Annotated in this window: 51 protein-coding genes, 1 tRNA gene and 1 riboswitch (2 of these 53 cut by a window edge); of the genes, 26 read left to right on the top strand and 26 right to left on the bottom strand. The window is 72.6% G+C overall.

Translation table 11 applies throughout. The annotated features are described in order from the left end of the window. Together D1350_RS12130 and otsB are read right to left on the bottom strand one after the other, a co-directional pair. Window positions 1–14: the 5' portion of an ABC transporter ATP-binding protein gene (locus D1350_RS12130; protein WP_125776252.1), read on the bottom strand. It extends 1,093 nt beyond the left edge of the window; the window shows 14 of its 1,107 coding nt (coding positions 1–14); the start codon lies at window positions 12–14; the stop codon falls past the left edge of the window. 164 nt (window positions 15–178) lie between these two features. Continuing rightward, complete coding sequence (gene otsB / locus D1350_RS12125; RefSeq protein WP_240644063.1) at window positions 179–2,494, bottom strand: trehalose-phosphatase; 2,316 nt, start codon at window positions 2,492–2,494, stop codon at window positions 179–181. Between the two features lie 235 nt (window positions 2,495–2,729). Between otsB and D1350_RS24125 the strand changes: the two genes are divergently transcribed. The 3 genes from D1350_RS24125 to D1350_RS12110 all read left to right on the top strand — a co-directional run bounded on the left by D1350_RS24125 (window position 2,730) and on the right by D1350_RS12110 (window position 5,855). Further along, entirely contained in the window at window positions 2,730–4,643 is a 1,914-nt protein-coding gene (locus D1350_RS24125) for a protein kinase domain-containing protein (protein ID WP_206074519.1), read from the top strand. A gap of 161 nt (window positions 4,644–4,804) precedes the next feature. Next, the gene (locus D1350_RS12115; RefSeq protein ID WP_125776250.1) at window positions 4,805–5,602 is read left to right on the top strand and encodes a DsbA family protein; all 798 of its coding nucleotides are present in this window, start codon (window positions 4,805–4,807) and stop codon (window positions 5,600–5,602) included. A gap of 177 nt (window positions 5,603–5,779) precedes the next feature. After that, window positions 5,780–5,855: transfer RNA gene (locus tag D1350_RS12110), tRNA-Thr, on the top strand. A 174-nt stretch (window positions 5,856–6,029) separates the two neighbouring features. On the opposite strand, the gene D1350_RS12105 is transcribed toward D1350_RS12110, so the two are convergent. Genes D1350_RS12105 through D1350_RS12090 form a run of 4 tightly spaced genes read right to left on the bottom strand, consistent with a single transcriptional unit; the run spans window position 6,030 to window position 8,346 of the window. Next, window positions 6,030–6,872 carry an SGNH/GDSL hydrolase family protein gene (locus D1350_RS12105; RefSeq protein ID WP_125776415.1) on the bottom strand — a complete coding sequence of 281 codons (843 nt, stop codon included), beginning with the start codon at window positions 6,870–6,872 and terminating at the stop codon, window positions 6,030–6,032. A gap of 42 nt (window positions 6,873–6,914) precedes the next feature. After that, on the bottom strand, window positions 6,915–7,298 hold the full coding sequence (locus D1350_RS12100; RefSeq protein ID WP_125776249.1) for a VOC family protein: 384 nt from the start codon (window positions 7,296–7,298) through the stop codon (window positions 6,915–6,917). Between the two features lie 2 nt (window positions 7,299–7,300). Beyond that, window positions 7,301–7,579 carry an ArsR/SmtB family transcription factor gene (locus D1350_RS12095; RefSeq protein ID WP_125776248.1) on the bottom strand — a complete coding sequence of 93 codons (279 nt, stop codon included), beginning with the start codon at window positions 7,577–7,579 and terminating at the stop codon, window positions 7,301–7,303. 44 nt (window positions 7,580–7,623) lie between these two features. After that, window positions 7,624–8,346: a uracil-DNA glycosylase gene (locus D1350_RS12090; RefSeq protein ID WP_125776414.1), complete on the bottom strand. Its 723-nt coding sequence runs from the start codon at window positions 8,344–8,346 to the stop codon at window positions 7,624–7,626. A 163-nt stretch (window positions 8,347–8,509) separates the two neighbouring features. Here D1350_RS12090 and D1350_RS12085 point away from each other — a divergent pair, with 163 nt between their 5' ends. The 5 genes from D1350_RS12085 to groL all read left to right on the top strand — a co-directional run bounded on the left by D1350_RS12085 (window position 8,510) and on the right by groL (window position 13,513). Beyond that, window positions 8,510–8,848 (top strand): DUF3263 domain-containing protein, encoded by a 339-nt coding sequence (locus tag D1350_RS12085; protein WP_125776413.1) that lies wholly within the window; start codon window positions 8,510–8,512, stop codon window positions 8,846–8,848. A gap of 43 nt (window positions 8,849–8,891) precedes the next feature. Then, complete coding sequence (locus D1350_RS12080; protein WP_125776247.1) at window positions 8,892–9,551, top strand: LytR C-terminal domain-containing protein; 660 nt, start codon at window positions 8,892–8,894, stop codon at window positions 9,549–9,551. 300 nt (window positions 9,552–9,851) lie between these two features. After that, complete coding sequence (locus D1350_RS12075; RefSeq protein WP_125776246.1) at window positions 9,852–10,055, top strand: cold-shock protein; 204 nt, start codon at window positions 9,852–9,854, stop codon at window positions 10,053–10,055. A 106-nt stretch (window positions 10,056–10,161) separates the two neighbouring features. Next, complete coding sequence (locus D1350_RS12070; protein WP_125776245.1) at window positions 10,162–11,706, top strand: phytoene desaturase family protein; 1,545 nt, start codon at window positions 10,162–10,164, stop codon at window positions 11,704–11,706. Window positions 11,707–11,887: 181 nt separating this feature from the next. Next, the gene (gene groL / locus D1350_RS12065; RefSeq protein WP_125776244.1) at window positions 11,888–13,513 is read left to right on the top strand and encodes a chaperonin GroEL; all 1,626 of its coding nucleotides are present in this window, start codon (window positions 11,888–11,890) and stop codon (window positions 13,511–13,513) included. Between the two features lie 143 nt (window positions 13,514–13,656). Here groL and D1350_RS12060 read toward each other — a convergent pair whose 3' ends face one another. The 4 genes from D1350_RS12060 to D1350_RS12045 all read right to left on the bottom strand — a co-directional run bounded on the left by D1350_RS12060 (window position 13,657) and on the right by D1350_RS12045 (window position 17,175). Continuing rightward, window positions 13,657–13,941 (bottom strand): WXG100 family type VII secretion target, encoded by a 285-nt coding sequence (locus tag D1350_RS12060; protein ID WP_125776243.1) that lies wholly within the window; start codon window positions 13,939–13,941, stop codon window positions 13,657–13,659. Between the two features lie 190 nt (window positions 13,942–14,131). After that, window positions 14,132–14,836: an HD domain-containing protein gene (locus D1350_RS12055; RefSeq protein ID WP_125776242.1), complete on the bottom strand. Its 705-nt coding sequence runs from the start codon at window positions 14,834–14,836 to the stop codon at window positions 14,132–14,134. A 115-nt stretch (window positions 14,837–14,951) separates the two neighbouring features. Next, on the bottom strand, window positions 14,952–16,445 hold the full coding sequence (locus tag D1350_RS12050; protein WP_240644062.1) for a sensor histidine kinase: 1,494 nt from the start codon (window positions 16,443–16,445) through the stop codon (window positions 14,952–14,954). After that, on the bottom strand, window positions 16,438–17,175 hold the full coding sequence (locus D1350_RS12045) for a response regulator transcription factor (protein ID WP_125776240.1): 738 nt from the start codon (window positions 17,173–17,175) through the stop codon (window positions 16,438–16,440). Before D1350_RS12045 ends, D1350_RS12050 begins: the two co-directional genes overlap by 8 nt. Before the next feature lie 108 nt (window positions 17,176–17,283). On the opposite strand from D1350_RS12045, the gene D1350_RS12040 reads away from it, so the two are divergent. Both D1350_RS12040 and D1350_RS12035 read left to right on the top strand, forming a co-directional pair. Further along, the gene (locus tag D1350_RS12040; RefSeq protein WP_240644060.1) at window positions 17,284–19,461 is read left to right on the top strand and encodes a TPM domain-containing protein; all 2,178 of its coding nucleotides are present in this window, start codon (window positions 17,284–17,286) and stop codon (window positions 19,459–19,461) included. A 59-nt stretch (window positions 19,462–19,520) separates the two neighbouring features. Continuing rightward, window positions 19,521–20,339, top strand: coding sequence for a PspA/IM30 family protein (locus D1350_RS12035; protein WP_125776239.1), 819 nt, complete (start codon window positions 19,521–19,523; stop codon window positions 20,337–20,339). A gap of 70 nt (window positions 20,340–20,409) precedes the next feature. Here D1350_RS12035 and D1350_RS12030 read toward each other — a convergent pair whose 3' ends face one another. Then, window positions 20,410–21,135: a type 1 glutamine amidotransferase gene (locus D1350_RS12030; protein ID WP_240644058.1), complete on the bottom strand. Its 726-nt coding sequence runs from the start codon at window positions 21,133–21,135 to the stop codon at window positions 20,410–20,412. Between the two features lie 37 nt (window positions 21,136–21,172). On the opposite strand from D1350_RS12030, the gene D1350_RS12025 reads away from it, so the two are divergent. Continuing rightward, window positions 21,173–21,766: an NYN domain-containing protein gene (locus D1350_RS12025; protein WP_125776237.1), complete on the top strand. Its 594-nt coding sequence runs from the start codon at window positions 21,173–21,175 to the stop codon at window positions 21,764–21,766. Between the two features lie 84 nt (window positions 21,767–21,850). Here the strand turns inward: D1350_RS12025 and D1350_RS12020 are convergent, their stop codons facing one another. Then, the gene (locus D1350_RS12020; RefSeq protein ID WP_125776236.1) at window positions 21,851–23,551 is read right to left on the bottom strand and encodes a DNA repair helicase XPB; all 1,701 of its coding nucleotides are present in this window, start codon (window positions 23,549–23,551) and stop codon (window positions 21,851–21,853) included. Between the two features lie 9 nt (window positions 23,552–23,560). After that, on the bottom strand, window positions 23,561–26,401 hold the full coding sequence (locus D1350_RS12015; protein ID WP_125776235.1) for a helicase-associated domain-containing protein: 2,841 nt from the start codon (window positions 26,399–26,401) through the stop codon (window positions 23,561–23,563). A gap of 219 nt (window positions 26,402–26,620) precedes the next feature. Here D1350_RS12015 and D1350_RS12010 point away from each other — a divergent pair, with 219 nt between their 5' ends. The 3 genes from D1350_RS12010 to D1350_RS12000 are packed head-to-tail and all read left to right on the top strand — an operon-like array spanning window position 26,621 to window position 31,893. Next, a complete protein-coding gene (locus D1350_RS12010) occupies window positions 26,621–26,995 on the top strand; it encodes a cold-shock protein (RefSeq protein ID WP_125776234.1) in 375 nt (124 codons plus the stop codon). Window positions 26,996–27,037: 42 nt separating this feature from the next. Next, window positions 27,038–28,633, top strand: coding sequence for a DUF3027 domain-containing protein (locus D1350_RS24755; protein ID WP_276313730.1), 1,596 nt, complete (start codon window positions 27,038–27,040; stop codon window positions 28,631–28,633). Further along, entirely contained in the window at window positions 28,630–31,893 is a 3,264-nt protein-coding gene (locus D1350_RS12000) for a sacsin N-terminal ATP-binding-like domain-containing protein (protein WP_125776233.1), read from the top strand. Before D1350_RS24755 ends, D1350_RS12000 begins: the two co-directional genes overlap by 4 nt. On the opposite strand, the gene D1350_RS11995 is transcribed toward D1350_RS12000, so the two are convergent. After that, the gene (locus D1350_RS11995) at window positions 31,890–32,141 is read right to left on the bottom strand and encodes a DUF2530 domain-containing protein (protein WP_125776232.1); all 252 of its coding nucleotides are present in this window, start codon (window positions 32,139–32,141) and stop codon (window positions 31,890–31,892) included. The two genes, D1350_RS12000 and D1350_RS11995, sit on opposite strands and share 4 nt — an antisense overlap. Before the next feature lie 349 nt (window positions 32,142–32,490). Between D1350_RS11995 and D1350_RS11990 the strand changes: the two genes are divergently transcribed. Next, window positions 32,491–34,017, top strand: coding sequence for a sugar transferase (locus D1350_RS11990; protein WP_240644057.1), 1,527 nt, complete (start codon window positions 32,491–32,493; stop codon window positions 34,015–34,017). Between the two features lie 73 nt (window positions 34,018–34,090). Further along, complete coding sequence (locus tag D1350_RS11985; protein ID WP_240644056.1) at window positions 34,091–35,005, top strand: sulfite exporter TauE/SafE family protein; 915 nt, start codon at window positions 34,091–34,093, stop codon at window positions 35,003–35,005. Here the strand turns inward: D1350_RS11985 and D1350_RS11980 are convergent. The 5 genes from D1350_RS11980 to D1350_RS11960 all read right to left on the bottom strand — a co-directional run bounded on the left by D1350_RS11980 (window position 34,953) and on the right by D1350_RS11960 (window position 39,942). Then, window positions 34,953–35,537, bottom strand: a complete 585-nt coding sequence (locus D1350_RS11980) for an arsenate reductase/protein-tyrosine-phosphatase family protein (protein ID WP_125776231.1) — start codon at window positions 35,535–35,537, stop codon at window positions 34,953–34,955. The genes D1350_RS11985 and D1350_RS11980 overlap by 53 nt on opposite strands. Further along, window positions 35,534–36,745: a DUF4012 domain-containing protein gene (locus D1350_RS24465; protein ID WP_240644074.1), complete on the bottom strand. Its 1,212-nt coding sequence runs from the start codon at window positions 36,743–36,745 to the stop codon at window positions 35,534–35,536. The genes D1350_RS11980 and D1350_RS24465 overlap by 4 nt, the downstream gene beginning before the upstream one ends. A 457-nt stretch (window positions 36,746–37,202) precedes the next feature. Next, the gene (locus tag D1350_RS11970) at window positions 37,203–37,805 is read right to left on the bottom strand and encodes an oligosaccharide flippase family protein (RefSeq protein WP_125776229.1); all 603 of its coding nucleotides are present in this window, start codon (window positions 37,803–37,805) and stop codon (window positions 37,203–37,205) included. Next, entirely contained in the window at window positions 37,802–38,758 is a 957-nt protein-coding gene (locus D1350_RS11965) for a glycosyltransferase family protein (RefSeq protein WP_125776228.1), read from the bottom strand. Before D1350_RS11965 ends, D1350_RS11970 begins: the two co-directional genes overlap by 4 nt. A 74-nt stretch (window positions 38,759–38,832) precedes the next feature. Then, window positions 38,833–39,942 (bottom strand): glycosyltransferase, encoded by a 1,110-nt coding sequence (locus tag D1350_RS11960; protein WP_240644055.1) that lies wholly within the window; start codon window positions 39,940–39,942, stop codon window positions 38,833–38,835. 333 nt (window positions 39,943–40,275) lie between these two features. On the opposite strand from D1350_RS11960, the gene D1350_RS11955 reads away from it, so the two are divergent. Both D1350_RS11955 and D1350_RS11950 read left to right on the top strand, forming a co-directional pair. After that, window positions 40,276–41,667, top strand: a complete 1,392-nt coding sequence (locus D1350_RS11955) for an O-antigen ligase family protein (protein WP_125776226.1) — start codon at window positions 40,276–40,278, stop codon at window positions 41,665–41,667. Between the two features lie 99 nt (window positions 41,668–41,766). Beyond that, window positions 41,767–42,528, top strand: coding sequence for a class I SAM-dependent methyltransferase (locus D1350_RS11950; RefSeq protein WP_164545147.1), 762 nt, complete (start codon window positions 41,767–41,769; stop codon window positions 42,526–42,528). A gap of 4 nt (window positions 42,529–42,532) precedes the next feature. Here D1350_RS11950 and D1350_RS11945 read toward each other — a convergent pair whose 3' ends face one another. Further along, on the bottom strand, window positions 42,533–43,210 hold the full coding sequence (locus tag D1350_RS11945; protein ID WP_125776224.1) for an O-methyltransferase: 678 nt from the start codon (window positions 43,208–43,210) through the stop codon (window positions 42,533–42,535). Between the two features lie 49 nt (window positions 43,211–43,259). Further along, window positions 43,260–44,231, bottom strand: coding sequence for a hypothetical protein (locus D1350_RS11940; RefSeq protein ID WP_125776223.1), 972 nt, complete (start codon window positions 44,229–44,231; stop codon window positions 43,260–43,262). A 122-nt stretch (window positions 44,232–44,353) separates the two neighbouring features. Between D1350_RS11940 and D1350_RS11935 the strand changes: the two genes are divergently transcribed. The 5 genes from D1350_RS11935 to D1350_RS11915 all read left to right on the top strand — a co-directional run bounded on the left by D1350_RS11935 (window position 44,354) and on the right by D1350_RS11915 (window position 49,423). After that, window positions 44,354–44,950: a CAP domain-containing protein gene (locus D1350_RS11935; protein WP_206074518.1), complete on the top strand. Its 597-nt coding sequence runs from the start codon at window positions 44,354–44,356 to the stop codon at window positions 44,948–44,950. 36 nt (window positions 44,951–44,986) lie between these two features. Next, window positions 44,987–46,462, top strand: coding sequence for an NCS2 family permease (locus D1350_RS11930; RefSeq protein ID WP_125776221.1), 1,476 nt, complete (start codon window positions 44,987–44,989; stop codon window positions 46,460–46,462). 65 nt (window positions 46,463–46,527) lie between these two features. Next, window positions 46,528–47,634, top strand: a complete 1,107-nt coding sequence (locus D1350_RS11925) for an LCP family protein (protein ID WP_125776220.1) — start codon at window positions 46,528–46,530, stop codon at window positions 47,632–47,634. Between the two features lie 59 nt (window positions 47,635–47,693). Continuing rightward, on the top strand, window positions 47,694–48,140 hold the full coding sequence (locus tag D1350_RS11920) for a MarR family winged helix-turn-helix transcriptional regulator (RefSeq protein WP_164545146.1): 447 nt from the start codon (window positions 47,694–47,696) through the stop codon (window positions 48,138–48,140). Continuing rightward, window positions 48,137–49,423, top strand: a complete 1,287-nt coding sequence (locus D1350_RS11915) for an MFS transporter (RefSeq protein WP_125776218.1) — start codon at window positions 48,137–48,139, stop codon at window positions 49,421–49,423. Before D1350_RS11920 ends, D1350_RS11915 begins: the two co-directional genes overlap by 4 nt. A gap of 82 nt (window positions 49,424–49,505) precedes the next feature. Here D1350_RS11915 and D1350_RS11910 read toward each other — a convergent pair whose 3' ends face one another. The 3 genes from D1350_RS11910 to serC form a co-directional block, all read right to left on the bottom strand. Continuing rightward, window positions 49,506–50,351, bottom strand: a complete 846-nt coding sequence (locus tag D1350_RS11910; protein ID WP_240644054.1) for an MHYT domain-containing protein — start codon at window positions 50,349–50,351, stop codon at window positions 49,506–49,508. Window positions 50,352–50,606: 255 nt separating this feature from the next. Continuing rightward, window positions 50,607–51,476, bottom strand: coding sequence for an MHYT domain-containing protein (locus D1350_RS11905; protein ID WP_125776217.1), 870 nt, complete (start codon window positions 51,474–51,476; stop codon window positions 50,607–50,609). A 60-nt stretch (window positions 51,477–51,536) separates the two neighbouring features. Further along, window positions 51,537–52,697: a phosphoserine transaminase gene (gene serC / locus D1350_RS11900; RefSeq protein ID WP_125776216.1), complete on the bottom strand. Its 1,161-nt coding sequence runs from the start codon at window positions 52,695–52,697 to the stop codon at window positions 51,537–51,539. 158 nt (window positions 52,698–52,855) lie between these two features. On the opposite strand from serC, the gene D1350_RS11895 reads away from it, so the two are divergent. The 3 genes from D1350_RS11895 to D1350_RS11885 all read left to right on the top strand — a co-directional run bounded on the left by D1350_RS11895 (window position 52,856) and on the right by D1350_RS11885 (window position 55,931). Then, the gene (locus D1350_RS11895) at window positions 52,856–53,590 is read left to right on the top strand and encodes an iron-dependent transcriptional repressor DtxR (protein ID WP_125776215.1); all 735 of its coding nucleotides are present in this window, start codon (window positions 52,856–52,858) and stop codon (window positions 53,588–53,590) included. Window positions 53,591–53,753: 163 nt separating this feature from the next. Continuing rightward, window positions 53,754–53,943: riboswitch (cyclic di-AMP (ydaO/yuaA leader) on the top strand. Window positions 53,944–53,945: 2 nt separating this feature from the next. After that, complete coding sequence (locus tag D1350_RS11890) at window positions 53,946–54,698, top strand: C40 family peptidase (protein WP_125776214.1); 753 nt, start codon at window positions 53,946–53,948, stop codon at window positions 54,696–54,698. 153 nt (window positions 54,699–54,851) lie between these two features. Continuing rightward, entirely contained in the window at window positions 54,852–55,931 is a 1,080-nt protein-coding gene (locus D1350_RS11885; RefSeq protein ID WP_125776213.1) for a universal stress protein, read from the top strand. Between the two features lie 124 nt (window positions 55,932–56,055). Here D1350_RS11885 and D1350_RS11880 read toward each other — a convergent pair whose 3' ends face one another. Together D1350_RS11880 and D1350_RS11875 are read right to left on the bottom strand one after the other, a co-directional pair. Beyond that, the gene (locus tag D1350_RS11880; protein ID WP_125776212.1) at window positions 56,056–56,460 is read right to left on the bottom strand and encodes a GntR family transcriptional regulator; all 405 of its coding nucleotides are present in this window, start codon (window positions 56,458–56,460) and stop codon (window positions 56,056–56,058) included. Then, a protein-coding gene (locus D1350_RS11875; protein ID WP_125776211.1) for a hypothetical protein crosses the window boundary here: on the bottom strand, window positions 56,457–56,761 show its 3' portion. It continues 640 nt past the right edge of the window; only the last 305 of its 945 coding nucleotides appear in the window; the start codon falls outside the window, past its right edge; its stop codon occupies window positions 56,457–56,459. Before D1350_RS11875 ends, D1350_RS11880 begins: the two co-directional genes overlap by 4 nt.

The raw sequence follows: 56,761 nt of genomic DNA, 5'->3' as shown, positions 1-56,761 counted from the left end.
GTGACCGTAGCCATGATGAAACATCCCTCCACCGGCAGGTACGTGCCGGACGATCCGTCGTGTCGGGTGTCGTTGCTTACACTCGCGTGTCTGCTGTGACACTGTTGCAGCGCGATCGTACCCTGACCTACGGGGTGCTCCGCCATGACCAGCGTCTCACCCCTAGGTCATGAGGTCATCACGCGGACATCTCGTGGCCCTCCAGATAGTCGGCCACCTGCACGAGAAGTGCGGCGAGCGCGTCGGGGTCGTCGACGCGGTGCACGGCCAGGGTGTCGCCCGTCCCGACCTTCACGGCGAGGTCGCCCTGCTCGAGTGCCGCGAAGGCGTGCTCGTCGGTGGTGTCGTCCCCGGCGTACATGACCCGGACCACCGCGGCGTCGCACTCGGCGCCCACCGCGGCCCGCAGCCTGCGCAGCGCCTCGCCCTTCGACGTGGTGACCACGGAGACCTCGACGACGTCCTTGCCGTGCATCGCGCTGAGCCCCAGGTTGGCGGCGACCTCGTCGGCGGCGACCGTCACGGCGGCCGCGTCGTCGGTCCCGGTGAGGCGCGTGTGGACCACCGCGGCGGACGGCTTCACCTGCACCCAGGCGCCCTCCCGCCCCGCGACGGCGGCCTCGAACCCGGCGATGAGCGCGTCCAGCTGCTGCGCCTGGACGGGCGACAGCTCGAGCGGCGCACCCTCGACGCCGGTGGCGGTGGCCCGTCCGGCCTCGGCCCCGTGCCCGCCCACCAGGAACGTCCCGGCGGGCGCCTGGGTCCGTTCCACCAGGTCCTGCAGGTCCCGGCCCGACACCAGCGCGAGGCGCACCGGCCGGTCGCGCCCCAGGTCCGCGAGGTGCTCCACGGCCTCGCGCGCTGCCTTGGTCATCGCGGAGGCCTTCGGGTCGTCCACGAGCGGGGCCAGGGTCCCGTCGAAGTCGAGAGCGATCAGCCAGGCGGTCGACCCGACCTTGTGGCCCGACGGGTGTGGCTTGCCTTCCGCGGAACCCTGCCGTTCGGCGTCGGGCGCCCTGGGTGCGGGGGCGCGTGTGAAGGCGCGCAGGGCGTCCGGGAAGCCGGAGTGGCGTGGGTCGACAGCGCGGGGCTCGACGGCGATGGGGCGGGCGGGGAGGGCGTTCAGCACGTCGAGGAACGCCTCGGACCACTTGGCGACGTCGTCGGACAGGACCTTGCGCCGCAGCCGGCGCATGCGCCGGCGCTGCTCGCGCGGGTCCATGGACGCCGCGGCCACGATGATGTCCTTCATCCCGTCGATGTCGTGCGGGTTGATGAGGAGCGGGCCGGGTGCGAGCTCGTCCGCGGCACCGGTGAACTCGGAGAGGACGAGGACGCCCCGCTCGTCGGACCGGGCGGCGATGTACTCCTTGGCGACGAGGTTCATGCCGTCGCGCAGGGAGGTCACGAGCATGACGTCGGCGGCGAGGTAGAGCGCCGCCATCTCGTCCTGCGGGTACGAGTGGTGCAGGTAGTGGATGGCCGAGTGGCCCAGCTCGCCGAACTCGCCGTTGATGCGGCCAACAAGGATCTCGACGCTCTCGCGGAGCTCCTGGTAGGCGCCGACGTTCTCGCGGCTCGGGCTCGCGACCTGGACCAGCGTGGCGTGCTCGACGTCGAGGCGACCGTCCTCGAGGAGTTCGCCGTAGGCCTTGATCCGGTGGCGGATGCCCTTGGTGTAGTCGAGGCGGTCCACGCCGAGCATGAGGATGTCGGGCTCGCCGAGGTCGGCACGGATCTCCTTGGCACGCGCCTGGATCTCGGGACGGCGGGCCAGCTCGTCGAAGCTCTTGGAGTCGATCGAGATGGGGAACGCCCCGGCGCGCACGTGGCGGCTCAGCCGGCCCTCGGAGTCCTGCAGCGTGATGATCGGGCCGCGGGTCGTGTAGTCGGTGAGCCGGCGCACCGCACGGACGAAGTTCGCCGCGTCGCCGTTGCGCTGGAAGCCGACGACGTCCGCGCCCAGCAGCCCGTCGATGATCTGGCGGCGCCACGGCAGCTGGCCGAACAGCTCCACCGGCGGGAAGGGGATGTGGTCGAAGAAGCCGATCCGCAGGTCGGGCCGCTGGTCGCGGAGCATCCGGGGGACGAGCTGCAGCTGGTAGTCGTGGACCCACACCACCGCTCCGTCGGCGGCCTGCTCGGCCGCGGCGTCGGCGAACCGCTGGTTCACCTTGCGGTACGCGTCCCACCACTGCCGGTGGTACGTGGGCGGCGCGATGACGTCGTGGTAGAGCGGCCACAGGGTGTCGTTCGAGAAGCCCTCGTAGTAGCGCTCGATCTCCGACGCGCTGAGCGTGACCGGCACGAGCCGGACGCCGTCGGCATCGAACGGTTCATGTGCCAGGTCGGGCGCTCCGGACCAGCCGACCCAGGCGCCGTCGGCCCCCTGCATGACCGGTTCGAGGGCTGTGACCAGGCCGCCTGGGGACCGTTGCCAGCTGAGCTCACCGCTCGGTGCCACCGAGAAGTCCACCGGCAGCCTGTTGGCCACTACCACGAGATCGTATCCGTCTTTACCTGGCAATGATCTACCCCTTGCCTTCCGTTACGAAACTTCCTACCGTTCCCAGGGTAACGGGGTCGTCCGCCTCTCCACAGTATCCAGGGACCGGGTCACCCGGGGCGGGGAGACCCCACGACGCAGGTCAGGGGCTGGTCAGTGGGTGGCGGTAGCGCGACGGGAGAGCGGCCGACCGATACGGTGTCCCCCATGAGGGAGGTGGCCCATGGGTGACGTGGACATGGGCGAGGCCAAGCCCACCGGGGGGGCCGTCGTCGGCGGTTACACGATCGTGGAGCCGCTCGGCAGCGGAGCCATGGGCGCGGTCTACCGTGCCGAGGACGGCGGCGGCAGCCCCGTCGCCCTCAAGCTGCTCCACCGGCACCTCGACGAGCCCGGCGCCCGCGAGCGGCTCCGCCGCGAGGCGGAGGCCCTCCAAGGACTGCGGCACCCCGCCGTCGCCCGCGTGCTCGATGCCGAGCTCGACGGACCCGAGGCCTTCATCGTCACCGAGCTGGTGGACGGACCCACCCTCGAGGACGAGATCGACGAGCGCGGCGCGCTCGACGCCCACGACCTCTTCGAGCTGGCCGACCAGCTCGCCGACGCGCTCGAGGCCGTGCACGGCACCGGCGTGGTCCACCGCGACCTCACCCCGTCCAACGTGCTGATCGCCCGGCACGGGCCCGTCCTCATCGACTTCGGCCTCGCGCACGCCCTCGGCGACGTGCGGGCCACCCGCACCGGCTTCGTCATGGGCACCCCCGGCTACCTCGCCCCCGAGCTGCTCGACGGGGCCGAGCCAGGACCGGACACCGACTGGTGGAGCTGGGCCGCCGTGCTCGTCTTCGCCGGGACCGGCCGCCCACCCTTCGGCGTGCGCCCCACCGAGGCCGTGCTGCGGCGCTCGCGGGATGGCCGCGTCGACCTCATCGGGCTGCCGTCCCGCACGGCCCGTGCGCTCGGGGCCGCCCTGCGGGCCGTCCCGACCGAGCGGTGGGGGCCCACCGAGGTGGCCCGCGCGCTGCGCCGGTCCGCCCAGGATCTTGATGCCGGCATCGCCGCGCCCGTGCTGATGCCCGGCGCCGACGACACCGAGGTGCTCGGGGCGCCGGCGGTGGACGACACGCTCGTGGTCGACGGGCGGGAGCTCGCGGTCACCGAGACGGTTGCTGCGACCGGGGGCGGTTCGGGCGGTTCGGCGGCCGGCTCGGCGGGCGCCGGCTCGGCCGGGACCGCTGTGCTGGAGGCAGGGCCGGGGGCCGGCGACACCGCCGTGCTGCCTGGGGACTCCGTGCTGCCTGGGGACACCGTGCGGAAGGGGCGCTCCGTGACGGGACGGGCGGTGGGCCTGCCGGTCCGTCCGCTCGGCGAGGACCGCTACCAGGCGGTGGGAGACGTCCCGCCGGAACCCGAGGACGACGTCCCGGCGCCCGTGCGCGGGAAGGGGCGGGGTGCGGTCGTCGCGCGGCAGGCCCCTGCGGCCGTCGTCGTGCCCCCGTACCAGGCCCCCACGTACCTGCGCCGCCGCGGGACCATCGCGGCGGTCGCCCTGCCCATCGTCGTGCTCGGGGCCACCAGGCCGGGCCTCGCCTTCGCGATCCTCGTCGTGCTCGTCGTGACCGCCCGCCTGTCCGGCGTCGTCGTGGACGAGTTCCATGCCCGCCGTGTCCGGCGAGGTGTGGGGCGTTTCGACGGCACCGTCACCGCCCTGAAGACCCCGTGGCACCTGGTCCGGGCCGTCTTCGGCTCGCTGCCCGCCCTTCTCGTGGCGGCGTGCGCAGCAGTGCTCACAGTCATGATCGGGTTGTGGCTCTTCGCGCCGGGGCGCGTGATCATCGTGCCCCAGACCAGCGTGGAGGCGCGGTCCGTGGGCGGCATGAACGAGCCGATCGTCGATACCTGGGTCCTGGCCGCCGCGCTGCTCATGGCGGTCCTCGTCGCCTGGTTCGGGCCCGCCGCCTCGGGAACCCGGTCCGGTGCGCGCCCGTTGCTGGCGCTCGTCGCGCCGGGCTGGCTGGGGTCGGCCGTGATCGTCGGCATCGCCCTGGTGCTGGCCTGGCTGGCGCTCTCCGACTGGCTCGCGGAGCCGCTCGCCGTGACCTGGTGGCCGCTGCCGGGGCGCCCCGAGATCGAGTAGCGGCGGTTCGTCCGAAGGCGTCGAAGCGTTCCGAGCCGGTGTCCGGTGCACACCTTTTGGGTTCAGCCCATGCACAGGTAATGCGGGTATCCTGACTGGGTAGGCGGCCCTACGCCCTCGCCGAAACGTCGCACACCGGTGCGCCGACACGAAGGACCCTGATGTCGACCAGCCAGAACATGTCCAAGGCCGAGCGCCGCGACGCCGCGCGAGCCGAGGCGCTCTCCCTGCAGAAGAAGCAGCAGGCCCGCGAGAAGACCACCCGCCTGATCACGCTCGGTCTTCTGGGCGCCCTGGTGATCTTCCTCGGGGTCGTCGTCTGGTTCATCGTGCAGGAGGGCCAGAAGTCCACGATGGAGCGGGTGGACCGCTTCCCGGCCGGCGTGGTCGAGGAGACGGGCATCGCGGTCGGGGCGTCCGGTGCGGCAGGCGAGCGGACCGAGGACGCTCCGCGCCTCGACGTGTACGTCGACTACATGTGCCCCATCTGCGGGCAGTTCGAGCAGACCAACGGCGCCAGCATCGACGAGCTGCGCGAGTCGGGCGAGGTGGACCTCGTGATCCACCCCGTCGCGATCCTGGACCGCGTGTCGCAGGGCACCGAGTACTCGACGCGTGCCGCGTCGGCCGCGGCCTGGGTCGCGGACCAGGCACCGGAGGCCTTCGAGGCCTACAACGACCTCCTGTTCGCGAACCAGCCCCCCGAGAACACCGGTGGCCTGACCAACGCCCAGCTGGGTGACCTCGCCGAGCAGGCGGGCGCGTCCTCCGACGTGGCCGGCGGCATCGCGAGCGGCGAGGCCGAGCGGGAGTTCAGCGAGTGGGTCACCGCAGTGACGGCTGATGTCCAGACCAAGGACTTCTTCGGCGGCACGCCGACCGTCCTGATCGACGGCGAGAAGTTCCAGGACTGGCAGACCGTGGGCAACCTGACCCAGGCGATCAGCCAGGCCGGCTGACCCTGGCGTCGATCGGGCCCGGGCTCCCGACACCCCTGCCGGTGTCGGGAGCCCGGGCTCCTGTGTGTGGTGTGGCTGTGGTGCTGGCGCTCAGGATCGTGCGGTGGGGGCGCTCAGGCCGTCGCGTCGGGAGGCGCTAGGCTTGTCCCCGGCTCGCGGTGGACCGATCCGAGCCGTGCCGCCTTAGCTCAGCTGGTAGAGCTCCCGTCTTGTAAACGGAAGGTCGTCGGTTCGAATCCGACAGGCGGCTCCACGACAGTCAGCGAGGCCCGGAATCCTGCGGATTCCGGGCCTCGGTGCTTGCTGGGAGGGCACCCGAGAGGGCCATCCTCGCGACCAGGCGATCGTGCATCGAATCGGCCCTGAAACGGTGCACGATCGCCTGGTCGCGACGCCCGCACTGCTCCCGCTCCGACGACGCGTGTCCCTACGCCCGCGGCCACGCGTCCAGCGTCGGCCACTTCGGGGTGCGACCGTCGCCCGAGGACCGGCCCGTGAGCCGGCGCCTGATCCACGGCGCCACGTGCGTGCGGGCCCATGCGGTGTTGGCACGGGCCTGCGCGGCGAGGGTGAGGCGCTGGGCAGTGCCGAGCGGTTCGTCCCAGGCGGTGTCGTCCGGTTCGAGCCCGAGCGCGGTGAGCGCGGCCTGCGCTACCCGGTGGTGGCCGTCAGGCGTGAGGTGGATGCGGTCCTCCGACCACGAACGCAGGTCATGCAGCGCGTGCATGCCCCAGAGGTCGACGACGTGCGCCCCGTGCCGGCGCGCGATCGTCCACAGGTTCGCGTTGTAGATGCCCACACGGCCGTTGGTCCAGCTCAGCGCGCCGCCGCCCTTGAAGCCGGTGGCGAGGAGCACGTCGGCCCCGGTGGCGCGGATCTTCACGACCGCGTCCTCCAGGTGGCTCGACAGGAGGTCGATGTCCGCTGCCGGACGGAGGATGTCGTTGCCGCCCCCCACGACGGACACCAGGTCGGGCTGGGCGTCGAGGGCGACCGGGAGCTGCTCGGCGAGGATCGGCCGGAGCAGGCGTCCCCGGATCGCGAGGTTGGCGTACTGCAAGGGCGCCTCCCCGTCGGCGACGCGGCGGGCGGACAGCGCCTCGGCGAGGCGGTCCGCCCAGCCACGTTGCGTGTCGGGCAGGTCCGGGTGCGGGTCCCACAGACCTTCGGAGAAGGAGTCGCCGATAGCGACGTACCTGGTCCAAGGGGCAGACGGCGCGGTGGGCCGGGTCGAGACGGTGGCGGCGGAGTCAGGATCGGGTGTCGTCATGCTCACCTGCCCATCGTGCCCCAGCGAGGTTTCGCCGAGGCGTCAGACCTGCGCGATCTGGATGAGGTTTCCGCATGTGTCGTCGAACACAGCGGTCGTCACGGGCCCCATGGGGGTGGGCGGCTGGGTGAAGGTGACGCCGAGGGCGGTGAGCCGGTCGTACTCCGCCTGCACGTCGTCCACACCGAACGACGTGGCGGGGATGCCGTCGGCCACGAGCGCCTCCTTGTACGGGGGCACGGCCGGGTGGGCGGACGGCTCGAGCAGCAGCTCGACGCCGTCCGGCTCGCCCGGGCCCACGACGGTGAGCCAGCGGTACTCACCCACGGGGACGTCGTTCTTCTTCACGAAGCCGAGCACGTCCGTGTAGAAGCGCAGGGCCTTCTCCTGGTCGTCGACGAACACGCTCGTCACGGTGATGCGCATGGTCACTCCTCCGGTGGGGCGGGCCACCGCTCGGCGATCTGCCGCAGCGGCGCGGTGTCGAGGTCGTGGAACTTGTACCGGCCCTCGCGCCGGGTGTGGACGAGCCCTGCGGCCTCCAGCACGTCGAGGTGCTGCGAGATCGCCTGCCTCGACGAGCTCAGCCCGTGGTTGTTCAGCAGCCGGCCGCAGAGCTCGAACAGTGTCTGGCCGTCCCGCTCGGCGAGCTCGTCGAGGAGAGCGCGCCGAGTCGGGTCGGCCAGGGCCTTGAAGACGTCGTCCACACCGCCATCATAGGCAAGCATCCACTTGCCTGTCATGTGCGGCCTCAGGAGGAGGGCAGCGTCCAGTCGATCGGCGTGCCGCCCTGCGCCTGGAGCAGCTCGTTCACCCGGGTGAAAGGCCGGGACCCGAAGAAGCCGCGGTGCGCGGACAGGGGCGACGGGTGCGCGCTCTCGATGGAGGGGACCTCGCCCAGCCAGGGCTTGAGGGACTGGGCGTCCCGCCCCCACAGGATCGCGACCAGTGGGCCGCCGCGTGCGACGAGCGCCCGGATCGCCGCCTCCGTGACGGCCTCCCAGCCCTTGCCCCGGTGCGAGCCGGCCTCGCCCGGGCGCACGGTGAGCACCCTGTTCAGCAGCATCACGCCCTGGTCGGCCCAGGGGCGCAGGTCGCCGTTCGAGGGCAGCGGCGCCCCCACGTCCTCGCCGAGCTCCTTGTAGATGTTGGCGAGAGACTTCGGCACGGGGCGGACGGTGGGCTGCACCGAGAACGAGAGCCCCATGGGGTGCCCCGGCGTGGGGTAGGGGTCCTGGCCCACGACCAGCACCCGCACGTCGGCGAACGGGCGCTGGAACGCGGCGAGGATGTCACCCGGTGCGGGCAGATAAGCCCGCCCGGCGGCGGTCTCGGCGCGCAGGAAGTCGCCCATGGCGTGCACCTGGTCCTCGACGTCTGCCAGCGCCGCTGCCCAGTCGGGTGCGATGACCTGCGACAACGGAGGTCGGGGCGCTGGGGTGGCGCCTGCGGGCGCGGTCTGTTCGGTCGTCATCTCCACCCGGGCGACGCTACCGGTCCCCACCGACACGCGGGCAGGGGCGGGCGCCCGAGGTGACGTGGAGGTTCCGAGGAGGTCGCGCAGGTGTCCAGGAGGTGAATGACACTGGTGTGCTTCGGGCCTACTGTGGCGGTATGAGGAGCAGCCGATGAGCGAGATGGTGGTGACCGTGCCGGGCGCCCAGCCCACCGTCGTCCAGGTGGTGGAACCCCAGGTCGAAGCGCCTTCCGAGGGCGCGGCCGCAGGGCTCGACGACCGTGAGCGGGAGATCCTCGCCTTCGAGCGCCAGTGGTGGAAGTACGCCGGCGCGAAGGAGGAGGCGGTGCGTGATCTCTTCGGCATGTCGGCCACTCGCTACTACCAGGTTCTCAATACCCTGATCGACTCCCCGGCCGCGCTCGCGCACGACCCGTTGCTGGTCAAACGCCTGCGTCGCCTCCGATCCACCCGCCAGCGGGCCCGTTCCGGGCATCGCCTCGCGGACGAGAAGGGCTGAGGCCGGTCACCCGGCCCCAGGCTGACCCGCTACCCTTTCCGCCGTGACCAAGAGCGCGTACCCCTACCCGCCCGACGAGTTTGACGTCGCCGTGCCCGGTGGCGCCCCGGTCGGGGTGCACCGTGCTCCACGCAGCGGCTGGAGCTCGGCGTGGCCCTTCCTCCTCGTCGCGGTGGTCTGCGCCGTGGTCGCGTGGGGCGTGATCTCGTTCATCATCGGACAGGACGGTCCGGCCGACGCCGACACGCCGACGGGTACGTCGACCGTCGCTGCGACCGACGCGCCGACCGACCCGTCGGCGGCGGCTACCGACCCGGCTGTCTCGCCCTCGCCGGAGGCGCCGCCCGCACCCGACGTCGCCGCTCTGATGGCTGCGGGCGACCCGGCCGCGACGATCTGGGTCTACAACTACAGCGGCAACGTGGCCACCGTCGACAAGCTCGCTGCCAAGACCGTTGGTTACCTGGAGCCCTGGGGCTTCACGAACGCCGAGCCGATCTCGGACGACGCCGCGGAAGGCGCCGACGCGACGGCGAACACGATCTACTACGGCGAGAACCGTGCGAACGAGGCCAAGGCGGCCGCGGCGATCCTCGGCATCCCTGAGGCTCAGCTCGTCATGTCCGAGGCTGTCACCGCCTCGCCGCAGGCACTCTGGGTCGTTATGGTCACCGACGTCACGCCGCAGGTCCCGGCAGGCTGACCCGCACTTCACCCGGCTTCGCCGCCCACCGCTCCGTCACGTACCCGAAGGCCGTCGTCCACCCGGACGGCGGCCTTCGGGGCATTTTGGCACTCTGTCTGGGTCGCCCCGTATTACGCCCGCGATCCTGTCCGCTCGCGGCGAACCCGCCTGAGCTCTGCCGCGCTGGCCTGCGCGTTCGCTGATCGCGAAAAGCGACATACGGGATAATGAGCCTTCCGTGGTGTGAGACGGACCACTACGCTCGAACCACCACGGGTCGACCGAGTGTCCCGTGCGAGAGGTACAAGGAGAAAGACAATGGCCCAGGGCACCGTCAAGTGGTTCAACGCGGAGAAGGGGTATGGCTTCATCACCCCGACCTCCGGTGGGCAGGACCTCTTCGTCCACTACAGCGCCATCGAGACCGACGGCTACCGCACCCTCGACGAGGGCCAGTCCGTCGAGTTCGAGGTGGGGCAGGGACAGAAGGGCCCGCAGGCGGAGCAGGTCCGTCCGCTCTGACGCGACGGGAACCTGACCGAGGGGCAGACGGGCGGGATCGCCCGCCCGTCGCCCGCCCCCGCCACCCCTGTCAGCGCTCGATGCCGAGGTCTGCTGTGATGGGTGCATGACTCTGCTCGACGCCGTGGTGGTCGGCTCGGGACCCAACGGCCTCGCCGCCGCGGTGACCCTTGCCCGCGCCGGCCTCTCCGTCCGGGTCCTCGAGGCCCAGCCCACGATCGGCGGGGGCTCACGGACGCTCCCCGGCCTCGCGGGCAGGCCGGAGCTCCTGCACGACGTCTGCTCCGCCGTGCATCCCATGGCGTGGTCCTCGCCCTTCCTGCGCGCCTTCGACCTCGCGGCCCGGGGCGTCGAGCTCAGGACTCCGGACATCTCCTACGCCCAGCCCCTCGACGGCGGCCGGGCGGGCCTGGCGTATCACGACCTCGACCGCACGGTCGAGGCGCTGGGCCCGGACGGCCCGGCCTGGCGCAGCCTGGTCGGGCCGCTCACCGCGGGCTGGGAGCACGTGGCGGCGGTCGCGCTCGGTGACCGCCGCACGATCATGGGCATGACCGGCACCACCGGCGTGCCCATGGGGGCACGGACGACGTCGGGCCCCGGGCTGCTCGGGACGCTCGGCGCGGTCCTCGGTGCGGCCGGTCCCGGCCTGCGGTTCGGCGGCGGGCTCCTCGAGCAGGGCACCGCCCTGTGGGGCCGGCGCTTCTCCGGCGACGTGGCGCCCGCGCTGCTGACCGGGGTGGCCGCCCACTCCATCGCGCCGCTGCCGTCGCTCGCGGCGGCGGGCACGGCCCTGCTGCTGGCCGCCCTCGCGCACGGGCCGGGCGGCTGGCCGCTGCCGGTCGGAGGTTCGGGGGCGATCGTCGCGGCGCTGGTCCAGGACCTCCTGGAGCACGGCGGGGAGGTCGAGACGGACCGCGAGGTCCGGACCGCGCGCGACCTCCCGCCCGCGCGGACGTACTTCTTCGACACGGCGCCGGGTGCGGTCGCGCGGATCATGGGGACGCGGCTCTCGCCGCGGGCACGTGCGGCCTTCGGCCGCTTCCGGCACGGCAACGCCGCGGCCAAGGTGGACTTCGCGCTGTCGGGGCCGGTCCCGTGGGCGGTGCCCGACGTCGGACGCGCGGGAACCGTCCACGTCGGCGGCAGCCGTCCACAGCTGGCCGCCGCGGAGCGCGAGGTGGCGCGCGGGCGGCACGCGGAGCAGCCGGTGGTGCTGGTGAGCGACCCGGTCGTGACGGACCCCGGCCGGGCGGCGGGCGGGCTGCGGCCCCTGTGGACGTACGCGCACGTCCCCGCAGGGTCGGACGTCGACATGACCGAGGCGGTGACAGCGCAGCTCGAGCGGTTCGCGCCAGGATTCCGGGACGTGGTGGTGTCGGCGCGGTGCGTGCCTGCGTCGCGGATGCCGCTGCACGACGCCAACTACGTGGGTGGCGACATCGCGGCGGGCGCTGTGACGATGGCGCGGATGCTCGCGTCGCCCGCGGGCGGGTGGGAGCCGTACTTCGGGGGCGCCGAGGGCGTCTACCTCTGCTCCGCGTCCGCACCACCTGGCCCCGGGGTGCACGGTATGGGCGGCTGGCACGCGGCCCGTCGGGCACTGCGCCGCGAGTTCGACGTGCGCCGGTCACCGTCCCTCGCGCCCTGAGGCGCCTTGCACTCTCCGGTCGAGAGTGCCAATAATGGGTTAGCACTCTCGCACTGAGAGTGACAAGCAAGGTCGAACGGTGAGGCCTGCTGCCTCGGCGAGACATGGACGCCGAGGCGGAGGGTCGTCCGTCGCGGGCGCCGGCCGACCGACACACGCCACCAGCGGAGGATTTTTCCCCATGGCCAAGATCATCGCGTTCGACGAGGAAGCTCGTCGGGGCATGGAGCGAGGGCTCAACGTCCTCGCAGACACCGTCAAGGTCACCCTCGGCCCGAAGGGCCGCAACGTCGTGCTCGACAAGAAGTGGGGCGCGCCGACGATCACGAACGACGGCGTCTCCATCGCCAAGGAGATCGAGCTCGACGACCCGTTCGAGAAGATCGGCGCCGAGCTCGTCAAGGAGGTCGCCAAGAAGACCGACGACGTCGCAGGTGACGGCACCACCACCGCGACCGTCCTCGCTCAGGCGCTCGTCAAGGAGGGCCTGCGCGTCGTTGCCGCCGGCGCCAACCCGATCGCCATCAAGCGTGGCATCGAGAAGGCCGTCGAGGCCGTGACCGAGCAGCTGCTCATCGCCGCCAAGGACATCGAGACCAAGGAGGAGATCGCTGCCACGGCCGCCATCTCCGCCGGCGACACCGCGATCGGCGAGCTCATCGCCGAGGCCCTCGACAAGGTGGGCAAGGAAGGTGTCATCACGGTCGAGGAGTCGAACACCTTCGGCCTGGAGCTCGAGCTCACCGAGGGCATGCGCTTCGACAAGGGCTTCCTCGCTCGCTACTTCGAGACGGACCCTGAGCGCCAGGAGGCCGTGCTCGAGGACCCGTACGTCCTGATCGTCGAGTCGAAGATCTCGAACGTCAAGGACATGCTCCCGGTCCTGGACCAGGTCATGAAGTCGGGCCGCTCGCTGCTCATCATCGCCGAGGACGTCGAGGGCGAGGCCCTCGCGACCCTGGTGCTGAACAAGATCCGCGGCACCTTCAAGTCCGTCGCCGTCAAGGCCCCGGGCTTCGGCGACCGTCGCAAGGCCATGCTCCAGGACATCGCGATCCTCACCGGCGGCCAGGTCATCACCGAGACGGTGGGCCTCAAGCTCGAGAACGCGACGCTGGACCTGCTCGGCCAGGCGCGCAAGGTCGTCGTCACCAAGGACGAGACCACGATCGTCGAGGGTGCCGGCGAGGCCGACCTCATCGCCGGTCGCGTGAACCAGATCCGCAGCGAGATCGAGAAGTCGGACTCCGACTACGACCGCGAGAAGCTCCAGGAGCGTCTCGCGAAGCTGGCCGGCGGCGTGGCCGTCATCAAGGCCGGCGCTGCCACCGAGGTGGAGCTCAAGGAGCGCAAGCACCGCATCGAGGACGCCGTGCGCAACGCCAAGGCTGCCGTCGAGGAGGGCATCGTCGCCGGTGGTGGCGTGGCCCTCATCCAGGCCGGTGCCATCGCGTTCGCGAAGCTCGAGCTCGAGGGTGACGAGGCCATCGGTGCGCAGATCGTTGCCGCCTCGATCTCGGCACCGCTCAAGCAGATCGCCATCAACGCCGGCCTCGAGGGCGGCGTCGTGGCGGAGAAGGTCCGCAACCTCCCGTCGGGTCACGGCCTCAACGCCGCGACCGGCGTGTACGAGGACCTGCTCGCCGCGGGCGTCAACGACCCGGTGAAGGTGACGCGTTCCGCGCTCCAGAACGCCGCGTCGATCGCCGCGCTGTTCCTCACCACGGAGGCCGTCGTGGCCGACAAGCCGGAGCGCAACGCCCCGGCCCAGGGTGGCGACGGCGGCATGGGCGGCATGGACTTCTAAGTCCTGCCCCTCGCTGACGACGGAAGCCGTCTCCCCTTCGGGGGAGGCGGCTTCCGACGTAGGCGGAGCAGACGGCTCAGGCGCCGTAGGCGGAGCGGACGGCTCAGGCGCCGTAGGCGGAGCGGACGGCTCAGGCGCCGTTGTCACGTGAACAGCCGCGTCGCCTGCACCTCCGCGTCCGCGTAGGTCTGCGCGGCGGCCGCCAGGGCCGCCTGGATCGCGTCGAGCGCCGACTCCACCTGCGCCTGCGCCGCGCGCCACTGGCCGACCGTGCCGGAGAACGCCGTCGCGGCGCCGCCGTGCCAGCTGCCCTGCAGTCCCTCCAGGTTGCGCATCAGCCCTCCGACCTCCGCCCGCACGGTCGCGACGGAACCCGCCACCGCCGCGCTCGCCAGGCCTACCTGCTCGCTGTCGACCTCGAACCTCATCACGCCCCCTCTCCGGGCCGGTGGACCCGGCCCTGCCCGGACCTTCCGGGCGCCTGCCCGGACCTCCCGGGCATCGTCGACGCTAGCCAGGCGGGGACGACGTCGGGCGGCGTGGTGGGGGAGCTGTGCACAGAGCCGGCCCGGACGCTGTTGTGGTCGGCGTCCGGGCCAGGTGGCGGCGTGCGAGCGGTCAGCCCGCCTGCTGGAGCTTGCGCTGCTCCTTCGTCAGGCGGTGCAGCTCGGCGTCGAGGTTCTGCCGCGCGGGCTCCTCCCACGCGGCGCCCATCGGGCTGAAGAACAGCGACTCGCGGGCGAGCAGCTTGCTGATGATCTTGATGCGGGCGTTGAGGTAGTCCTCGAGCGGGATGTGGGCGTACTCCGCCCGCACGTCCGCCGTGTACTCCTTGTAGCGCTGGGGCTCCGAGGCGAGCATCGCCAGGTCGGCGTCGTTGAGCACCGCGGCGTCGAAGTCCGTGGGGTCGGGGGCGTGCCGCAGGAGCCCGTTCACGAGGTGCGCCACGCGGTCTGCCGACGCCTCGGGCACCCCGAGGCTCATGAGCTCGGTGCGGGCGAGCTCGGCGCTCTCGTGCGTCTGCTCGCCGCCGCTCTCCGCGTAGGCGGCCTTGCGCTCGGCGTCGAACACTGCCCCGTGGTACCAGGCGGCGAGGCGCACCAGCTCGGGCTTGTGCGTCTCCTGGGCCAGCTCGTCGACCCGGTGCAGCACGGCCGCGAGGTGGCGGAGGTTGTGGAAGTGGCGGTTCTCGGCGGTCCAGCGGTCGATGAGGGCCTGCCCGACCCGGCGGATCTCGTCCTCCGGTGCGGTGGCGCCTGCTCCGACGGCGCTGCGGACGAATGACGAGAGGAACCACTGTGGTGCGTCGTGCAAGACGCCCATGAGTATCAGGCCTTCGGCTCGGGTGCAGTCGTCTCTCTCCAGCGTACGACCGATGGCCGGGCCGGGGACGGCGCATCATCGTAGCCGGACGGGCGTGTCCGGCGTCAGCGCCCGATCAGGCTCCCAGCGGGAGCCGCACGCTGACCGTCAGGCCGCCGCCCGGGGTGGGCGTCACCTCGACGTGGCCGTCGTGCGCGCCCACGATCGCGGCGACGATCGCGAGGCCCAGCCCCGAGCCGCCGGACTCGCGCGTGCGCGACGAGTCCGCCCGGTAGAACCGCTCGAAGATGCGCTCGGCCTGCTCCGGGGTGACGCCCGGACCGTGGTCGCGGACCTCGAGCACGGCCACGCCGTCGGAGGCCCCCGGGGCGGTCCCCAGGGCGATCTCGACGGGCGTGCCGGCCGGCGTGTGCCGTGCGACGTTGCCGATCAGGTTGGTGAGGACCTGGCGGAGCCGGTCGGCGTCGCCGGTGACCACCACCGACGCGGGGACGTCGCCGGACGCGAGCGGGACGAGGCGGACGTCGCGCGTCGGGTCCAGGGCGTGCAGGTCCTGGGCGGACTCGCGGGCGAGGGCGGCCAGGTCGACGGGCTCGTGCGCCACGGGCCGGCCCTCGTCGAGGCGCGCCAGGACCAGCAGGTCGTTCACGAGGGTGCCCATGCGTCGCGCGGCGTCCTCGATCCGGCCCATGGTGTCGTCCACCTTGTCGGCGCTGTCCAGCGCCCCCATCCGGTACAGCTCGCCATAGCCGCGGATGGTCGCGAGCGGGGTCCGCAGCTCGTGCGACGCGTCGGAGACGAACCGGCGCATCCGGCTCTCGGACGCCTCCTGGGCGGAGAAGGCCTGCTCGATCTGCGCGAGCATCGTGTTGAGGGACGCGGACAGCGAGCCCACCTCGGTGGACGACGGCGTTGCGGGGACCCGGCGCGAGAGGTCGCCCGCGGCGATGTCGGCCGCCGTCTCCTCGATCTCCCGCAAGGGCCGCAAGGACCTCTTGACGAGCAGCCAGGCCGCGAGGCCCCCCGCGACGACGATCCCCAGGCCCGTCAGGGCCAGCGACCGGGCGAGGAACGACACCGTCTCCTGGATGCCCGACAGTGGGAGCGCCACGAACGCGGTGCCGCCGATCTCGCAGGCGCGGCAGTCGCGGTACGGAAACATCACGACGCGCCACTCGCCGGGCTTGTCGCCGCCGTGGGCGGTGACGGTGAACGGCGCGCCCTTCCGGTCGATCGCCTCGCGGGGCGTGACCGCCGGCATCGTGGGCGTGCCGTAGAGGTCGGTCGTGGGGGTGTACCGCAGCGGGTACTCCGTGCCGTCGGCGGTCCGGGCCAGCACGTAGTAGTCGCTGGGGAGCGGGCTGCTCACCTGCTGGCTGAGCGACGCCTCCGCGACGCTCGCCGCGGAGTACTCGAGCTGCGAGTCGACCTGGCCCACGAGGTAGTCGGACACCACCGTCCGCGTGACCACCGAGGCCACGAAGAGCCCGGCGGCGAGCAGGAGCACGATGATGGCGACCAGCCGGGCGCGCAGGGGTACGGACGCGAACAGGCCGGGAAGGCCTGCGGGACCGCGTCGGGACGGGACCGGGAGGCTCAGCTCAGGCACGGGTGGTCTGGGGCGCGCGCAGGAGATACCCCACGCCGCGCTTGGTGTGGATCAGCGGCGGCAGCGTGGCCTCGCCGTCGGCCGACGGGACCGTCAGGTTGTCCACCTTGCGGCGCAGGTACGAGATGTAGGACTCGACGATGTTGGCGTCGCCGCCCCAGTCGTACTGCCACACGTGGTCGAGGATCTGCGACTTCGAGAGCACTCGCCCGGCGTTCAGCATGAGGTAGCGCAGGAGCTTGAACTCCGTGGGGGAGAGGTCGATCTCGATGCCCGCTCGGCGCACCTCGTGGGAGTCCTCGTCGAGCTCGAGGTCGCCGACGCGGAGGATGGCGCTGTCGTCGGGCACGGGGGCGCCGGTGCGGCGCAGCACGGCCCGGATGCGGGCCACGACCTCCTCCAGGCTGAACGGCTTGGTGACGTAGTCGTCCCCGCCGACGGTGAGCCCCTGGACCTTGTCCTGGGTGTCGTCACGCGCGGTGAGGAACACGACGGGCGTGTGCCGGCCGGTCTCGCGCATGCGCCGGGTCACGGTGAAGCCGTCCATGTCGGGCAGCATCACGTCGAGGACCACGAGGTCCGGCTCCAGGTCGCGTACGAGCTGGAGCGCGCCGTTGCCGTCGGCGGCCGCATGGACCTCGAAACCCGCGAAACGCAGGGACGTGGAGAGCAGCTCGCGGATGTTGGGCTCGTCGTCCACGACGACCAGCCGCGCCTCGGGAGTGGACATGTCTCCAGTGTGCGCCCGCAGTCTGGAGGTTGCCTGGGGTTGGCTGGAGGTTGCCTGGACGCAACCTCTCCGATTGCGTCGGCCGGTCGTGGGCGCGACGATCGGGGCGTGTCAGCCTCCAGCGCTCCTTCCGTCCCTGCCGACCATACGGACAGTCCTGTGCGCCGCGCCGCCGCATGGGCAGCCACGGCGGTCGTCGTCCTGACCGGCGCGGCCGGGTCGCTCGCCGGGCTCCAGGTCGCGGCCGCGGCGCCGTCGGCCGAGCCGACGCCGTCGCCCGTCCCCGCGCTGCTGTCCTCCGCCCACGCGGCGACGATGCCGGACGTGCTGCCGGCCTCCCCGCCCCTCGTGCTCGGCTCGGAGATCACGGACGACGCCGACGCCCTGTCCGACGAGGACACCGCCGACGTCCAGGCCGCGCTCGACCGCCTCGCCGAGGGGTCGAACCTCCAGCTCTTCGTGGTCTACGTGACGAGCTTCGACGGCGCCGACCCGATCGACTGGGCCAACGCGACGGCCAACAACTCGGGCCTGGGCGTGGACGACATGCTCCTCGCCGTCGCCACGGAGGACCGCGTCTACGGGTTCTCCGTCGACGTCAACGTCGACCTCACGGACGGCGAGATCGACGAGATCGAGGCCGCGACCGAGGACCAGCTCCGCGAGGACGACTGGGCCGGGGCGGCAGTGGTCGCCGCGGACACGGCCCTCGAGGCCTCCACGGAGAGCGGTGGCGTGAGCACCGGGGCGATCGTCGGCGGGGTCGCGGGCGTCGCCGCCCTGGGCGCCGTCGGCTACGGGGTGTACCGGTCGCGCAAGCGCGCCGCCGCGCCCCCGGCACCGTCAGGCCCGTCGCCCGACCAGCTGGCCGGCCTGCCCACCGACGAGCTCGACCGCCGGGCCTCGTCCGCGCTGGTCGCCATCGACGACGCTGTGAAGACGTCGGAGCAGGAGCTCGGCTTCGCACAGGCGGAGTTCGGGCTGGAGGCCACCCGTGAGTTCGGTGACGTGCTCGCCAAGGCCAAGGCCGACGTGCAGCAGGCGTTCGCCCTGCGCCAGCAGCTCGACGACGAGGTGCCTGAGAGCGAGCCGGAGCGGCGGCAGCTCCTCACCCAGGTGATCGGGTTGTGCGACGGCGCGGCCGACGCCCTCGACGCGCAGACGGCAGCGTTCGACGACCTGCGCAAGCTCCAGGAGCGCGCCCCCGAGGTGCTCGACGACGTGGAGAAGCGGTCCGGGGAGATCTCGGCCCGCGTGGCCGTAGCCCGGCAGACGCTCGAGACGCTCGGCGCGACCTACCCGGCGACGGCGCTCGCGTCCGTCTCGGACAACCCCGGCCAGGCGGAGACCCTGATCAGGAACGCGCTCGACGCCGTCACGCAGGGCCGGGCAGCGCTCACGGCACGCAACCGGTCGGTGGCCGTGGCCCACGCCCGGGGCGCCCAGAACGCGCTCGGGCAGGCCGTCACGCTGCTCGACGCCGTCGGCTCCGCGGGCGAGGACCTCGCGTCCGCCGGGCCGCAGCTCGACAAGGCGATCGCCTCGATCTCGCAGGACATCGCCGACGCCGGCCGGCTCGCGCCGTCGGACCCCGCGGTGGGCGCGGCCTCCGCCGAGGCGCAGGCGGCTGTCGCCCAGGCCCGCGAGGCGCGCGAGGGCGGCGACCCGCTCGCCGCGCTCAGCCGGGTGGCCGCGGCCGAGGCGGCGCTCGACACCGTCCTCGCCCCGTCGCGCGAGCACGCGGAGGCGCGGGCGCGGGCGTCGGCCCTGCTGCGCGACACCCTCGGCCGGGTCGAGTCGCAGGTCCGCGCCACGAACGACTTCATCGAGACCCGGCGCAACGCCGTCGGCCCGGAGGCGCGCACGCGGCTCGCCGAGGCGATCCGCCTCGTGGGGGAGGCGCGCGCGATCCAGGCCGAGGACCCGGCCGCGGCGCTGCAGCGCGCCCAGCAGGCCGACTCCCTGGCCCAGCAGGCCGCCCAGCTCGCCCAGCGCGACACCGAGACGTGGTCCCAGCCCGGTAGCGGGACGAGCGGCGGCAGCTCCGGCATGGGCGGCATGGTGCTCGGGGGCATCCTGCTCGACTCCCTCCTGCGCGGGGGTGGAGGCGGCGGAGGCGGCGGCTGGTCGGGCGGGTTCGGCGGTGGAGGCTTCGGCGGGAGCCGCTCGCGGTCCCGCTCGGGCGGGATCGGCGGGGGCTTCGGCGGCGGCGGTTTCGGCGGCGGGCGCTCGTCGGGCAGGTCCGCGGGCGGCCGGGGCGGCCGGTCCCGCGGCGGGCGGTTCTGACCCACGCACCACTCAGGGCAACGGCAAGACTCCGCAAGGCAACCAAGGAAGGCGTCAAAATGGCCCAGAAGCAGAGCATCCTCGGCCGCGTGGCCCAGCTCGCGAAGGCGAACATCAACGCGATCATCGACCGCGCCGAGGATCCCCAGAAGATGCTGGACCAGCTGGTGCGCGACTACACGAACAGCATCGCGGAGGCCGAGCAGGCCGTCGCCGTGACGATCGGCAACCTGCGCCTCGCGGAGCAGGACTACAACGAGGACGTCTCAGCGGTACGCGAGTGGGGCAACAAGGCTGTCGCCGCGTCCCGCAAGGCCGACGAGCTGCGGAGCGCGGGCAACACCGCCGACGCCGACAAGTTCGACGCCCTGGCGAAGGTGGCGCTGCGGAAGCAGCTCGACGCCGAGGGCGAGGTCAGGCAGGCCGAGCCCATGATCGCCTCGCAGCGCGAGACCGTGGAGAAGCTCAAGAGCGGGCTCACGTCCATGAAGGACAAGTTGGGCGAGCTCCGGTCCAAGCGGGACTCGCTCGTGGCGCGGCAGAAGAGCGCCGAGGCGCAGCAGACCGTGCAGGGCGCCATCTCGTCGATCAACGTGCTGGATCCCACCAGCGAGCTGTCGCGCTTCGAGGACGCGGTACGGCGCGAGGAGGCGCTCGCGATGGGCCAGGCGGAGATCGCCGGCGCGTCGCTCGACGCCCAGTTCGCCGAGCTGGAGGCGAGCGACGACGAGACCGAGCTGGAGGCGCGGCTGGCCGCGCTCAAGGCGGGGTCGACGTCGGGGCCCGCGCTCAGCCCGACGCCGGTGACGCCCGAGGTCACCGCCGGCGCCCGGAGCGGCGCGGTCCAGGACGCCCCCGTGGACGCGTACGAGGAGTGACCCGCGCTGCCGAGGTAGTGCCTTCGTCGGACGGAGGCACTACCTCGGCGGGGTGGTTCCGGCGAGGTAGTCAGCTCGTCCGGGAGGCGTGAGCACGCACCTGGGCCAGGAACGCGTCGGCCAGCGCCTCGCCCGACGCCGCCATCTCGGCCGCGTGCGGGGTGAGCTCGTCGACCAGGGCGGCCGTGTCGACGTCGTCGTGCCCCTCCGCCCAGCGCAGCGCCAGCTCGACCGACGCCTCCGGGTGGAACTGCACGCCGAGCGCCGAGCCGAGGCGGAACGCCTGGTACGGGTACATCGCCGAGGCGCCGAGCCAGACGGCGCCGGCGGGGAGCTCCACCACGGCGTCGGCGTGCATGCTCACGAACTGGCCGACGGGCGCCTGGGCCCGGACCGGCCCGAGCACGGGGTCGGTCGCCGCGCCGTCGCGCCAGCGGACGGTGACGACGCCGGCTTCGCGCCCGGGCGGCGCCGCGACCTGGACGGCGCCGCCTCCGCCGACGGCGAGGAGCTGGGCGCCGAGGCAGATGCCGAGGGTCGGTACGCCGGACCGGGCGGCGTCGGCGAGCAGCGCGCGGGTGGCGGGGAGCCAGGGCGCCGCCGCGTCGTCGTAGGCCGACATCTGCCCGCCGAGCACCACGAGCCCGTCCCCGACCTCCTCGAGGGTGGGAACGTTCTCACCGGCGAAGGCAAGGACTAACCGGACATTCGTTCCCCATCGAGAGGCGAAGAGGTCCATCGGCACGTCGGGTGAGTTCTGGATCACCGTGATGCGCGGGAGCTGTTCCGTAGACACGGTCGCCCAAAGTACAACCCCGGATACGCTGGGGTCCATGTCAGTACCGTCATCCCAGGCCATCGTGACCCCGCGTCGCACGTATCTCATCGTCGACGGCGAGAACATCGACGCCACGCTCGGGATGAACGTGCTGGGCCGCCGTCCGGCTCCGGAGGAGCGTCCACGATGGGACCGCATCTCCGCGTTCGCCGAGAAGGTGTGGGACCAGGACGTCGTCCCGCTGTTCTTCCTCAACGCCACGTCCGGCCAGATGCCGATGCCGTTCGTGCAGGCGCTGCTGGCGATGGGCTACAAGCCGATCCCGCTGGCCGCGAACGGCACGGAGAAGGTCGTCGACGTCGGTATCCAGCGCACGCTGGAGGCGCTCGCCAGCCGCCCGGGGGACGTGCTCCTGGCCAGCCACGACGGCGACTTCCTGCCGCAGATCGAGGCCCTCCTCGACGACGACGACCGGCGCGTCGGCCTCCTCGGCTTCCGCGAGTTCGTCAACGCCCGGTTCGCTGACCTGACCGATCAGGGCCTCGAGATGTTCGACCTCGAGGGCAACGCGGACGCGTTCACCACCATGCTGCCGCGCGTCCGGATCATCCCGATCGACGAGTTCGACCCGCTGCGCTACATCCTCTGACCGACCCCCGCTGTGGGTACACGTATGGCCGCCGTTCCGCGAGGAAGGGCGGCCATACGTGTACCCACAGCGGAGAGGAGAGGGTCAGGCCGCCGGCTCCTCCTGCTCGCTCTCCGTGCCGAGGTCCTCCGCGTCGACGATGCGGTACGCGTACCCCTGCTCGGCCAGGAACCGCTGCCGGTGGGCGGCGAAGTCCTGGTCGACGGTGTCGCGCGCCACCACCGCGTAGAAGTGCGCGGTGCGCCCGTCGGCCTTGGGGCGCATGACGCGGCCGAGCCGCTGCGCCTCCTCCTGCCGCGAGCCGAAGGACCCGGAGACCTGGATCGCGACCGACGCCTCGGGCAGGTCGATGGAGAAGTTCGCCACCTTGGACACCACGAGGCGCGAGATCTCGCCCGACCGGAACGCCTCGAACAGGCGCTGGCGCTCGCGCACTGTCGTGGCGCCGGTGATGAGCGGCGCGTCGAGGTGCGTCGCGAGCTCCAGGAGCTGGTCGAGGTACTGCCCGATGACCAGCACCTGGTCGTCCGGGTGCCGCGCCACGAGCTGCTCGACGACGTGCTTCTTTCCGGCGGCCGAGGCTGCGAGCCGGTACTTGTCCTCGGGCTCGGCCGTCGCGTAGATCATCCGCTCGCTCTCGGGCATCGTGAGCCGCACCTCGACGCAGTCGGCGGGAGCGATGTAGCCCTGGGCCTCGATGTCCTTCCACGGCGCGTCGTACCGCTTCGGGCCGATCAGCGAGAACACCTCGTCCTCGCGGCCGTCCTCGCGCACGAGCGTGGCGGTGAGACCGAGCCGGCGCCGGGCCTGCAGGTCGGCCGTCATGCGGAAGATCGGCGCGGGCAGCAGGTGCACCTCGTCGTAGACCACGAGGCCCCAGTCGCGGGCGTCCAGCAGCTCGAGGTGCGTGTAGACGCCCTTCCGCTTGGTCGTGAGGACCTGGTAGGTCGCGATCGTGACCGGCTTGATCTCCTTGCGCGCGCCCGAGTACTCGCCGATCTCCTCCTCGGTGAGCGACGTGCGCCGCACCAGCTCGTCGCGCCACTGGCGCGCCGAGACGGTGTTGGTGACGAGGATCAGCGTGGTGGTCCCGGACTTCGCCATGGCACCCGCGCCGACGATCGTCTTCCCGGCGCCGCACGGCAGCACCACGACCCCCGACCCGCCGTGCCAGAACCCGTCCACCGCGTGCTCCTGGTACGGGCGCATCGACCACTCGCGGGGCGCCTCCCCAGGCGTACGGCCCGGGACGGTGGGCGAGAGCTCGATGGCGTGCTTCTCGCCGTCGACATACCCGGCGAGGTCCTCCGCGGGCCAGCCGAGCTTCACGAGCACCTGCTTGAGGTGGCCGCGCTCGGAGGGGTGCACCACGACCGTGAGGTCGTCGATGCGGTCACCCACCAGGCCGGCGGTCCGCTTGGACTTCAGCACCTCGGCCAGCACCGCGCGGTCCGTCGCGGTGAGCACGAGGCCGTGCACGGGGTGCGTGGCGAGCTGCAGACGGCCGTACCTCGCCATCGTCTCCGCCACGTCCACGAGCAGCGCGTGCGGCACGGGGTAGCGCGAGAACTCGATGAGGGTGTTGACCACCTGCTCCGCGTCGTGCCCGGCGGCCCGCGCGTTCCACAGCCCGAGCGGCGTGAGCCGGTAGGTGTGGACGTGCTCGGGCGCGCGCTCCAGCTCGGCGAAGGGCGCGATCCCGCGGCGCGCGTCACCGGCGCGTGGGTGGTCGACCTCGAGCAGGAGCGTCTTGTCGCTCTGCACGATGAGTGGGCCGTCGGTCATGCAGTCTCCTTAAGCTTCCACTGCCGCGATACGGTGCACGGCGATCGTCAGCTCAGCCTCGCGCAGCGGGTCCACGGCGCGCAGGCGCCCCCCGTCGAGGCGCAACGGCCTGAGCTCGCGACGCTCCAGGGTTCCCGACCGGCCTACCAGGTCCACCTGGACCTTCCGGCCGTCCCGGATCGCGTCACGCAAGAGCGCCAACGCGTCCGCCGGGTGCTGTGTTCCCCCGGCGGGTGCGGCGGTGGTCACGTCCGGCGCGGACGCGTCGTCCCCATCACGGTGCCCGACGCCGGTCGCTCGCCCGGGTGCACCACCCGCCTCGGGCGCGGACTCGACCGCGCGGTGGTGCCCGAAGCCGCGCTCCACCGGCTCGGCGGGCTGGACCGGCTCATCCGGCTGAGGCGCGTCCGGTCCGGCGGCTGGTGGCTCGCCGGCCGGCGCCGGCGACCCGGCGGCCGGGGGCGTGAGGGTCGGTGACGTGAGGATCGGTAACGCGGCCGGCCGGGGCGTCGAGATCGGCGCCGCCGGGGCGGGCCTGGCTGCCGGGTCCGCCGACCGCAGCACGGTCGACGTCGCGTTCCGGGCCGCCTCCCGGGCCGCCGCACGGGACTGGGCCGCGTCGCCCGCCGAGGCGTCGACGGCACGCAGCGTGGAGACGAGCGCGGCGTAGTCGGGCTCGGTCGAGACCGCCTCCGCCGTGGTGCGCCCGGAGGCGAGCGCCAGCGCGGAACGCCGTGCCGGGACCGCGCGGCGCGGCCGCGTCACCCGACGGACATCCACGACCTGCCCGTTCGGCCCCTCCACCGCCGAGACCATGCCGCGTGCCCGGAGGGCTTCGTGCAGCTCGCCCGCGTCCGCCGCGGCCGCCAGGACCGTGGGCGCGAGACGGACCAGGCCGAGGGAGGACAGGGACGGGTCGTGCTCGAGTCCCGCGAGCACCACCGGGTCGGCGGCGCGCAGGTAGCTGCCCGCCGAGCCCACGCGCACGGCGCCGTGGCGGCGCGCGGTGTCGCGCACCAGGTAGTCGAGCGGCTGGGGCAGGGGCACGGGGGAGCGTCGCGCCAGCTCGGTCAGCAGGCTGTCCGCGTCGGCGCCGTGGTCGAGCGCACGGGTGATCGTGGCCGCGGTGAACCGGACCGTGGTGGCCGCTCCGCGTGACTCGGTCTCCGACGTCTGCTCCAGCAGCCGCGCGAGGTCCCGCGACGGCCGCCCGGGCACGATCCCCGTGAGGTCGCCCTGCAGCAGGATCTCGTCCACCTCGTGGGGCAGGATCACCCGCACCGCGGCGGCGACCCGGTCGACCACCGGGACCACGCGTCCGCCGTCGGCCGACGGGGCCTCCTGCTCCTGGACGACCGTCTCCAGCAGCGCCCGCCCGGGCGCCGACAGCGCACCCGCGCCGGTGACCCCGAGCCACGAGGCCTCCATGAGGAGGCCGTCGACGGCACGCTCGGGCGGCACCGCGCGCGGCGTGCGCCAGGTGAGGACCTCGAGGACCTCGGCGGTGCTGAGCGCGGGCCGTTCCCCGCTGCTCGACGAGCCGTGCTGCAGCACCTCGAGGACCTGCGCGCGCAGGCGCGGGACCCATGGTCGCTGCAGGTCCGGGGAGAGCGGTGCGCGGAGCGTGCCCCGCTCGTCCCGGGTGCCGATCTGCCACGGGGTACGGCGGGTGAGCGCCCAGGCACGGGCGAGGACGGCCCACCGGTCGGCGTCGTCGAGGGTGGACCACGGCTCGGCCGCGTCGGTGGGCACGTAGGTGGGGGGAGCGTCGCCGTCGTCGACCACGAGACCCGCCAGGGCCGCCAGCTCGACCACGAAGGCCGCAGAAGCCTCGTCCGTCTCCATCGCGGTGGCGACGCGACGCAGGTCGCGCACGCCGAGGCCGCCCGTCCGCAGCTGCGGCGCCGGGGCGTCGTCCCAGGCGGAGACCAGCACGCCCACGCGGCGGACGATATCGAGGGCGGCGCCCGCCGCCTCGGCGTCGACCGTCGCCGCGGAGACCGGCCGGCCCTCGGGCCGGGGAGCCTGGGCCTGGAGGCGCTGATGGGTGCGGCCGCCGCGCAGGGCGAGACCTACGGCCCGCGGCAGGAGCACGTGGCGGGCGTCGGAGCGGACGAGGTAGCCGTTGCGGACCAGCCAGTCCACGGCGTCCCGTGGGCGGCTGCCCGGAGGCGGCACGACGCCGACCGGCGGGCCCCACGCCAGCGCGTCGAGGACGGCCCGGGCGCCCGCGGGGGCGTCGGGGCCGGGGAGGGGCCGGGGCGTCGTCGGCGGGTCCACGTCCGGGCCGAGGCCCGCCGGGTACGGGCCGAGCACCTCGTCGAGCCCTGGTGCGGGCCGCAGGTCGGGCCCGGCCGCGACGCCCGTCCGCCGGGCGGCTGACCTGCCCTGCGGCGACGGGCCGGCGGCGGACGGGATCGCGTCCCACAGCAGCGCCGCCTCCAGGGCACGCGCGATGCACTCCTCGACGAGCTGCCGCTCCTCGGGGTCCGCGCCGAGGGCCTCGGCGACTGCCGCAGGCGTCACCCGAGGACGAGCAGGCGAACCGCCCGTTGCGCGGGTTCCCGGCGGCGCCGGCGGCGTCCCGGGCTCCCGGACGGGTGGCGCGAGCGCCAGCACCGCCTCGAGGATCTGGAGCGTGAGCGCGTCGGACCGGGCCAGGGCACGTTCGAGCGACGTGCGGCTCGACGCCCGCGCGGCGAGCGACCGCAACGTGGACGGCGAGGGTGAACCGAGGTCGGGCCGGGCGCGCAACAGGGCGACGAGCGCGCCGTCGGGGCGCTCGCGGAGGGCGTCGGCGAAGTGCCGGGTGGGCGCCGACGGCGCGGGGTCGCGCAGCGTGGAGGCCATCGACGTGATGTTACGCGCCCTGGCTGCACGCTGGTTGCGCTCGTGTTGCGTCGAGGTTGCGCCGGCCGACGCACCGGTCCCGTTTTTTGCCTGCCGCCGAGACCGCTATCGATGCGACGGAGGGAGCGTGCGCCCGGTAACCTTGGAGGTCTGGCCCGAGGCCGCGCACCGCGCGCGCCGGGCACCGATGAGATTCCCACGAGCACGAACGAGGTTCCAGTGCCCACCGGCAAGGTCAAGTGGTTCGACACCGAGCGAGGTTTCGGCTTCATCGCCGCCGAGGACGGCGGCGAGGTGTTCTTGCACGCCTCCGCGCTGCCTGAGGGCGCCGCCCCCAAGCAGGGCGCCAAGGTGGAGTACAGCGTCGCGGACGGCAAGCGAGGTCCGCAGGCCCTCTCGGTGAGGCTGCTGGACCCAGCGCCGTCCATCAGCAAGGTGAAGCGCATGCCGCCGGTCGACATGGCGGTCCTGGTCGGCGACCTGATCCCGACCCTGGAGAAGACGGCGGACCAGCTGCGGAAGGGCAAGTACCCCGCGAACTCCGCCAAGCTCGCCCAGGTGCTGCGCAAGGTCGCGGACGACTTCGACGCCTGAGCCCGCTCAGGCCCCCACACGTGAGGCCCGTACATGGTGATCATGACTGCCGAGGCGGTCCCAGCCGTGCGTTCGCAGGCTCGGCGGGTCAGCGCCCGCACGAGCCGTGACGCCGTCCTGAACGGTGCCGTCGAGCTCGCCCGCGAGGCGGCTCAGGAGGTGGCCGAGCGCCCGCAGGACGTGGGCGAGCACCTTGGAACAGCCCTCGAGGACGACCGGGTGGTGTCCCACCGCTTTGCGGCCGCGATGAAGGGTTATCGCGGCTGGCACTGGACCGTCACCCTCGCGCGGATCCCGCGCAGCCGGTCGGCGACGGTCAGCGAGGTGGAGCTCCTGCCCGGCGACGAGGCGATCCTCGCTCCCGAGTGGCTGCCCTGGTCGGAGCGGCTGCGACCCGGGGACATCGGCACCGGCGACGTGCTGCCGTTCCGTCCCGACGACCCGCGCCTCGAGCCGGGCTTCGTCCCCACGGGCGACCCCGAGGTCGACGAGGTGGCGATCGACGAGCTGGCGCTCGCCCGCGCCCGCGTCCTGTCGCCGCAGGGCCGGGACGAGGCTGCCGATCGCTGGTACCGCGGTACTCGCGGCCCCACGGCCCCCGGTGCTGTCGCTGCCGCGGCGGAGTGCGTGAGCTGCGGGTACTTCATCCCGCTGCAGGGTGCCCTCGGTCAGCTGTTCGGGGTCTGCGCCAACCCGTGGTCCCCGGACGACGGCAAGGTCGTCTCCGTCGACCACGGCTGCGGCGCCCACTCCGAGACGGACGTGGACCCCCAGCCCAGCGACTGGCCGGCCCCCGCGCCGATCATCGACGAGCACGGCGTCGAGCTCGTCACGCTGCCCGACGGCGATCGCTCGCCCCGGGCGCGGCGCGCACCCGACGACGTGGTCGCCGAGGGCGCCGCTGCTGCCGCGCAGGACGTCGCCGTGGCCGAGCCGGTCGTGGTGGAGCCGGTCACGGTGGAGCCGGCGGCTGGGGCGGGGCCGGTCGTTGAGCCGGTGGCGGAGCCGGAGCCGGAGCCGGACGCGGTGGCGGAGCCGGAGCCGGTCGGGGCTGAGGCCGTCGAGCCGGAGCCTGTCGTCGCCGAGCCCGCCCCGAAGCGTCGCCGCACGCGGGCGATCCGGGTCGCTGAGTCGGTCGTTCCGGTCGTTCCGGTCGAGCCTGCGGAGTCTGTTGAGCCGGTGGCCGCGCAGACGCCAGAGGTCGTCGCCGAGGCCCTGGTGGCGGCCGAGCTGGTGGACGTCGTGCCGGAGCCGGTCCCGTCCGAGATGAGCACGTCGGCCGAGCCGGTCGCCGAGCCGGCCTCGCCGGTGCGTCGCCGTCGGCGGGCCACGGCACCGGCCGGCAGCACGGCCAGGACGTCGGAGCCGCTCGTGATCATCGAGCCGGCGCCCGTCGCGTCCGTCGCGCCCGCTGCTCCTGAGCAGGCCGAGCCCGCGCAGGCCGAGCCCGCGCAGGCCGAGCCCGCGCAGGCCGAGCCCGCGCAGTCGGCCGTCGAGCCAGAGGCGGAGCCGGTCGCGCCCGTCGCACCGGTGCGTCGCCGGCGGCGGGCCACGGCCCCGGCAGGCAGCCCCACCCGGGCGACTGCGCCGGCCGTCGTTCCCGAGCAGCCGACGTCGGGCAGCGACGGGAACGCGTGACCCACGACGCCTTCGGCACCGCCGCGCTGCGGCGCGCGGTGACCGAGGCGTGGCTCGCCTCGCCGACGCGCCTCCGGGAGGACGCGAACTCCGAGGAGGACCACGCACGCGGCTACTACCGCGACCGCGTCGTGGTCGAGCTGGCCCAGAACGCCGCCGATGCCGCGGCGCGGGCCGGAGCTCCCGGCCGGCTGTCGCTGCGCCTCGAGCCGGCCGACGACGGCTCCTGGCGCCTCGTCGCGAGCAACTCCGGGGCACCGCTCGACGCGGGCGGGGTGGCGTCGCTCGCGTCGCTCCGCGCGTCGTCGAAGGCGGGCGCGGCGGCGGTGCCGGTCCCGGACCACGACGTCGTCGGCCGGTTCGGGGTGGGCTTCGCGGCGGTGCGGTCGGTGTCGGACGAGGTGGTGGTCCGGTCCCGGTCGGGCGGCGTCCGCTTCTCGCTCTCGGAGACGCAGCAGCTGCTGCGCGAGGTGCCCGACGCTCCCGCGTGGGTGCAGGACCTGGTCCGGTCCCGGCCCGCTGCCCTGCCGGTGCTGCGGCTGCCCTTCCCCGCCCCGGCAACGCGGGACGACGAGCCGGACACCGTGGTGGAGCTCTCCCTGCGCGACGACGACGCGGTGGCCGCCGTACGCCGCCAGCTCGAGGCCGTCGACGACGCGCTGCTCCTCGCGCTGCCGGCCCTCGACGAGATCGTGGTGGAGGAGGCGCCCGCCGCCGGAGTCCGCTTCGAGAACGCCATCCGGCCCGCTCCGGACCCGAATGGCGGGCCGGATGGCGTTCTCGAAGCGGACACCCGGCGGCGGACTCTTCGCGACGTCGGCTCGCGCTGGCTCGCGTACCGCGCGGCGGGCCCGCTCGACCCCGATCCGGCGCTGCCGGTCGAGGCGCAGCGCACCGGCTGGACGGTCCTGTGGGCGGTGCCGCGCGCCGCGGGCCGGGGTGCCGCAGCGGGCGTCCGCACGGCTGCGGCCGGCCCACGGCTCCTGCACGCCCCCACACCCACGGACGTGCCGCTGTCGTTCCCGGCCCTGCTTATCGCGTCGTTCCCGGTGGACCCGGGCCGCCGCGGCGTGCTGCCCGGCGCGGCCACCGACCGGATCGCGACGGAGGCCGGCCGCGCGTACGCCGCGTTCGTCGGCGAGCTGGCGGCTGGCCCGCCCGCGGACGCCGGCCGCGCGGACGCCGGTCGCGCGGGCCCGGCCGGGCGCGCGGACGCCGGTCCGGTCGACGCTCTGGACCTGGTGCCCACGGGCCTTCCCGCGGGCGAGCTCGACTCGGCGATCCGTGACGCCGCGTCGCAGGCTCTCCGCGGCACCCCGCTCCTCCGAACCCCGGCCCCGGCCCCCGAAGCGCAGGAGGGGCTGGTCGCGCCTCAGGGGGCCGTGCTTCTCGGCGGGGACGTCGCCGAGGACCCGGCGGTCGCGCGTGCCCTCGCCCCGGCGGTGACCGGGTACTTCAGCGACGCAGGCGGGCCCGACCCGGTGCTCGTGGCCCTGCCGCGACGCCACCACGCGCTCGCGCGCCGCCTGGGCGCCCGGGCCGTCGACCTCGCCGACCTCCTGGCGGAGCTGCCCGTGGACCCCGCCACGGTCCGCGCGGCGCTCGACGCGCTCGCCCCGCACGTGGGCGACCCGGCAGTGCTCGAGGCGCTCGCGGGAGCCCCCGTCCCCCTCGCCGACGGCCGGACGGCCCGCGGCGCCCGCGGCACGGTGGTGCTCCCCACGGACGAGCTGCTGCGCCGGAGCACCGCTGTCCTCGGGGTGCGGGCGGTGCACCCGGACGCCGCGCACCCGGTCCTGTCCCGCGCGGGTGCTGTGCCGACGACGCCCCGGGCCCTGCTCGACGACGCGTCGGTCCGGGCGTCGTCGCTCGCCGCCGCGGACGAGATCCTCGAGGGCGACCTCGAGTGGCCGGGCACCCTGGAGACGACCGGCCCCTGGGCCGTCGTCGGCGCCACCCTGGGTCTCGCCCGTCTCGCGATCGAGGAGGACGCCGACGCGGCCCTCCCGTTCTGGCTGGGCGAGCTCCCCGTCGAGACCGCCGACGGCCTGGTCCCGCTCCGGGAGTCCGTCCTTCCCGGCACGCCCGCCGAACGGCTCCTCCCGGAGCTCGCCCCGGTGTCCGACGACGTGGTGCGCACCTGGGGCGCCGACGTCCTGGCCGCGGCGGGCGCCCGGGCGGACCTCGCCGTCTACCGGGTGCGCGACGTCGTCGTGCCGGAGCCCGGCGACGAGCCCGAGACCGGCCCGGACGACCCCGCCGGCTGGCTCCCCGCCTGGGACGAGTACCTGGAGCACCTGGGCGACCTGCTGGGCCCCGGCAGCTGGCTGGGCGACCTGGAGGCGGTCGCCGACCTGGACGCCACGGGCGACGACGACCCGGACGCCGGTCTCGCCGCGCTCCTCGCACGCATCGCGGCCGACCCGGCCGCCCGGCAGGCGCTCCTCACCCCGGTGCGGTCGCCCGACAGCGGCGGCAGCGCGCCGTCGTACACCGCGTGGTGGCTGCGCCGGGAGCTGGGCGCTCCCTTCGCGCTGCGCGCCGACGTCCCGCTCCTCCCGCCCGTCCCGGCCCCGGCCCGCGGCCTCGACGAGCCAGTCCTCCGCGCCGTGGGCGGCGTGGACGACCTGGAGGTGCTCGGCCCGGAGGACTGGCCGGTCCTCCTCACAGCTCTGCCCGACGCCGGAGCCCGCCTCCCGGCGCACGTCGCCCTCGCGCTGTGGCGGGGCCTGGCCGCGCTCGCGGCTGACGAGCGCGCCGAGCTGGATCCCCTGCCCGACCGGCTCCCGGCCCTCGGACCCGACGGTACGGCGGTGGTCGAGCGCGCCGACGACCTGGTGGTGGCGGCGTCGGCCCGATGGGCCCAGCTCGAGTGGGCGGACGGGAACGCCGTCGTCCCGGCCCCGGCCCGCGCCGCCCGGGCGCTCGCCGACCTGCTGGACCTCCCGCTGGTGGGTGACCAGGGCGACGTCGTACCCCCGGACTCCCCGGGGGCGCGCACGCCGCTCCACCCGCACGTGCGGGCGCTCTCGCCCGCGCTGCCCGAGGTGTGGTTCGCGCACGAGCGCCTCACGGTCGAGGGGCGGGAGGTCGCCTGGTGGCTCACCGCCGACGGGGCCGCCCACGCGACGGGGGTGACGGGCCTGGCCCGGGCGCTCGCCGAGGTGTCGGGGCTGGACCGTCTGCTGCTGGAGGCGGCGCTGCGGCAGCCGGAGCGCGCGGACGCGCTGACCGCCGAGTCGGCCTGGGAGCCTGCTTAGCCGGACCGGTCGTTGCGGTGGCGGCGGGCCCAGAGGAGCCCGGGACCACCGAGCAGGAACCCGGCGGCGCACGTCAGGACGGCCAGCAGGCTGGCTGAGTCCCTGGCGAACAGGATCAGCGTGACGACGAGCGCCACAGCCCACGCGCCCATGCCCAGGAGGACGACCCGGGTCAGGTCGGCGCGCGGCGGGGGAGGGCTCGGACGGCGCTTCTCCGGGTGCGCGAGCAGGCTCACGAATGACGGCACCTTGCCAGTCTAGGGAAGCGGCTCACGACTGGCCCGGGGATTGCCCGGAGCGATGGCCGACGGCGTGGTCGACAACCTCGGTGATCGGGTGAAACTCCAGGTCAGAGGCTAAAAATCTACCGGGTGAATCGACGGGTGAAAGGCCCCGGTTCGAGCACACGCCGGCGGGTCGGCGCTCTTAGCATCGTGATGGCCGCCCCGCCGTCGACGTTTCTCCGACCCACCCGCTCGGAACGCCCACCTGACGGCACGCCCCCCATCTGGGGTCGACCTTACGAGTTCATGCCCTTATGCCCGAATTTCCTGTGACCGCGCTCCGAGACGTCCGAGCCCCGAAAGGACCCTCATCGTGACGACACTGGACGAGCGACGAAGCATCCGGGAGCCCTGGCCCACGATGCGCCACGTCGCCACGCCCGAAGCTACCCTCCGTGCCCTCCGCAGGTCGATGCCGCGCGCCCGGTGGCAGACCTTCTACCGGGACCGCGTGCTTCTGAGCGACAGCCTCGTCGTGGTCCTGGCCGTCGCGGCCGCCCACCTGCTGCACTGGCAGCAGTTCGCCGACGCGCCGGTCCGGGACGGGTTCGGGCCCTGGTACTGGGCGATCTCCGCGCTCCTGGCGTGTCTGTGGATCAGCTCGCTCGCGATGGGCCGGGCGTACTCGACGCGGACGTTCGGCTCGGGGTTCACCGAGTACCAGCGGGTCTTCGACTCGACCTGGAAGCTGTTCGGCATCCTCGCGGTCGTCGCGTTCCTCGCCAGCTTCGGCGAGGCGCGCGCGTACCTCCTGTACGCGTTCCCGCTGGGCGCCGTCGCCCTCGTGCTGACGCGCTACGCCTGGCGCAAGCGGCTGCACCGCCGGCGTGACGTGCACGGGGAGTGCATGACCACCGTCGTCGCGATCGGTCACCGTGACCAGGCCGAGCGCCTCGTCGAACGCCTCAACCGCCACCCGTACCACGGGTACCGCGTGGTGGGGCTGTGCGTGCCTGACGGCGAGGCCAGCCTCGGAGAGACGATCCTCGACGTGCCCGTGCTCGGCGACCTGAGCCAGGCGGGCGAGGTCGCGGCGCTGGTCGGCGCGACGTCGGTCGCGGTGAGCGGCTCCGACGCCATGACCGCCGACGCCGTGCGGAGTCTCGGCTGGGAGCTCGAGTCCGCCGGGGTGGACCTGATGCTCACCGCGGAGCTGGCCGACGTCGCCGGCGCGCGCATCCACGTCACGCCGGCCACCGGGGTGTCGCTCCTGCACGTGGACGCGCCGCAGTTCGGCGGAGCCAAGTTCCTCGTGAAGGCGATCATCGACCGGGTGGCCGCCGCGCTGCTCGTCGTGCTGCTCCTGCCGGCTCTCCTGGTGGTCTCGATCGGCGTGATGATCGACGACCCGGGCTCCCCGTTCTTCCTCCAGAAGCGCGTGGGCAAGGGCGGCTCGGTGTTCACCATGATCAAGTTCCGCACCATGCGAGCGGGCTCCGACCGCGAGGTCTCGCAGCTCGCGGCGGCCAACGAGGCGGCCGGTGTGCTCTTCAAGGTGCGGGCCGACCCGCGCGTGACCCGGCTGGGGCGTCTGCTGCGGAAGTACTCGGTCGACGAGCTGCCGCAGCTGGTGAACGTGCTCCTCGGGAACATGAGCCTCGTGGGTCCGCGGCCGCCGCTGGAGCGCGAGGTGGTCCAGTACGGCCAGCGGATGCGGCGTCGTCTCCTCGTGAAGCCCGGGCTCACCGGACTGTGGCAGGTGACCGGCCGGTCCGACCTCTCCTGGGACGAGTCGGTCCGCCTCGACGTGTACTACGCGGAGAACTGGACGGTGCTCCAGGACCTGCTGATCCTCGCCAAGACGGCACGGGCCGTGGTCTCGAGCCGGGGAGCGTACTGAGGGTTCACCGCCGGGGTGATCGACAGGTGGTCCTCTGGTGCCGGGGGACCGTTGACCGGTTAGCGTCCCAGCCGTGAGCATCGATCCGTGGTTGATCGTCGGCGGGCTGCTCGTGGGCTTCGTCGTCGGGCTCACGGGCATGGGCGGTGGTGCCCTGATGACGCCGATGCTCATCTTCGTCTTCCGGGTCGACCCCCTCACCGCCGTGTCGAGCGACGTGGTCGCGAGCCTGTTCATGAAGCCGGCCGGCGCCGTCGTCCACCTGCGGCGCGGCACGGTGAACCTGCGGATGGTGCTGTGGCTGTGCGTCGGCTCCGTCCCGGCCGCGTTCTGCGGCGCCCTGCTCGTCAAGTCGCTCCCGTTCGGGGAGTCCCTGGACGAGGCGCTGCAGATCGTGCTCGGCGTGGCGCTGCTGATCGCTGCCCTCGGGCTGGTGGCGCGCGCCGTGCTCCAGATGGTGAAGAGCCGGTCCGCCTTCGGCGAGGGACCCGCGGTGCCGACGGCGCCCGAGGTGGTGGTGCGGCCCCTTGCCACGGCCCTGCTCGGCGCCGTGGCCGGCCTCCTGGTGGGCATGACGTCCGTGGGTGCCGGGTCCGTCGTCATCGTGGTGCTGCTCCTGCTGTACCCGGCTCTCAAGGCCTCGCAGCTCGTCGGCACCGACCTCGTCCAGGCCGTTCCCCTGGTCGCCGCCGCGTCGCTGGGGCACCTGCTCTACGGCGACTTCTCCCTGGGGCTCACCGCGTCGCTGCTGATCGGTGCGATCCCCGGGGCGTGGGCGGGCGCCCACGCCTCCTCGCGCGCCCCCGGCGGGCTCCTCCGCAGGGCGCTCGCGATCCTTCTCCTCGCGTCCGGGCTCAAGCTCATCGGCGCTTCCGTGCCCGTGGTGCTCGTGGCGGCCGGGTTGGCGCTCGTGGGCGGGAACGTCCTGTGGTTCTTCACGAAGCGCTGGTACGAGCGGCGGAGCCGGGTCCCGGCCGTACCGCGCTGACGATCGGCGCCAGCGCGCCGAGGATCTGGTCGTAGGACTCCCGGTAGGTGCGCTCGGACCGGCCGTACGGGTCCACCACGTCGTCGTCGTGCGCGCGGCCCGCGTGCCGGGGCCGCTCGAGCAGGGCTGCGGGGACCAGGGCGGCGAGCCGCGCCGCGGCGGACGCGCCCACCACCGTGCCAGGGGCCACGGTGCTCGTGAGGCGGGCGAGCTCCCGCAGCGTCAGGGTGCGGCGGACGGCGGCGGGCTCCCGGTCCACGATCCACGCGCGGTGAGCGGTGGTCAGGGCCAGCACCAGGTCGGCCTCGCGGATGATGCCCGCTGTGAGCTGGCGGGCCACGAAGTCCGACGCGTCGACGCCGCTCGCCGTCAGCAGGTCGTCCATCGGGGGAGAGACGGGCGAGCCGACGACGGCGTGCGTGCCGGCGCTCGCGACGACGACGGAGCCGTCGAGCGAATGGCGCAGCAGGGCCTCGAGTGCGGGGGAGCGACAGATGTTGCCGGTGCACACTGCCAGAACGGTAAAGGTCATGTGATGGCTCCGGAAGATTGTCTGGAATCGGGTGCTACCTGGTGGTGTTCGGTGGATTCTACGGGCCATTGGCGCGCCGATTGTTTCGGGGGCGTTAAGAGGTCGGAGTTATCGGTCTTTTCTCCGGAACGCTGCCTCAACAAGAGCGCGAGAGCCGTCGCAGGTAACGTAACGGTTGCTGTCACCAGTTCTCGCGTCGAAACGGGAAATTCGGTCGACGACAGCTTCCGCGAAGGGGCCAGCAGATGGGGGTCTGGTGACGCATCCGGGGTGGGGAGAGAAATGGGCGGAGGCACCGGCGACCGCAGTCTGATGCGGCCGGCGCTCGCCTGGTCCGGCCCGGCGATGTACTCCGGCAGCAGCGCGGCCTCGTCGGGCGGGACCAGGGAGCGGTAGGTCACGTCGACCTCGAGCTCCCGGGACCCGTCGGGTCGCTCGGTCACCTCTTCGACCTTCACGGCCGTGTCCAGGTAGTAGCCGATCTTCGCCGCATCGGTGCCCTGCGTGAACACCCCGACCACCGGGGAGCCGTTGCTGATGCCGCGGAGGCCGCCATCGAGCACCGTCCCCTGGAGCAGACCCGCCTCGTCGCCGTCCGCCGACCACACCAGGAGACGGCCCTCACGCGCCGAGATGGCCAGAGCGTTCACGAGCCCGGCGCCGCCCCCGGCGCCGCCCCCGGCGCCGCCCGACAACGTCTCGAAAGCGCGGCGCGCGATGTCGGCGAAGATCACGTCCTGCTGCACCGGCGTCTCGGTCTTGTAGATGCCGTTGAGCAGGTAGTCCACGAGCTGGTCGCTCTGGAGCGTCCCGCCCGGGCCTGCGTCGAAAGGGCCCACCACGGCGAGGAGGTCGGCCAGGACCACCGGGTCCACGGAGATCACGCCGCTGACCACCTGGCCGGTCTCGACCCGCCACATCTCCCGGGCCACCTCGGCCGCGCGCGGGAAGTCGGGGGTGAGCGTGACGTTCTGCATCCAGCGCGCCATCTCCTCGTCGCCGAGGACCAGCTGCTCGTCCTGCGTGAGCTCAACAACGGGGGTCTCGAACGGACCGACCTGCTGCCCCGGCATCTGCTGCACCAGCGAGACGGCGCCGCCCTCGGCACGCAGCACCAGCACGGAGCCGACGATCCCGCCGAGCGCCCGCGGCTCGGCGTTGTTCTGCACCAGGACCAGGTAGTCCCGCGGGCCGGCCGCGCCCAGCATCGAGGGGATCAGCTGCGCCGCCCGGGACGCCGTCGCCGACGTCGCCCGGACGTCGCTCAGCTGGTTCTCGAAACGGTCCACGACGTCTCCGACCTGCGGCAACATCGTGCCGTCAAGGTTTCGCACCCGCTGGAGGGCGGCACCGATCGACGCGTCGGCGCGGATGACCTGCGGCGCCACCTGCTGGAGCGGCGCGAGGTCGACGCGTCCGTCCGTCGGCGCGAACGTCGCCGGGTTCGCGAGCTGCACCACGCCCGCAAGGTCGGGCAACGGCCCGGTGGCGAGGCCGGCGACGACGTCAGCCACCGTCGACACAGCATCCACCGTGGGGCCGACGCCCGGCAGACGGCCGGTGATGGACCAATGGGGACCGCTCGTCGCCTCGGCGGCCAGCGCCGCATCCTCCTGAAGTGCGGCGACGGTGCCGTCGAGCCGGTCGGCCCTGCCCGCCACCGCGTCAGCCTGCAGCAGCGCGACCTTGGCGGCAGCGTCCTCGAGCGCTCCCCTCGCGCGGAGCGCGTCGGCCGCCACCCAGGAGAGCAGGACGAGCAGGACGCCGACGACAACCGCCAGCGTCCACAGCACCACGCGCAGCACCCTCCGACGAGACCGTGTCCAGAACGGTCGCCGGACGTGCGGCGGCTTCTTCCAGACCTTCTCCGGTGGCGTGGGCCGGCGCGAGCCACCTGCTCACCTCGACGAGGCGCGGTTCGTCGTACAGCCCCGCGATGAGCGGGGCGAGAGCGACGACGGCCGCTGTGAAGGCCGCGCCCAGGGCGCTGTTCAGCCAGAAGAGATTGCTCCGCTGGCCCTGTGTCAGCTCGCGGGCCTGGACCGCCGCGTTGGCGAGCCCGGCGTCCCGGATCACCTCGCCCACCCCGATCACCGCGACCACCATCGCCAGGTAGCCGAAGTCGGTCGGACTGAGGAGGCGGGCGAGCACGACCAGCCCGGCGAGCTGCATCAGCGCCCGGAGCGCCTGACCGGCGACGGTCCAGGTGCCGCCACGGACGGCGGTCCGGCCGAGGTCGTTCCGGTCCGTGGTCGATGTGCCGGTCATCGCAGCGTCTTCTCCAGGACGGCGGACCAGGACCGGACGACGACGTCGATCACGTGCTCACGGCGCTGCAGGATCGACGTGCGCGAGAGCGAGAGCGCACGTCGTACGGCGGCCGGCCAGTCCTCGTCCTCCACGAATCCGGGCCACGAGGCCCCGAAGAGCTCCTCGAGGTGGGGATGCCTGCGCGCGACGACCGGGACACCATGCTCCAGGGCCCGCACCGCGACCCCGCTCTGGTAGAAGCGGGCGTAGGGCAGCACGAGGCAGCCGGAGGTCGCGATGGCACTGTCGAACTCTTCGTCCGAGAGGAAGCGGCTGTCCACGTCCCATCCGGAGACCTCGCCCCAGCCGCGTCCCTTGATCTCCAGCGCGCACGCCCCGCCGAGCCCGGTGGCGATCGCATGGAGCGACGACACCTCCCGGGCCGTCTTGTGCTGCCCGAGCACCCGGACCGGCCGTCGCGTGCGGTCGGGGAGCTCTGTGGGCGTCGGCGCCGGTCGAGCCACGGGGTGTGGCACGACGATGGGCGTGACCCCCGTGAGTGACCGGAGCTCGTCGGCCGCCGCGGTCGTGAGGCAGACAGGTTGCACGCGACTGCGGTGCACGGCCCAGGCGAACAGCCGTCGTGCCGTCCGCGAGTAGCCGAGCTGCGGCCGGAGCGGCTGGACGTCGTGGACGAGGAGCAGGACCGGTGTCCTCCGCGCCCGCGCGATCCAGGTCAGCGCGTCGAGGTATCCGAAGGCAGGCCAGAGGACGAGGGTTCCGGACGCCTCGGCCCGTAGCGCGAGGCGTCCGACCACCGTACCGAGGGTGACGCCAACCTTGCGCACGGCGCTGAGACCCTCGATCGGCGCGCCGGCCCGTACGACGACGGACGTGGCGCCGGCCGCTGAGAGGACCGTGCGCAGCTCGTGCTCGAAGTGGCCGAGGACGCCCGGGATCGGGTTGACCACCGCGCACCGGATCCGCTCTCTCGCCTCCGTCGAGGCGGATGCGTCCTTCCGCGCCGCCGGTGAGCCCGTCCGCGTCATCGCGGAAGAAGGTCGCGCAACGCGCGTTCGTAGTCGTCGAGCACGCGCTTCCACGAGTACTCGGCACGTGCGCGGTCGAGCGCTGCCGTGCTCAGGGACTCCTGGCGCTCGCGGTCCCCGAGGACGGCGGCGAGCGTTCCCGTGATCTCGGCAGCGTCAGCGCGTACGAGGACCCCGCTGTCGCCGAGCACCTCGCGGTTGTACGGGGTGTCGCGGGCGACGACCGGTGCTCCGCACATCATCGCCTGGACCAGGGCCGGGTTGGTGCCGCCCACGCTGTGCCCGTGGAAGTAGGCGCCGGCGTGGTGCCAGAGGGCGTGGAGACGCCGGTCGTCCGACACCTGGCCGAGCCAGTGGATCCGAGGGTGCGCGCGGGCGAGGTCGCGCACGGCGGTCTCGACGGGACCGCCGAAGCCCGACGAGCCCACGATCACGACGTCGCGTGAGCCGGCCAGCCGGCGCGCGGCGTCGAGGAACTCCCAGACCGAGTTCTCGGGAACCAGCCGGGCGACGAACAGGACATAGCTGCGGCGCTCGAACTCGGGCGGAACTGCGTCGTCATACTCCTGTCCGCCGTAGGGGATGAACGTGCCCTCGCGGCCGAAGTCCTCCCGCCAGTGCCGCCCGATCTCCACCGCGTCCACGACCAGCGCGTCGGCCCACCGCGCGGTGGCCCGAGCGCCACCGAGGAAGACGGACCGCGCGAGCGTGCCCCACTTCGTGCGCTTCCACTCCATGCCGTCGACGTTGACGAGCGTCCGGATCCCTCGCGCACGAAGCAGCGGGAGCCAGAATCCGTTCGCGACGTTCATGACCAGCGCGACGTCGGGACGGCGGCGGACAGCGTCGATCGACGCCGTCGCGCCGTAGGTCAGCGTGCTGAAGCAGCGGGAGTTCACGCCACGCGTCGTGATCGTCGATACGCGGTGGTCGCGCCCCTCGTCGTCGGCAAGCGTCGCCTCCGGCCGGCTGTACACGGAGACCTGCCACCCGGAGTCCACCAGAAAGGGGGCGAGATGCCGGACCGCGGTCTCGAAACCGCCGTAGTAGCTCGGATATCCACGAGTGCCGATGATGGCCACGGACGGTCGTCTGCTCGGCTTCACGCTGGAGTTCCTCTCGTCGCGACACGCTCGGTCGGTGTGGCGATGGTGATGGCAAAGAGGCGGCATGTTCACGCATTTACGGGCCTTCGCCGAGCGTACGACGTGGGAGTATTTGTCGCGCGTCGGGCGACTTAGTACGCGCGCTCCGGGAAACCGCCCCATAGGATCCACTGCATGGCCTTGCGCACGCCGACCAGCGGTTCTGCCCGGCTTTTGTCGCCCCCGGGCCCGCCGCACCGGCGTATTGCCGACATTGTCCCCGTCGGGCTCTTTGTCGTCTTCGTTGCGGGAACGCTTCTCTCGCACCAGCTTCCCTCGACGACGAGCATTGTCGTGACCCTTGTGCTGATGCTCTGCACGATGCTGGTGCCGCTCCTGTGGACGTTGCACAACAAGGGCGACGTCGCTTTCTACCTCCTGGTGCCGACGATCATGTCGGCGAGCCAGAACGTCTATCTGCTGACGACTGCGGACGAGCTCGAGGCGTCGGAGCTGCAGTTCGCGATCGTGCTCAACTTCGCGTTCGCGGTGCTGGCGTGGGCGGCGCTGCTGGGTGCACGGTCGCAGGCCGCCGGGCACGCGACGGACCGGGGCCGCGCGCTGCGCCGGACTCTCGCGGCCTGTGCCTTCCTCGTGACCGCGTACGGACTCGTCTCCTCGGTGATCTTCGCGGCACCGGTCACGTCCGCCCTCGCCTCGTACCGGAACCTGATCACCCCGATGCTCTTCACCGCGATCGGCCTGCTTGCGGCCGGGTTTGCGAGCCCACGGCGATATATGCGGATGCTCGTGGTGCTCGGCGTGCTCTCGTGCGCGTTCGGCCTGCTCGAGATGACCACCCCGCGCTTCTGGCAGGACCTGGGGATCAAGGAGCTGTGGGAGGACAAGGGGATCGGCGTCAACCCGAGCACTGGTGTGCCCTCCAACTACTTCTCGTCCGAGCTGATCGGTGGGTCGCAGATCCGCCGGATGGTGGGGCCCTTTGCCGACCCGGTGAACTTCGGCACGTTCCTCTTCGCCGTCTTCATGGCGGCGTGGGCCGTCCGGGCGCGGGTGGCAGCCGCGGTGATGGTCGTCGCCAGCGCGTTCGCGGTCAGCAAGGGAGCACTCGTCGGGTTCCTCGCCTACTTCGCGTACTGGACGCGCTACTTCGCGTCCCGGACGCACCACGTGGTCGCGATCATGGTGGCGCTGGCGGGCGCCGCCTACTTCTACGGGTTCTCCTTGAGGAGCTCGACAGGTAGCACCACCGCCCACATCAACGGGCTCCTCGCGGCATTCCTCGAGCTCCCCCAGCACCCGTTAGGACGGGGGATGGGCAACATCGGCGTGCTGTCGAACCTCTTCGGTGAGGGCGCGGAGTCGAACGTGACGGAGAGCGGGCTGGGAATGATCGTCGGCCAGCTCGGGATCGTCGGCCTCACTGTCTACGTGGTCTTCTTCGCCGCGCTGCTCAAGGCCGCTTTCCGGGTCCGTTCCCGCCGGCCGCGCCTGATGGCTGTCGGGTTGCTCGTCGGATTCATCATCAACGCCACCTTCAACGAGGTCGCGCTGAGCCCCAACTCTGCGGCTCCATACTTTGTGATGATCGGCCTGGTGCTCGGCCGGGACCTGATGCTGGATCAGGAGAACGAGTCGTACGCGGCCGTCGACGAGCGCGACCTGAGGTTGGAATGGGGTCCTGCTTCCGGCATTCCGTCGCCTCACGAGCAACGAACTGCGTGATTCTGTTCCGGAGGGCATGATCCCTTCATGGGAGATACGCAGACAGCGACATGGGCAGTGCCGGGGCGGCTCGAGGGCTATGTGCACAGGCTGGCTTCGATGCCGGCCAGAGCGCGGCTCGCGAGCAAGATGCACTATCTCGACTTCCTCGGAGACGTCCATCGCCGTCTCGATCCCGGGACGTATCTCGAGATCGGGGTGCGGAACGGAAAGAGCCTCGCACTTGCCTCGTGCCCGAGCATCGGGATCGATCCCGCCTACAACATCACCGTCGACCTGGATCCCGCGGCCGTGCTCGAGCGGACGACGAGCGACGACTATTTCGCGCGCCCGGACGCCTGCGCGTCGGTGGGCGGGCAGATCGACCTGGCGTTCATCGACGGGATGCACCTCTTCGAGTTCGCGCTGCGCGACTTCGTCAATGTTGAGAAGCACTGCTCGTGGTCGAGCATCATCGTGTTCGACGACGTCTTTCCGAGCCGTGCCGACATCGCGGCGCGTGACCGTCACACGTGGGAGTGGACCGGCGACGTGTTCCGGATCGTCGAGGTCCTGCGTGCCTACCGGCCCGACCTGACGTTGATCCTCGCGGACACCAAGCCGTCGGGGCTCCTCATGGTCACCGGGCTGGACCCGCAGTCGACGGTGCTCGAGGCCACGTACGACGAGATCGTCGGACGGCACGTGCGTCCGGACCCGCAACCGGTCCCGCCGTCGATCCGGCGTCGTGCTGGCGCCGTGGACCCGTCGGCGTTCCTGGCGTCCGGCGTCCTGGAGATGCTGCGGGTCGGCCGGGACACCGGGTCGCGCTCGGCGACCCTTGCCGAGGTCGCGGCGACCGTCGGAGCCCTCGGGAGGTGACTGATCAGGCCGCGGGACGGGTCCACAGCGTCGTGGTGCCCGCCATGGTCTTGGTCGGCGTGAGTCCTCGCAGCGTGGCTCGTGGCCAGCCCGAGGCGAGGCGGAACGCCTCCCGGTAGTGCTCGCGCTGCGAGTCGTCCAGGATCAGGAGGCCACCTGGCCGCACCTTGGCCAACGCCCGTTCGAAGCAGCGGACGCGCTGACGCCCGTCCACGATCACCGCATCGAAGTGGTCGTCGGGGTACTCGTCGATCGAGCCCACGTAGTCGGCGTAGTCGTTCGCGGCGCTCCGGACGAGGAGGGTGACGCTCTGCGCCGCCGCGGTGCGACCTCGGAGGTACTCGACCCACTCCGGGTCGTGCTCCGCCGTCACGACCTCGCCCACCCGGGGCGAGAGCCAGAGGGTCGACCCACCGCCACCGAACTCGAAGACCCGGCTGCGGTCGGTGAGCACGCCGTCGAGCCGGTCGATGACCGCGAACGGCAGCCAGGGCATCGCCAGGTCGAGCGTCGAGCGGCGAACCGTCGAGAACCAGCGGCCCAGGTATCTCGCCTGCTGCGGGTCGGCCGCGATGATCGATCCGATCCGCACGACGCCGGGGATGGCCTGCTTCAGCTTCCCGGGGTTCTCGACGATCGACGAGCTCACGCGTCCCATGGCCTGATAGGTGTCTTTCAGCATGGTCCGCAGCCTATGAGAGGTATTCCGACACCACATCAGGAAGGAGCGGCTACATTCCTTCGGCGCCCGCGGGATATTCGGAGAAGGACGGCGTAAAGAGTGAGGCGCGGTCGGTGAAGTACATTTTTCGGACAATTTCGTTTGACGCGTCGAAGCGCTCGAAGAACGCGAAGGCCTCGCTCCGTGTGGCGACGGGCCCACCACCGGGGAAGGCGCGCTCGACAAGACGCACCAGTGGGCCACGCACCGGGTTGGGGCGGCCGGCGACGTAGCGGGGCGCGAGCCGGTTCACCGCCCTGAGCAGAGAAAGACCCTGACGACTCAGCGACGTGTTCGCGCCCGTAGGGACCCGCGGGAGCGCAAGAGGAAGCGCCGCGGCCGTACGGAAGTCCGCAAGGATGTCCCCGTCACGGAGCCGGTCTTTCTCGAAGGTCCGGACCGTCAGCTTGTCGGCGCCAAAGGCGTCGGCCCACCGTGTCACGAGACCGCCATAGTCGAAGTAGCCGGGTTCGGCCGCCTCCTCGCTCAAAGGAGCGACGTGCGGCAGTCCCACCTTGAGGCGGGTGCTGTACAGGCTGAGTGCGACCTCGTGCTGAGGCCGGAGGTACACCAGGACCTCGATCTCGTCGAACAACCCGTCGAGAAGCTCGCGCAGCCTGACGACCTCCGCCGGCGTGACGAGCCTGCTGTGCAGGTGCTCGCTGCTGATGAGGAACGTCGTCGCACCGACCGCTCCGCCGACCTCCTCGCGGAGCTCAGCGGCCACCTCTCGCCGGTGCCGCTCGACCGACTGTGCGGTCAGCAGCCCGAGGTTCTGCCGCAGGTCGTCGACGCGACCGGGGTCCATCGACGTCGTGGCCGCCAGCTGGTGACTCACGCTGTCCCGGTACGTGAGGCTGCGCGAGTAGAGGACGCCCGACGCGGCGAGCACGTCGCGACACCGGCGCAGCGACGCCTGAACAGCCGTGGTTCCCGTCTTCTCGGCGCCGATGTGGATCACGCACCGAGGGATCTTCCGCATGGACGTTCTCCTCTGGTCTGCTGCTCGCCGGGCGGGGTGACGCAGCAACCCTAGGAAGCGAGGCTGCCCGGTGCGACCGGAGCGCGGTTGCGGGTCTGCGCCGATGCGTGTCGGATCGTCACGTGGCCCCGCGTATCCGCACCCTCCTTCTCGCCGGGACGATCGTCGTAGGCCTCGGGGCGTGCTCCCTCGAGGTACCGGGCACCTGGGTGACGAGCTCGCCCGACGGGGCACCTTCCGCCACACCCAGCCCCCCACCCGCCGCCACCCCCGCGCCCGAGGCGACCGCTCCGGCGTCGGGCGGCGCGGAGGGCGGCGGCGCGGAGGGCGACCTTGCCGACCCGGCGGGGTATGCCGCCGTGCTCGAAGGGCTCGTCAACGACCAGCGGGAGGCCGCAGGCCTGCCGGCCCTGGCGCACGACGGGTGCGCCGCCGAGCAGGCGCAGAGCCGCGCCGACGCGCTCGTGGGGGCCCCGGAGCTGGAGCACGCGCCGCTCGGAGGCGTTCTCGGCTCGTGCGGGGTGGGGCTGGCGGGAGAGAACCTGTCGCGGGGCGAGAGCCCGCCCGAGGACGTGGTCGAGGCGTGGATGGCGTCACCCGGGCACCACGCGAACATCGTCAAGCCGGAGTTCGCCTCCGGGGCGATCGCGTGCACGCGGGACGGCGGCGCCGACCCGGCCCCACGGTTCGTCTGCAGCCACGTCTTCCTCGGCGGCTGAAAGGCGGGATCGCCGCTCCCCACCGAAGATCGGAGCATGGCGAACGCGAACACCCAGGACGTCGCGGACCGGTCCGCGGTCGACAGGTTCTTCCACATCACCGAGCGGGGCTCCAGCGTCACCACCGAGGTCCGCGGCGGGCTGGTCACCTTCTTCACGATGAGCTACATCATCGTGCTGAACCCGCTGATCATCGGCACGGTGCAGGACGACGGGTTCGAGGGCAGCTTCCTCGGTGGCGGCAGCGAGCCCAACCTCGCGGCCGTCGCGGCGGCCACCGCCCTCGTCGCGGGCGTGATGTCGATCCTCATGGGCGTGATCGCCAACTTCCCGCTGGCGCTCGCGGCCGGGCTCGGCCTCAACGCGGTGGTCGCGTTCAGCGTCGCCGCGCTGCCCGGCATGACCTGGCCCGACGCCATGGGCATCGTGGTGCTGGAAGGTCTCGTCATCCTCGTGCTGGTCCTCACGGGCTTCCGGGAGGCCGTGTTCCGGGCGGTGCCACGCGAGCTCAAGGTCGCGATCAGCGTGGGCATCGGCCTGTTCATCGCGTTCATCGGTCTGGTGGACGCGGGCTTCGTGCGGATCCCGGAGTCGATGGCCACCCCGGTGGAGCTGGGCATCAGCGGGTCGCTCGGGTCCTGGCCGCTGCTGGTGTTCGCGGTCGGTCTGCTGCTCGCCGCGGTCCTGATGATCCGGCGGGTGCGGGGCGCGATCCTCATCGCGATCATCGTGGCGACCGTGCTCGCCGTGATCATCGAGGCAGTGGCGGGTGTGGGCGCGCGGACCGACGAGAACCCGGGCGGCTGGGGGCTCAACGTGCCGGCGCTGCCCGGCCAGGTGGTGGCCGCCCCGGACTTCTCGCTGCTCGGCCAGTTCTCGCTCTTCGGGTCGTTCGAGAAGATCGGCGCGGTCGCCGTCATCCTCCTCGTGTTCACGCTCCTCCTCGCCGACTTCTTCGACACGATGGGCACGATGGTCGCCATCGGTGGCGAGGCGGGCCTGCTCGACAAGGAGGGCAACCCGCCCCGCACCCAGCAGATCCTGGTGGTGGACTCCCTCGCGGCGGTCGCCGGCGGGGCCGGGTCGGTGTCGTCGAACACGGCGTACGTGGAGTCGGCGTCCGGTGTCGGTGACGGCGCGCGCACCGGGCTGGCGTCGGTCACGACGGGCGTGGCGTTCCTGCTCGCCACGTTCCTCACGCCCCTCGTGGAGATGGTCCCCAACGAGGCCGCGACGCCGGCGCTCGTCGTGGTCGGTTTCCTCATGGTGGTGCAGATCACCGGGATCGACTGGACCAACCTCGAGGTGGCGATCCCCGCCTTCCTCACGATCGTGCTGATGCCGTTCGCCTACTCCATCACCGTGGGCATCGGAGCCGGAGTGATCTCGTTCGTGCTCCTCAAGGTGGCCGTGGGGAAGGCGTCGAAGGTGCACCCGCTGCTGTGGGTGGCGGCGGCGATGTTCGTCGTCTACTTCCTCATGGGGCCCATCAAGGGCGCGCTGGGTCTCTGAGCAGGCCTGGGTTCCACCCGCTCGCGCGCTGTCAGCGGCGAGAGCGGGCGCAGTACGATCCGCGCATGCCAGGCACCGATCCGATCAACGACCTGCTCGGTTCCGCGCCGGGTTCCAGCCCGGTCCGGCACGGCCGGTCCGGTCGGCCGGGCCGGCGTCGGCCCCGTGCCTGGCTCGTCGTCGCCCTGTCGCTCGCCCTCGTGGTGGGCGGCGGTGCGGGCGCGGTGTGGATGCTCCAGCGGTCGCTGGAGGCCGGCCTCGAACGCATCGACGACCCGTTCGAGGCCTTGGACGAGGCCACGCGGCCCAGCCCGGCGCCCGTGGACCCGGCCGTGGCCGCCGAACCCCTCAACTTCCTCATCCTCGGCTCCGACAGCCGGATCTCCGCCGGCGACCCCCGCCAGTGGGAGGCAGGGGCGCAGCGCACCGACGCGATCATGCTGCTCCACCTCTCGGCCGACCGGCAGTCCGCCCAGGTGATCTCCTTCCCCCGGGACTCGTGGGTAGCGATCCCCGGCCACGGCGAGGGCAAGATCAACGCGGCGTTCTCGTACGGCGGTCCCACGCTGATGATCCAGACCGTGGAGCAGCTCACCGGCGTCCGGATCGACCACTTCGCGGTCACCGACTTCGTCTCGTTCCAGACCTTGACCGACGCCGTCCGCGGGGTGGAGATCGCCGTCCCGGAGGCAACGACCACCACGGGCGGCGACGTCCTCGAGGCGGGCGTCCACACCATGACGGGGGAGGAGGCGCTCGCCTACGCCCGCGAGCGGTACGGCCTGCCGAACGGCGACTTCGGGCGCGTGCAGCGCCAGCAGAACTGGATGCGCGCCATCATGGCCAAGGCCGCGGACACCCGGGGCGACGTCGGAGCCATGAACAACCTGGTCCAGGCCGTCGCCCGGTCCGTCGCGGTCGACGAGACGCTGACGCTGTGGCGCATGCAGGAGATCGCCGTCGGCTCGATGGGGCTGGGCGTCGGCGACGTCACGTTCCTGACCGCACCCCACTCGGGGACCGGCCGCAGCCCCGACGGGGCGCAGTCCATCGTGGTGCTCGACCGGGCCACGCTCGACCCGCTGATGGCGGCGGTGGCCGACGACTCGGTGGCCCAGTACGTCCAGGACCACGCCGACCAGCTCGTCGTGCTGGGGGACACCGTCCGGTAGCGCGTGATCTCACGCACAGGTCATTTCATTACCAGAGGTAATGACCTACGCTAATTAGCGTGACAGGAACCGGAACCGCCGCCCCCCGCACCCCCGCGACCCTCGGTGGCGACCTCCGGGTCGCCCTCGTCCGGATCTCGCGCCGTCTGCGCGCCCAGCGCGGTGAGGCGGACCTGCCGGAGGGGCAGTTCGGCGTGCTCACCGTGCTGCACAAGCACGGGGAGATGTCGCCCGGTTCCCTCGCCGAGCACGAGCGCGTGCGTCCGCCGTCGATGACGCGCGCCGTGAACGCCCTCGCGGAGATCGGCCTGGTCGAGAAGGTCGAGCACGCGACGGACAAGCGCCAGGTCGTGGTGCGCCTCACCCCCGCGGGCATCAAGGAGGTCGAGGTCACCCGTCGTCGCCGCGACGCCTGGCTCACCCAGCAGCTCTCCACCCTGACCGAGGAGGAGCTCGACGTCCTGGCTCGCGCCGGCGAGCTGTTGAGCCGGATCGCCGCACGATGAGCAGTACGTTCTCCAGCCTTCGATATCCCAACTACCGCATCTGGTTCGCCTCGGCCCTCGTCGCCAACATCGGCACGTGGATGCAGCGCGTGGCGCAGGACTGGGTCGTCCTGACCGAGCTCACCCACGAGTCCGGCGTGGCCGTCGGCATCGTCACGGCACTCCAGTTCGGGCCGGCGCTGCTGCTGTCGCCCTGGGCCGGCGTGCTCGCCGACCGCGTGGACCGCCGCAAGCTCCTGATGGCCACGCAGGGCGCCATGGGCGTGCTCGGGCTCGGGCTCGGTGCTCTCCACCTCTCCGGCCACGCGCAGCTCTGGCACGTCTACGTGTTCGCGACGCTGCTCGGCGTCGTCTCCGCGCTCGACAGCCCCGCCCGCCAGACGTTCGTCGCCGAGCTCGTCCCCACGAGCGGCCTCGCGAACGCGGTGGGCCTCAACGCGACGTCGTTCAACGCCGCGCGCCTCATCGGTCCCGGTGTGGCAGGCCTGCTCATCGCGGCCGTGGGAGCCGGGTGGGTGTTCGTCATCAACGGCGTCACGTTCGGCGCGGTGATCCTTGCACTGGCCCGGATGCGCGGCCTGACGCCGGCGCCGCGCATGGCCGCAGCCAAGGGCCGGATCCGCGAGGGGGTGGCGTACGTCCGAGGGCGCAGCGACATCCTCGTGATCATGGTCGTGATGGGCGTGGTCTCGACGTTCGGGCTCAACTTCCAGCTGACGTCGGCCATGATGGCGCGCATCGAGTTCGGCCGTGGCGCGAGCGAGTACGGCATCCTCGGCTCGGTCCTCGCGATCGGCTCGCTCGCGGGAGCCCTGCTCGCCGCCCGGCGGGAGCGGCCGCGCGTGCGGCTCGTCCTGGGTGCGGCCTTCGCCTTCGCCGCGGCCACCGCCGTCCAGGCGGTCATGCCCACGTTCCTCGGCTACCTGATCATGTGCATCCCGGTGGGGCTCGCGTCGCTGACCATGCTCACCGCCGCGAACGCGGCCATCCAGCTCTCCGTCGACCCGGAGGTGCGCGGCCGCGTCATGTCGCTCTACATGATGGTCCTGCTCGGCGCGACGCCCCTCGGGTCGCCCGTCGTGGGCTGGGTGGGGGAGACGTACGGCCCGCGCTGGGCCGTGCTCGTGGGCTCGGTCGCCACGGTCCTCGTCGCCACCGGCGCGACGATCTGGGCGAGCAGGCGCTGGCACGTGCGGGTCCGGTACCAGCTCCGCCCCCGTCCGGGCCTCCGGGTGGTCTACCTCGACCAGCCGGCACAGGAGGACGCGATCCTCGCGGCGTAGCACGACGATGCCCGACGCCGGACTGGTCGCCTTCCGCGGAAGGCGACCAGCCCGGCGTCGGGCATCGTCGTGACGCTGGGGGTCAGCCAGACTGGGACTGGCGGACCCGGTCGTTCTGCAGGCGCTCGAACTGCACCCGCTCGAACTGCTTGCGCTCGAACTTGCGCTGCTGGAGCTTGGCCTCGAACTCCGCCTGGGCGCGGATCTCGGCCTCCGTGGGCCAGAGGCCGATGACGAGGATGAGCATGAACGTCACCACGGACACGCCCATGACGAGCGGGACCAGCAGCTCGGTGGTGCTTGCGCCGAGCGGGATGGTCTCGGACGGGTTCGTGAGCGAGATGCCGGCCATGCCGGTGAAGTGCATGCCGCACACGGCCAGGCCCATGACGGCCGTGGCGATGATCGTGGCGACGATGCCGCGGATGTTCACCGTGCACCAGAGTGCTGCGGTGGCGGCCACCACGGCGATCGCGATGGACGCGATCACGTAGGGGACGCTGTACTGCACGTCGGCAGACATCTGCATCGCCGCCATGCCCATGTAGTGCATCGCCGCCACGCCGGTGCCGGCGAGGACCCCGCCGACCACGATGGCGGGCGTTCGCCCCTTGCCCATGTCGACGATGAAGAGACCCGCGCCGACGACGACCACGGCGACGAGCGCGCTGAGGAGGGTGAGCGGGACGTCATACCGGATGGTGACGCCGACGGCGCCGAAACCGAGCATGCCGATGAAGTGCATCACCCAGATGCCGGTCCCGCCGAGAGCGACGGCGCCGAGAACGAGCCAGATCGAACGACCGACTCCGGTCGCCGCCCGGGCGCGTGAGGTGCAGGACAGGGCGGTAGCCGCCCCGGTGCACGAGAGGGCATACGCCAGAAGGGGCGTGATGATCCCGTAGGTAAAATGGTCGATCACTGGCATCGCAGAAAGCCCCTCGAAGTACCAGACGTAGGACCGACGCCGTGTGGCTTACGGTCGCCGGGTTCTTGGGTCGCCGGGGCCGTCTGGCCGCCGGGATCCGGTCACGCTACAGAGCGTTCGCCAGGCGGACAATACGGAGCAACATCATAATCACCCGCCCGAACGGGAACATTCAGCCATGACTCGGCCGTTTGGGTTAGATTACGGTTGTGATGCGCAGCGGTTCACCCGTGTGCTGGTACGGGGGCGCCGGTGTCAGTCGCGGCGCTCGAAGGAGTCGGACGAGCGGGTCCTGAAGTCGAACGGACCGGCCTGCTTGCTGCGCTGCTCGAGGGCGACGCGCTGGATCTCCTGCTGGCGGGCCTTCCACTCCTCGAACTGTGCCTGCGTCCGCATCTCGCCCGCGCTGGGCCAGATGGTGACGACGACGACGAGGAGCAGCGTGCTGACCGTGAGTGCCGCGATGAGCGGCAGGAGCAGCTCGTCGGCAGCGACGCCGACCGTCGGCACCGGGATGGGCGTGCCGGCCTCGTGGTGGGCGCTCATGGCCGACATGCCGGTGTAGTGCATGCCGGAGACGGCGATGCCCATGACCACGGTGGACGCGGCGGCGGCGAGCACGCCCCGGACGTTGACGGCGAGCCAGAGGCCCACGGACGCGGCGACGAGGGCGATGACCACGGACAGCGCCACGAGGAGCGGGTCGTACTCGATCGCCACCTCCGCGTGCATGGCGGCCATGCCCAGGTAGTGCATGCCGGTGACGCCGAGGCCTGCGACCGCGCCGCCCGCGAGGACGTGCGGCGTGCGGGACCGGCCCCGGTCCACGATGAACAGCCCCACGCCGACCACGACGACGGCGAGCACCGCGCTGGCCAGAGTCAGGGGGATGTCGTAGGTGATCTCGGCACCGGTGATCGCGAAGCCCAGCATCGCGACGAAGTGCATGACCCAGATCCCGGTGCCGCCGATGGCGATCGCGCCGAGGATCAGCCAGACCGACCTCTGCCTGCCTGCGGAGACCCGGGCCCGGGCGGTGGCGGAGAGCCCTGCGGCGCAGCCGATGCACGAGAGCGCGAACGAGAGAGCCGGAGTCAACAGGCCCTGCGAGAAGTGGTCGATCACAAATCCCCCAATTTGTGTTAAGATGGACACGCCTCGCCGTGTGCATTCGCGCGCCGGGGGTCATCTTAGATGATTTTGGATCCAATCGACGGATGAAGTAAGAGCCGCGACGTCGTCCGGCTCCACCGCCGGGAACATGCCCACCCGGAGCTGATTCCGTCCCAGCTTGCGGTAGGGGAAGACGTCCCGCACACCGTTCTCCCGCAGGGTCGCGACCACGGCCTTCGCGTCGATCGACGGGTCGAGGTCGATGGTGCCGACCACCGTGGACCGCTCCGCCGGGTCCGCCACGAACGGCGTCGCCCACTCGCGGGCCTCCGCCCACGAGTAGAGGATCTCCGCCGAGGCGGCCGACCGCTTCACCGCCCAGTCCAGCCCGCCCTGCGCCAGCAGCCACTCCACCTGGTCGGCCAGCAGCACCAGGGTGGCGACCGCCGGGGTGTTGAGGGTCTGGTCCGCGCGTGAGTTCTCCAGGGCCGTGGTGAGCGACAGGAACTCCGGCACCCAGCGGCCGCTGCTCTCGATCCGGGCTGCCCGAGCCACGGCGTCGGGCGACAGGACTGCCAGCCACAGGCCGCCGTCGGCCGCGAAGACCTTCTGGGGGGCGAAGTAGTAGACGTCCGTCTCCGCCAGGTCGACGGGCAGCGCGCCCGCGCCGGAGGTGGCGTCGACGACGAGGAGCGGGCCCTCGCCCGTGCCCGCGCTGCCCCTGCCCGCGCCTGCTGCGCCCGCGGCCGCGCGGGGCACGGGCCGGCGGACCGGGGCCATCGCGCCAGTCGACGTCTCGTTGTGGGGCGTGGCCCAGACGTCCACGTCGTCGGACGGCTCGAGGTACGCCACCGTGCCAGGCTCCGCCCGGATCACCTGAGAGGGCTCCAGGAAGGGCGCGCGCGAGGTGGCCGTGGCGAACTTGGCCCCGAACTCGCCGAACGAGGCGTGCTGCGCCCGGCGCTCCACGAGGCAGAGGGTGGCGATGTCCCAGAACGCGGTGGAGCCGCCGTTGCCCAGGGCCACCTCGTAGCCGTCGGGAAGGTGGAGCAGCTCGGCCAGGCCGGTGCGGATGCGGCGGACGAGGTCCTTCACGGGCGGCTGGCGGTGCGAGGTGCCCAGGACGTCGGCGTGGTCCACCAGGGCCTGCACCTGGGCGGGCCGCACCTTCGACGGGCCGGATCCGAACCGGCCGTCCGCAGGCAGCAGGTCGGTAGGGATGGTCAACGGCATGGCGGGCTCCGGGGGACGCGTACGGCGGGGTGAGGGGCCATGTCGGCGCCCCCACCTAGACTAGGACGAGGGCCGGCGAGCCGGTGTGCCGGGTCGTCCGCCGAGACGGCCCGCCGCCGACGGCGGGGCCCGCAGAGCCGGCGAGAACGGGAGTGGACGTGACCGACCTGATCGACACCACCGAGATGTACCTCAAGACGATCTACGAGCTGGACGAGGAGGGCATCACGCCGCTGCGCGCCCGGATCGCGGAGCGGCTGGGGCACTCGGGCCCCACGGTGTCGCAGACGGTCGCGCGCATGGAGCGCGACGGGTTGCTCGTCGTCACCGGGGACCGCCACCTCGAGCTCACGGAGGCGGGCCAGGAGAAGGCGATGCGCGTCATGCGCAAGCACCGTCTTGCCGAGCGCCTGCTGACGGACGTGATCAAGCTCGACTGGGAGCACGTGCACGTCGAGGCGTGCCGCTGGGAGCACGTGATGAGCGAGCAGGTGGAGCGGCGCCTGGTGGGCCTGCTCGACCACCCGCACCACGACCCCTACGGCAACCCGATCCCCGGCCTGTCGGAGCTCGGGGAGGACTTCACCGACGTCCCCTTCCTCGCGGGGGTCGCGTCGCTGCCTGCGGTCTTCGAGGCTGCCGTGAAGAAGGGCGTCCGCGGACCCGTCTCGGCGTCGCTGACGCGGATCGCCGAGCCGCTCCAGACGGACGTCGACCTGCTGGCCCGGCTGGCCGACGCCGGTCTTGTGCCCGGGGCCCGCATCGTCGCCACCCACGAGAACGGCGTCTACACGGTGTCCGCGGACGTGCCGGCGGAGGCCGTCGCAGGTGATCCGCTCGTGCTCGACCTGCCCGAGGACCTGGCCCGGCACCTGTTCGTGGCAGCTTCCTGACCTGGCACGCCACTTCTTGGGGAACCGCCTCCGTGCTGCAGCACGGAGGCGGTTCTCTGTCATCTCCAGTTATCCGACAGGTCGCCTTCGTGACGTGAACGTGACATTCATCCGGGCATCCGGTACGTTCAGAACCGCTCCGAGGAGTTAATCCACCGGAGCCCTCGGACGGACGCCGAACTCTGTCACCGGCCGGGGCCACCACGACCCGCATGACAGAGGCGGGGGACCCACTTTGGGCGCCAGGGTGCGTCCTTGGGGTGAAGTCGGGCGGACTCTCGGGTCGCTCGGCCGGGTGCTTTCTCCCACCCGAACCCGACAGCTGACCTCGTAGGCGTACAAGGAGAGGTACCACGTGACCGCACGTACGTCTCGCGCTCGCCATCGTGCAGCGCGCCGACCTGTAGCTGGGCTCGCACAGAACCCGAACGTCGGCCGCAATGCAGCCGTCGTCGCAGCCGGGGCTGGGCTCCTCGTCTCGACCTTCGGCGGCGCCATGGCCGCCCAGGCCGCTCCCGTCGCCAACGACGCAGCCAAGCTGAGCACGGTGGACCTGTCTGCTCTGACGCAGCAGGCCCGCACCGCTCTCGCGGCTGCTCCGGTGGTCGCAGTGGCCGCGGACGCCGATCTCTCGGTGGAGCAGGCAGTCATCTCGGTGACGCCGGCTCCTGAGCCGGAGCCGGAGCCCGTCCGGGCAACCACCACGTCCCGTTCCTCGACCTCGTCGGGCACCACCTCGGGCTCTTCCACGATCGGCGCGGCTGTCCCGGCGTCGGCCAACGGTTCCACGATCATCTCGATCGCGGCCCGTTACGTGGGTGTCCCGTACGTCTCGGGCGGCACCACGCCGTCGGGGTTCGACTGCTCGGGGTTCACCTCCTACGTCTACGCGCAGGCCGGCATCAGCCTCCCGCGCACGTCGTCCGCGCAGGCTGCGGGCGGCACCCGGATCTCCCGCGCGAACGCGCAGCCGGGCGACCTCATCTACCAGCCGGGCCACATCGGCATCTACGCCGGCGGTAACACGATGATCGACGCGCCCCGCCCGGGCAAGACCATCCAGTTCCGTTCGATCTGGATGAGCGCGCCCCAATTCATCCGGTACTGAGCCCTCCAGCCACAGCTACCGCCACCGACGCCCCGGTCCATCCCATGGACCGGGGCGTCGTGCGTCCGGCCTTCCCGCGTTGCTCTCCTGCCGCGCCCCGGCCGGACGAGTAGCCTGGGGGCCATCACTCCAGGGAGACGTGGGAGGCGTGCGATGAAGCGACCCGAGGTCGTGCTGGTCGGGGTCGACGGCTCGGAGGCGAGCCTGCACGCGTTGGACTGGGCGGCCGCGTACGCGCGCCGCGTCGGATGGGCGCTGCACATCGTGTGCAGCTATTCGCTGCCGTCGTTCACCGCGGCCTCGCTCGACGGCGGGTATGCCGCCCTCGACGACAGCACCATCCAGGAAGGCGCCCGCGCGGTACTCGCCGAGGCGGAGGCCCGGGTGGCCGGCTGCGGTGTCCGGGTGACCACCGCCGTGGCGACCGGTGATGCCGCGGGGGTGCTCGTCGAGCTGTCGCGCGACTACGGCTTCGCCGTGGTCGGCACGCGCGGCCGAGGTGGCTTCACCGAGCGGCTGCTCGGCACCGTCTCGTCCGCACTCCCCGCGCACGCGCACTGCCCGGTCGTGGTGGTCCCGCTCCGGGAGACCCAGGGACGCGGCGCGTGGGCGCCGCCGGGGTCCGAGCAGGCCGCCGCGCAGCAGGCGGCAGCCGCGGCTGAGCGGGCGGCCCAGCGGCCGGGGGCAGGGGACCGCGTCGACAGTCCTGAGCGCGGGGCAACGGCCGGCGAGGCCGGCGGCCCCGGGCAGTGGAGCGCCGTGCGCGACGTGCGCCGGATCGTCGTCGGCGTCGACGGGTCCCCGCAGGCCGAGGTGGCGCTGCGGCACGCGATCGCCCAGGCCAAGGCCTGGGACTCGGAGCTGACGGCCGTCGCGGGCGTTCCCGTGGGGTCCGGCGCGGGGCTGCTGGCGTGGCTGCCCTCGAACATCGACCACGAGCAGGTGCTGGCCGACATCAAGGCCGGCCTCGACGTCATCATCGACCGCTACGAGGCGGAGAACCCGGGCATGGTGATCCGGCGGATCGTGCTCGACGGGACCGGCGCGGAGCTCCTCACGGAGTTCTCCTCGGCGGCCGACATGATCGTGGTGGGCTCGCGCGGGCGCGGCGGGTTCCGGGGGCTGCTGCTGGGCTCCACCAGCCAGGCGGTGCTGCACCACTCGGCGTGCCCCGTGCTGGTGGTCAACCGGAACTGCGCGGAGACGGACCCGGCGGAGGCGGCGCGCGCCTGAGGTGCGCGCATCACGCGGGGCGCGCACATCACTTCGGCAGTTCGTCGTCGGTTCGGCACTTCGAAGTGCCGAACCGACGACGAACTGCCGAAGCAATGTGCGTGGCGTACGCCGCCGCCGGTCCTCACGGTGCGTGGAGCGCTCCGCGGACCAGGTCCACGACGGCGTCGTCGGACAGGCCGGCGGCCCGCGCGTCGGCGACCAGGGCGCGGGCCTGCGCGACGAGCCCGTGCGTCGCCGGTGCCGTGGCGGCAGCCGACGCCACCGTTCCCGCCACCGCCGTGCCCGCAGCGATGACCGTGCCGGTCCGGCGGCGGCTCACCACCACGCCGCTCGCCTCGAGCTCGCGGAAGGCCCGCTGCACGGTGCCGACCGCGACGCCGAGGTCCCGGGCGAGGTCGCGAGACGCCGGCAGACGGTCCCCCTGGCGCAGCGACCCCACCGCGACGAGCGCGGCCACCTGCGCGCGGATCTGCTCGTAGACCGGGACGGGCGAGGTCAGGTCGATCCGGAGCTCGGTCGCGGTCATGCTGAGGCACCGCCCGTCGCCGGTCGGGGTCCCGTGCCACCGCCCGCAGATCCCACCGCGGCGTCGGCCGCCGCGCGCCGGGCAAGCAGCGCGGGCGCGGCGACGACGACGGAGCCGAGGCTGACCGCGAGCCCGAGGATCGCGCACACGGCCGCCGCGACCGGCCACTGCGCGGCGAGGAGCCGGAGCCCCGTGAAGAGCAGCAGCACCCCGAGCCCCCCGCCGGTCCACACCTGGGCGCCGGCCAGGACGCGGGCGGCGCTGGTGCGGCGGAGGGCGTCGTCGTGCGGGGTGGGGACGC

Origin of the sequence: Antribacter gilvus, from assembly GCF_003946865.1 — a bacterium.
Lineage (GTDB): Bacteria > Actinomycetota > Actinomycetes > Actinomycetales > Cellulomonadaceae > Antribacter > Antribacter gilvus.
Note: the sequence above shows the minus strand (reverse complement) of the source record. Positions and strands in the feature narration are given on the sequence as shown.

Excerpts from the sequence above, each read along its gene's own strand:
- D1350_RS24125 (WP_206074519.1), top strand. The coding sequence starts at position 2,730 with ATGGGTGACGTGGACATGGGCGAGGCCAAGCCCACCGGGGGGGCCGTC.
- D1350_RS12115 (WP_125776250.1), top strand. The coding sequence starts at position 4,805 with ATGTCGACCAGCCAGAACATGTCCAAGGCCGAGCGCCGCGACGCCGCG.
- D1350_RS12105 (WP_125776415.1), bottom strand. The coding sequence starts at position 6,872 with ATGACGACACCCGATCCTGACTCCGCCGCCACCGTCTCGACCCGGCCC.
- D1350_RS12100 (WP_125776249.1), bottom strand. The coding sequence starts at position 7,298 with ATGCGCATCACCGTGACGAGCGTGTTCGTCGACGACCAGGAGAAGGCC.
- D1350_RS12090 (WP_125776414.1), bottom strand. The coding sequence starts at position 8,346 with ATGACGACCGAACAGACCGCGCCCGCAGGCGCCACCCCAGCGCCCCGA.
- D1350_RS12085 (WP_125776413.1), top strand. The coding sequence starts at position 8,510 with ATGGTGGTGACCGTGCCGGGCGCCCAGCCCACCGTCGTCCAGGTGGTG.
- D1350_RS12075 (WP_125776246.1), top strand. The coding sequence starts at position 9,852 with ATGGCCCAGGGCACCGTCAAGTGGTTCAACGCGGAGAAGGGGTATGGC.
- D1350_RS12070 (WP_125776245.1), top strand. The coding sequence starts at position 10,162 with ATGACTCTGCTCGACGCCGTGGTGGTCGGCTCGGGACCCAACGGCCTC.
- groL (WP_125776244.1), top strand. The coding sequence starts at position 11,888 with ATGGCCAAGATCATCGCGTTCGACGAGGAAGCTCGTCGGGGCATGGAG.
- D1350_RS12060 (WP_125776243.1), bottom strand. The coding sequence starts at position 13,941 with ATGAGGTTCGAGGTCGACAGCGAGCAGGTAGGCCTGGCGAGCGCGGCG.
- D1350_RS12055 (WP_125776242.1), bottom strand. The coding sequence starts at position 14,836 with ATGGGCGTCTTGCACGACGCACCACAGTGGTTCCTCTCGTCATTCGTC.
- D1350_RS12045 (WP_125776240.1), bottom strand. The coding sequence starts at position 17,175 with ATGTCCACTCCCGAGGCGCGGCTGGTCGTCGTGGACGACGAGCCCAAC.
- D1350_RS12035 (WP_125776239.1), top strand. The coding sequence starts at position 19,521 with ATGGCCCAGAAGCAGAGCATCCTCGGCCGCGTGGCCCAGCTCGCGAAG.
- D1350_RS12025 (WP_125776237.1), top strand. The coding sequence starts at position 21,173 with ATGTCAGTACCGTCATCCCAGGCCATCGTGACCCCGCGTCGCACGTAT.
- D1350_RS12020 (WP_125776236.1), bottom strand. The coding sequence starts at position 23,551 with ATGACCGACGGCCCACTCATCGTGCAGAGCGACAAGACGCTCCTGCTC.
- D1350_RS12015 (WP_125776235.1), bottom strand. The coding sequence starts at position 26,401 with ATGGCCTCCACGCTGCGCGACCCCGCGCCGTCGGCGCCCACCCGGCAC.
- D1350_RS24755 (WP_276313730.1), top strand. The coding sequence starts at position 27,038 with ATGACTGCCGAGGCGGTCCCAGCCGTGCGTTCGCAGGCTCGGCGGGTC.
- D1350_RS11980 (WP_125776231.1), bottom strand. The coding sequence starts at position 35,537 with ATGACCTTTACCGTTCTGGCAGTGTGCACCGGCAACATCTGTCGCTCC.
- D1350_RS24465 (WP_240644074.1), bottom strand. The coding sequence starts at position 36,745 with ATGCTGGGCGCGGCCGGCCCGCGGGACTACCTGGTCCTGGTGCAGAAC.
- D1350_RS11970 (WP_125776229.1), bottom strand. The coding sequence starts at position 37,805 with ATGACCGGCACATCGACCACGGACCGGAACGACCTCGGCCGGACCGCC.
- D1350_RS11950 (WP_164545147.1), top strand. The coding sequence starts at position 41,767 with ATGCCGGCCAGAGCGCGGCTCGCGAGCAAGATGCACTATCTCGACTTC.
- D1350_RS11945 (WP_125776224.1), bottom strand. The coding sequence starts at position 43,210 with ATGCTGAAAGACACCTATCAGGCCATGGGACGCGTGAGCTCGTCGATC.
- D1350_RS11940 (WP_125776223.1), bottom strand. The coding sequence starts at position 44,231 with ATGCGGAAGATCCCTCGGTGCGTGATCCACATCGGCGCCGAGAAGACG.
- D1350_RS11930 (WP_125776221.1), top strand. The coding sequence starts at position 44,987 with ATGGCGAACGCGAACACCCAGGACGTCGCGGACCGGTCCGCGGTCGAC.
- D1350_RS11925 (WP_125776220.1), top strand. The coding sequence starts at position 46,528 with ATGCCAGGCACCGATCCGATCAACGACCTGCTCGGTTCCGCGCCGGGT.
- D1350_RS11915 (WP_125776218.1), top strand. The coding sequence starts at position 48,137 with ATGAGCAGTACGTTCTCCAGCCTTCGATATCCCAACTACCGCATCTGG.
- D1350_RS11910 (WP_240644054.1), bottom strand. The coding sequence starts at position 50,351 with ATGCCAGTGATCGACCATTTTACCTACGGGATCATCACGCCCCTTCTG.
- serC (WP_125776216.1), bottom strand. The coding sequence starts at position 52,697 with ATGCCGTTGACCATCCCTACCGACCTGCTGCCTGCGGACGGCCGGTTC.
- D1350_RS11885 (WP_125776213.1), top strand. The coding sequence starts at position 54,852 with ATGAAGCGACCCGAGGTCGTGCTGGTCGGGGTCGACGGCTCGGAGGCG.
- D1350_RS11880 (WP_125776212.1), bottom strand. The coding sequence starts at position 56,460 with ATGACCGCGACCGAGCTCCGGATCGACCTGACCTCGCCCGTCCCGGTC.